Annotated in this window: 38 protein-coding genes and 1 rRNA gene; 17 read left to right on the forward strand and 22 right to left on the reverse strand. The window is 39.9% G+C overall.

Features of this window, described 5'->3' with window-relative positions; all coding sequences use genetic code 11:
* The first annotated feature begins 135 nt into the window (after positions 1–135).
* A 5S ribosomal RNA gene (gene rrf / locus CW745_RS15865) occupies positions 136–251 on the forward strand.
* A gap of 703 nt (positions 252–954) precedes the next feature.
* Here the strand turns inward: rrf and CW745_RS15870 are convergent.
* Complete coding sequence (locus CW745_RS15870; RefSeq protein WP_101109682.1) at positions 955–3,036, reverse strand: DUF4962 domain-containing protein; 2,082 nt, start codon at positions 3,034–3,036, stop codon at positions 955–957.
* 648 nt (positions 3,037–3,684) lie between these two features.
* On the opposite strand from CW745_RS15870, the gene CW745_RS15875 reads away from it, so the two are divergent.
* The gene (locus tag CW745_RS15875) at positions 3,685–4,560 is read left to right on the forward strand and encodes a DMT family transporter (protein ID WP_202973217.1); all 876 of its coding nucleotides are present in this window, start codon (positions 3,685–3,687) and stop codon (positions 4,558–4,560) included.
* A gap of 6 nt (positions 4,561–4,566) precedes the next feature.
* Here the strand turns inward: CW745_RS15875 and CW745_RS15880 are convergent, their stop codons facing one another.
* Positions 4,567–5,031, reverse strand: a complete 465-nt coding sequence (locus CW745_RS15880; protein WP_193755634.1) for an Lrp/AsnC family transcriptional regulator — start codon at positions 5,029–5,031, stop codon at positions 4,567–4,569.
* Between the two features lie 245 nt (positions 5,032–5,276).
* On the opposite strand from CW745_RS15880, the gene leuA reads away from it, so the two are divergent.
* On the forward strand, positions 5,277–7,022 hold the full coding sequence (gene leuA, locus CW745_RS15885) for a 2-isopropylmalate synthase (RefSeq protein WP_238596851.1): 1,746 nt from the start codon (positions 5,277–5,279) through the stop codon (positions 7,020–7,022).
* A gap of 86 nt (positions 7,023–7,108) precedes the next feature.
* On the opposite strand, the gene CW745_RS15890 is transcribed toward leuA, so the two are convergent.
* From CW745_RS15890 to CW745_RS15905, 4 genes are all read right to left on the reverse strand, one after another.
* Positions 7,109–8,092: an MDR family oxidoreductase gene (locus CW745_RS15890; protein WP_101109686.1), complete on the reverse strand. Its 984-nt coding sequence runs from the start codon at positions 8,090–8,092 to the stop codon at positions 7,109–7,111.
* A 61-nt stretch (positions 8,093–8,153) separates the two neighbouring features.
* A complete protein-coding gene (locus tag CW745_RS15895; protein WP_101109687.1) occupies positions 8,154–8,786 on the reverse strand; it encodes a TetR/AcrR family transcriptional regulator in 633 nt (210 codons plus the stop codon).
* A gap of 76 nt (positions 8,787–8,862) precedes the next feature.
* Positions 8,863–10,470, reverse strand: coding sequence for a methyl-accepting chemotaxis protein (locus tag CW745_RS15900; RefSeq protein ID WP_101109688.1), 1,608 nt, complete (start codon positions 10,468–10,470; stop codon positions 8,863–8,865).
* A 318-nt stretch (positions 10,471–10,788) separates the two neighbouring features.
* The gene (locus CW745_RS15905; protein WP_101109689.1) at positions 10,789–11,457 is read right to left on the reverse strand and encodes a YoaK family protein; all 669 of its coding nucleotides are present in this window, start codon (positions 11,455–11,457) and stop codon (positions 10,789–10,791) included.
* Between the two features lie 324 nt (positions 11,458–11,781).
* Here CW745_RS15905 and CW745_RS15910 point away from each other — a divergent pair, with 324 nt between their 5' ends.
* Positions 11,782–12,774, forward strand: a complete 993-nt coding sequence (locus CW745_RS15910) for a bile acid:sodium symporter family protein (RefSeq protein ID WP_101109690.1) — start codon at positions 11,782–11,784, stop codon at positions 12,772–12,774.
* A gap of 111 nt (positions 12,775–12,885) precedes the next feature.
* On the forward strand, positions 12,886–13,980 hold the full coding sequence (locus CW745_RS15915; RefSeq protein ID WP_101109691.1) for an alkene reductase: 1,095 nt from the start codon (positions 12,886–12,888) through the stop codon (positions 13,978–13,980).
* A 63-nt stretch (positions 13,981–14,043) separates the two neighbouring features.
* Here CW745_RS15915 and CW745_RS15920 read toward each other — a convergent pair whose 3' ends face one another.
* The 3 genes from CW745_RS15920 to CW745_RS15930 all read right to left on the reverse strand — a co-directional run bounded on the left by CW745_RS15920 (position 14,044) and on the right by CW745_RS15930 (position 17,790).
* Complete coding sequence (locus CW745_RS15920) at positions 14,044–15,900, reverse strand: monovalent cation:proton antiporter-2 (CPA2) family protein (protein WP_101109692.1); 1,857 nt, start codon at positions 15,898–15,900, stop codon at positions 14,044–14,046.
* Between the two features lie 43 nt (positions 15,901–15,943).
* Positions 15,944–16,933: a Solitary outer membrane autotransporter beta-barrel domain gene (locus CW745_RS15925; protein ID WP_101109693.1), complete on the reverse strand. Its 990-nt coding sequence runs from the start codon at positions 16,931–16,933 to the stop codon at positions 15,944–15,946.
* A 122-nt stretch (positions 16,934–17,055) separates the two neighbouring features.
* The gene (locus CW745_RS15930) at positions 17,056–17,790 is read right to left on the reverse strand and encodes a dienelactone hydrolase family protein (protein WP_101109694.1); all 735 of its coding nucleotides are present in this window, start codon (positions 17,788–17,790) and stop codon (positions 17,056–17,058) included.
* Positions 17,791–18,164: 374 nt separating this feature from the next.
* Between CW745_RS15930 and CW745_RS15935 the strand changes: the two genes are divergently transcribed.
* Positions 18,165–18,749: a hypothetical protein gene (locus CW745_RS15935; RefSeq protein ID WP_101109695.1), complete on the forward strand. Its 585-nt coding sequence runs from the start codon at positions 18,165–18,167 to the stop codon at positions 18,747–18,749.
* Between the two features lie 267 nt (positions 18,750–19,016).
* On the opposite strand, the gene CW745_RS15940 is transcribed toward CW745_RS15935, so the two are convergent.
* Entirely contained in the window at positions 19,017–20,204 is a 1,188-nt protein-coding gene (locus CW745_RS15940; RefSeq protein WP_101109696.1) for a BamA/TamA family outer membrane protein, read from the reverse strand.
* Positions 20,205–20,260: 56 nt separating this feature from the next.
* Positions 20,261–21,169: a LysR family transcriptional regulator gene (locus CW745_RS15945; protein ID WP_193755633.1), complete on the reverse strand. Its 909-nt coding sequence runs from the start codon at positions 21,167–21,169 to the stop codon at positions 20,261–20,263.
* A 128-nt stretch (positions 21,170–21,297) separates the two neighbouring features.
* On the opposite strand from CW745_RS15945, the gene gntH reads away from it, so the two are divergent.
* The 4 genes from gntH (at position 21,298) to CW745_RS15965 (ending at position 25,540) form a co-directional block, all read left to right on the forward strand.
* Positions 21,298–22,920: a guanitoxin biosynthesis MBL fold metallo-hydrolase GntH gene (gntH, locus tag CW745_RS15950; RefSeq protein WP_101109698.1), complete on the forward strand. Its 1,623-nt coding sequence runs from the start codon at positions 21,298–21,300 to the stop codon at positions 22,918–22,920.
* A gap of 89 nt (positions 22,921–23,009) precedes the next feature.
* The gene (locus tag CW745_RS15955; protein WP_101109699.1) at positions 23,010–23,543 is read left to right on the forward strand and encodes a hypothetical protein; all 534 of its coding nucleotides are present in this window, start codon (positions 23,010–23,012) and stop codon (positions 23,541–23,543) included.
* A gap of 51 nt (positions 23,544–23,594) precedes the next feature.
* Positions 23,595–24,107, forward strand: a complete 513-nt coding sequence (locus CW745_RS15960; protein WP_101109700.1) for a hypothetical protein — start codon at positions 23,595–23,597, stop codon at positions 24,105–24,107.
* A 257-nt stretch (positions 24,108–24,364) separates the two neighbouring features.
* On the forward strand, positions 24,365–25,540 hold the full coding sequence (locus CW745_RS15965; RefSeq protein WP_101109701.1) for a threonine/serine exporter family protein: 1,176 nt from the start codon (positions 24,365–24,367) through the stop codon (positions 25,538–25,540).
* Positions 25,541–25,604: 64 nt separating this feature from the next.
* Here CW745_RS15965 and CW745_RS15970 read toward each other — a convergent pair whose 3' ends face one another.
* From CW745_RS15970 to nadE, 6 genes are all read right to left on the reverse strand, one after another.
* Positions 25,605–26,576: an ABC transporter permease gene (locus CW745_RS15970; RefSeq protein WP_238596853.1), complete on the reverse strand. Its 972-nt coding sequence runs from the start codon at positions 26,574–26,576 to the stop codon at positions 25,605–25,607.
* Positions 26,577–26,578: 2 nt separating this feature from the next.
* Positions 26,579–27,556, reverse strand: coding sequence for an ABC transporter permease (locus CW745_RS15975; RefSeq protein WP_101109702.1), 978 nt, complete (start codon positions 27,554–27,556; stop codon positions 26,579–26,581).
* Positions 27,557–27,649: 93 nt separating this feature from the next.
* Positions 27,650–29,200 carry an ABC transporter substrate-binding protein gene (locus tag CW745_RS15980; RefSeq protein ID WP_101109703.1) on the reverse strand — a complete coding sequence of 517 codons (1,551 nt, stop codon included), beginning with the start codon at positions 29,198–29,200 and terminating at the stop codon, positions 27,650–27,652.
* A 32-nt stretch (positions 29,201–29,232) separates the two neighbouring features.
* Entirely contained in the window at positions 29,233–30,939 is a 1,707-nt protein-coding gene (locus tag CW745_RS15985; RefSeq protein WP_101109704.1) for an ABC transporter ATP-binding protein, read from the reverse strand.
* A 537-nt stretch (positions 30,940–31,476) separates the two neighbouring features.
* Positions 31,477–32,589, reverse strand: a complete 1,113-nt coding sequence (gene asd / locus CW745_RS15990) for an aspartate-semialdehyde dehydrogenase (protein WP_101109705.1) — start codon at positions 32,587–32,589, stop codon at positions 31,477–31,479.
* Positions 32,590–32,805: 216 nt separating this feature from the next.
* Positions 32,806–33,636 (reverse strand): ammonia-dependent NAD(+) synthetase, encoded by an 831-nt coding sequence (gene nadE / locus CW745_RS15995; protein ID WP_101109719.1) that lies wholly within the window; start codon positions 33,634–33,636, stop codon positions 32,806–32,808.
* Positions 33,637–33,802: 166 nt separating this feature from the next.
* Between nadE and glmU the strand changes: the two genes are divergently transcribed.
* On the forward strand, positions 33,803–35,161 hold the full coding sequence (glmU, locus tag CW745_RS16000; protein ID WP_101109706.1) for a bifunctional UDP-N-acetylglucosamine diphosphorylase/glucosamine-1-phosphate N-acetyltransferase GlmU: 1,359 nt from the start codon (positions 33,803–33,805) through the stop codon (positions 35,159–35,161).
* A gap of 560 nt (positions 35,162–35,721) precedes the next feature.
* On the opposite strand, the gene CW745_RS16005 is transcribed toward glmU, so the two are convergent.
* Complete coding sequence (locus CW745_RS16005) at positions 35,722–37,443, reverse strand: DEAD/DEAH box helicase (protein WP_101109707.1); 1,722 nt, start codon at positions 37,441–37,443, stop codon at positions 35,722–35,724.
* Between the two features lie 464 nt (positions 37,444–37,907).
* Between CW745_RS16005 and yjeH the strand changes: the two genes are divergently transcribed.
* A complete protein-coding gene (gene yjeH / locus CW745_RS16010) occupies positions 37,908–39,170 on the forward strand; it encodes an L-methionine/branched-chain amino acid transporter (protein WP_153069775.1) in 1,263 nt (420 codons plus the stop codon).
* A gap of 38 nt (positions 39,171–39,208) precedes the next feature.
* Here the strand turns inward: yjeH and nfuA are convergent, their stop codons facing one another.
* Together nfuA and CW745_RS16020 are read right to left on the reverse strand one after the other, a co-directional pair.
* On the reverse strand, positions 39,209–39,790 hold the full coding sequence (gene nfuA, locus CW745_RS16015) for a Fe-S biogenesis protein NfuA (RefSeq protein ID WP_101109709.1): 582 nt from the start codon (positions 39,788–39,790) through the stop codon (positions 39,209–39,211).
* A gap of 134 nt (positions 39,791–39,924) precedes the next feature.
* Complete coding sequence (locus CW745_RS16020; protein WP_343226091.1) at positions 39,925–40,668, reverse strand: ComF family protein; 744 nt, start codon at positions 40,666–40,668, stop codon at positions 39,925–39,927.
* 23 nt (positions 40,669–40,691) lie between these two features.
* On the opposite strand from CW745_RS16020, the gene bioH reads away from it, so the two are divergent.
* The 3 genes from bioH to CW745_RS16035 all read left to right on the forward strand — a co-directional run bounded on the left by bioH (position 40,692) and on the right by CW745_RS16035 (position 42,263).
* Complete coding sequence (bioH, locus tag CW745_RS16025) at positions 40,692–41,465, forward strand: pimeloyl-ACP methyl ester esterase BioH (protein WP_101109711.1); 774 nt, start codon at positions 40,692–40,694, stop codon at positions 41,463–41,465.
* A gap of 82 nt (positions 41,466–41,547) precedes the next feature.
* The gene (locus CW745_RS16030; RefSeq protein ID WP_101109712.1) at positions 41,548–41,835 is read left to right on the forward strand and encodes a hypothetical protein; all 288 of its coding nucleotides are present in this window, start codon (positions 41,548–41,550) and stop codon (positions 41,833–41,835) included.
* 5 nt (positions 41,836–41,840) lie between these two features.
* Positions 41,841–42,263, forward strand: coding sequence for a hypothetical protein (locus tag CW745_RS16035; RefSeq protein WP_101109713.1), 423 nt, complete (start codon positions 41,841–41,843; stop codon positions 42,261–42,263).
* A 67-nt stretch (positions 42,264–42,330) separates the two neighbouring features.
* Here the strand turns inward: CW745_RS16035 and slyD are convergent, their stop codons facing one another.
* Both slyD and CW745_RS16045 read right to left on the reverse strand, forming a co-directional pair.
* Positions 42,331–42,957 (reverse strand): peptidylprolyl isomerase, encoded by a 627-nt coding sequence (gene slyD, locus CW745_RS16040; protein ID WP_101109714.1) that lies wholly within the window; start codon positions 42,955–42,957, stop codon positions 42,331–42,333.
* Between the two features lies 1 nt (position 42,958).
* Positions 42,959–43,183 (reverse strand): YheV family putative zinc ribbon protein, encoded by a 225-nt coding sequence (locus tag CW745_RS16045; RefSeq protein WP_101109715.1) that lies wholly within the window; start codon positions 43,181–43,183, stop codon positions 42,959–42,961.
* A 125-nt stretch (positions 43,184–43,308) separates the two neighbouring features.
* Here CW745_RS16045 and CW745_RS16050 point away from each other — a divergent pair, with 125 nt between their 5' ends.
* A complete protein-coding gene (locus CW745_RS16050) occupies positions 43,309–45,219 on the forward strand; it encodes an ABC transporter ATP-binding protein (protein ID WP_101109716.1) in 1,911 nt (636 codons plus the stop codon).
* A gap of 63 nt (positions 45,220–45,282) precedes the next feature.
* Positions 45,283–45,570 (forward strand): pyrimidine/purine nucleoside phosphorylase, encoded by a 288-nt coding sequence (locus tag CW745_RS16055; protein WP_101109717.1) that lies wholly within the window; start codon positions 45,283–45,285, stop codon positions 45,568–45,570.
* The last annotated feature ends 612 nt before the right edge of the window (positions 45,571–46,182 follow it).

Raw genomic sequence — 46,182 nt, forward strand, 5'->3', positions numbered from 1 at the left:
ACAAACTCTAAGAGTTTTGTATACCAAGACGAGTCGAAAGACTATAAAAGAAATGCTTGCGAAGCATATTTTACGAAAACATTGCAAAGATTAAGAACGACGAAAAAACATTAGCTTTTCTAATTAATTTTTTTGTTTGGCGACAATAGCGCTGTGGTCCCACCTGATTCCATTCCGAACTCAGTAGTGAAACGCAGTTGCGCCGATGGTAGTGTGGGGTCTCCCCATGTGAGAGTAGGTCATCGCCAAACGCCTAATACGAACAATCCCTGTTGACTACGTCAGCAGGGATTTTTTCGTTTTATGCATTTGATAAATGAAGACCTACTCCCACATGGGGAAAGGTGAACTGCACTACCGTAGACAGTAGCTTTAATTGGACAGAAAGAAATGATTTATAATCATTTCTGAGGTGCTTCAATATTCAACTACACAATGCGTATAGCAGTAGGGCGAATATCGCGAAGCGGTGGCTCATGAGCAATGTTCGCCCATCGCCAAACGCCTAATACGAACAATCCCTGTTGACTACATCAGCAGGGGGGGCTGCGTTTTAGAGCTTTAGCGATGATGACTAATTCGAATCTAGATAGGGAAATAGCTAGCTTCAATTGAACAGAAAGAAATGATTAATAATCATTTCTGAGCTGCTTTAATACTTAAGTATACCATTCGTATAGTGATCAGGCTTGCTTACAAAATTTTCGCTACTTGTCTTGTGATTGTTGAAGGAAAAATAACTTCAGTATTTTATGCCTTGTAACTTAAATTTATTCTGTGTGATGCTAAATCACTTTTTAAACTCCATTGATATTACATAATAATTTATTTTTAAAGCATGTTGCTATGATAGAAATATCGCTAAAGTCATCAATGTGAGATTTATTTCTAGGCATAAAAAAGGCCACCTATTCTCATAGGTGGCCTTACAAACTAATTAATACTTAGTGGTGATTAAAGGTCGATAGTTACCACTTCACCATCAATAGTCAATTCTAAATTATTGCCTACTAATTTATGGCTAACTTCAGTTTTAGGACCGTTTACTTTACTTGGTACTAATAGCGTTAAGATATTGTGCTCTTTCTTCGCTTTGAACTTAGCTTCAACGTGACGGTGAATTTCCATATCTTTGTATTCAGCTGGGTCTACTTCACCGAAACCTTCAACATTTTCAATTGATAATAAGTCTTGCTTACAGTCATGGATGAACTCAACATCTAATACCGCATTGTCACCCACGATCTTGAATGAATCTGTTGCCGTTTCAGTCTTAAACGTTGTGTGTAATAACCATGTTAGATCTTGTTCAGTTTTTAAAGTCGCAGTATCGCGCATTACGAATACTTTACCTTTTGCAAACCAAATCTTACGCTTGTAAGACTCTAGATCTGGGTTATGGAATTGGTATGAAGTTGATGCATCACCTTCAACGAATAACACTTCAGATTCAGTATCGTAATCACTGATTTTACCGCCAGCTTCAATACAGTAACGATCTTGGTGTTCGCCTTCAAATTTAGTAGTCGTATTTTCAGCATACTGACCTTTACCATCAAATAATGGTAGGTTTTTAGCGAATGTACGACGACGCCATTTGATGTGCATGTCTACACCGAAACCACCGTAGTAACCAGTGATTGCAGCTAGCGTATCGCCAAATGCATGTAATGTGTATGCATTTTGGTCGCCATGTGAGTGACTGATTGAACCAAACGGGCTACATTTGTAAACCATGTGGATGTGCTCTTCACGGTTAGTCATGTTGCTGTGGAATGCTGCCCAACCAGTGATTGGGAATACTTTCAGTAGTGGCGCATTTGATGGCGCAACTTCAGCCATATCGTTCCATAGGTAATCAAAACGTAGATCGTCGTAACCAAAGTCCCACCAACCGAAGTTGTAGAATTTTGTATGTGCTTCAGTATCACGTGCTTTAAGTTGGTTGTAGTACCAGATGTATTCAGGCTTATTATTTACACCTGCAAAATGCTTAATATTGTAAGCAAGTTTTAAACCTGGGAAATCACCAATACTTGATTGGTCACAGAAGCTCGCTCGTTTTGAATGAACTGGCATACAGTATAGCGGGAAGTCACCTGTGTTCTTGTAGAATTCTTTGTTAAACATGTTGATAGATGTGTAGCTTTTAAGTAGATCGAAAGCTTCACCTAAGAATGCCATTTGTGTATTCCAGTAATCTGGACCTTCAGCCCATGCTCCGTCTTTACCACCCCATGGTGGGTAATGTACTGCGTAGTATTCCAGACCGTATTCGATATATTCACGCGCTTTAGGGTGTTCACCATAGAGTGCAATACATGTTGGAATAACAGCTGAACTAATACTACGAACGCCGTGGCTGTTTAGCGGATTCGCTAATAAATCAACAGTTACTTTAAGGTGATGCATGATTTCGTCCAAACGAACGATAAGTGCATCTCTCACGATTGCACGCTCTCCATCAGAAAAATGAGCATTTAGCCAATCGTAGCCCCAAGCCATTGCGGCGATAACGCGGAAAGCTGCTTCATCGTTGTAACCACGAGAAGTAACACCTTCTGGATCGTAAGTTGCTAATTGTAAAGTCCATGCTTTAGCTTTAGCGATGATATCTTCATCTTCTAATACAACACCGGCGATAGAAAGGTTACGTGTTGCGTTGAAAGCTTCTTGGCAGCTAACGTACATTTGACGCCAGTAAGGACGCCATAGTGATGCTTTACCCACCGTTTCTTCTGGGTAAGCTTGTGGCTCTGCATATGGTGCAACGTCCATGAACTTGTTTGTTGAATTGTTCATGAATGCATCAAATTTACAGTAACCAGCATCATTTTTTAGGTTATCGCGAAATGCTGGAAGATCTTTGCTTTGCACTAGTAGACGAGGGTGCTCAAGGCTTAGGTTATCAAGGAAAGATAGATCTGGTTCAGTTTGCTGAACTTTAATTGGCATGCAATCAACTAGGTTTCCTGCTGATTTGTCATTTTCTAATTTTATTTTTTTGATAGCGTCAAAAGACTTGTCTGTAGACATTTAATACCCCTATGTAATTGAGTTAATTTCAACAATCAACGTGTTCGTATGTCAGTTATGTATGATAAATAGGTAGTGCTTGCCTAAGGCTATCACTGAAACATCTTTTTTACCAAACAGCTGGGGCCTTTTTAGGTTACCCATTCAATAATTAATTTATATCATTTGTATTACTATATTACAAGCTTGGTGCGGAGATAATTGCATATTATTTAGCCTAAAGATATTCTAATTAATGGGGGGATTTTTGATACCTACTCTGTTGTTTGTTGTTATTTCATTTTCAAACAATATAGTGGTCTGTACGCAGAACTCAGTATCTAACCTCATTTTTGGATAAGCAACGCGATACAATACCGCTATTTCTGTGAATTTCGGCGTTAAATCATCTACTAATAACCCGTTATTGCGACGATAACTGGCCTTGAACTACGCAAAACTAACGGCACTGTATTATAAAAGTAGCTACATCATGATTTTAAACGTAATTACGCTTCCATTAACTAGAATTGAGGTTATCTAAGGTGTATGGAAAATGCACATCGCTTCAATTTTTAATATCAATGACGACTTAATGTATTCTTTTGGATTATAACGCAGCCGTGTTATAAGTCTTAAAATCTCTTAATAGCTAAGGTTAATAAATTGATAAAAAATCAAAAAAAAGCGATGTTTTTTGCTTTGATTGCCGTCGCAATGTGGTCGACAGTAGCAACTGCTTTTAAGGTTACCTTAAGCTATTTTGCACCTATCCAAATGCTGTTAGTAGCGACGGGCTCTACTATTTTACTGTTGGCGATAGCCTGTTATCGACAAAAAAAATTACCTCTTTTAAAGCCGTATTTTCTAAAGCAACCACTTTATTATCTTTTACTGGGTTTACTCAATCCCTGTTTCTATTATCTGATCTTATTTGAAGCCTATGACCTATTGCCGGCTCAGCAAGCGCAATCATTAAATTATACTTGGGCTATCACTCTATCGATTTTAGCAGTCCCTTTCTTAGGGCATAAATTAACGACTAAAGATCTGCTCGCTATTGCGCTTGCTTATAGCGGTGCATTAATCATTGCCACGAAGGGTGATCTTCTAACGCTCGATTTTAACAATCCCTGGGGTGTTTTTCTGGCGTTATTGAGCACGTTGATCTGGGCGCTGTATTGGATATTAAATGCAAAAAATAGCGGCGATTCGATTGTCTCTTTATTACTGTGCTTTTTACTTGCTTTTCCGGCCATTATAATCGCGACTTCGATAATGAGTGATTTTAATTTAGTTGCTTGGCAAGGGTGGCTAGGGGCTATCTATATTGGTCTGTTTGAGATGGGCTTTGCTTTTATTGCTTGGGTAACTGCGCTACGTTATGCAGAAAATACAGCTAAAATTAGTAATCTTATTTTTATCTCTCCTTTCGTTTCGTTACTGTTGTTAAATATGATCATTGATGAAGCCATATACCCAGCTACGATTGTCGGGCTTGTTTTTATCGTTGCCGGATTATTGATTCAACAAATGAAAAAATAGGTTTTACTACAGCGGTAATTCTGTTTTCTTCACTACTTCACGTAAAACAAAACTAGAGTGCACCCCAGTAACACCCTCTAGTTTAGTGAGGTGTCCAAGTAGAAATTTTTCATAATGTTGCATATCACGCACCACAACTTTTAATAAAAAGTCGGCGCTTTGTCCGGTCACGATCAAGCACTCTAATACTTCGGGTAAATCAGCGATCGCTTGCTCAAAACGATCAAACCGATCCGGTGTATGCCTATCCATAGAGATACCTATCATCGCTGTGAGGTTTAAACCAAGAACAGCCGGTTTTAGTAGCGTGACATGTTTATCGATAATGCCTGATTCTTCTAAGCGTTTTACGCGACGAGAACAGGGGGTTGGTGATAAACCTACCGTCTCTGCAAGCTCTAAATTACTGATGCGTGCATTAGCTTGCATCAGGGTAAGAATTTTCTTATCTATTCTGTCTAATTTAATCACTTGTTGCATTTTATTTTTCCATTAATGAGTACATTCACTACATAAGAGTAATTATGTGGTGAATAATTGCGTAAATCAACTCAATTAAGAGTTACTTTGCATGCACTCACTACACATTTTCTTTTATAGTTAGTGCATGGATAGCGAGCGAAGTTTCTAACCGGAAACGGGTGGTTATATCCTTACCAAGGTGCGCCAACTCGCTAATTCACCTCACTTTCTGACCAATGATAAAGGATATGCTCGTGTCGACTTCTAGCCAAATTAACCCTAGTTTTAACCATAAAAAATATCGTGCCTATGCGCCAATTAAAAAAGCAGATAGACGTTGGCCTGACCAAGTGATTGATCGCGCCCCTCAATGGTGTAGCGTTGATCTACGTGATGGTAACCAGGCATTGATTGAGCCAATGAGCCCAAGCCAGAAACTAGAGATGTTTAAGTTATTGGTGGATGTCGGTTTTAAAGAGATAGAAGTTGGATTCCCAGCTGCATCAGCTCCAGATTTTGATTTTGTACGTCAGTTAATTGAGCAAGACTTAATCCCCGATGATGTGACAATTCAAGTATTAACACAGGCACGAGAGCCATTAATTGCACGTAGCTTTGAGGCGTTAAAGGGCGCTAAAAAAGCAATTGTACATCTTTATAACTCTACTTCGACGGTGCAACGTGAACAGGTTTTTAAGAAGTCACGTGATGAGATTAAAGCGATTGCGGTGCAAGGTGCTGAGTGGGTGCGTAATTTTGCAAATGCTCACCCAGAGACAAAATGGTCATTTCAATATTCTCCGGAGAGTTTCACCAATACTGAGATGGATTATGCCGTTGAGGTGTGTGATGCGGTCATTAGTGTATGGAAACCGACGCCAGAAAATAAAGTGATCATTAATTTACCGGCGACAGTCGAAGCATCAACGCCTAATGTTTATGCCGATCAAATTGAATGGATTGGCGATAATATTAGTGAGCGTGAATCGGTTACCATTAGTTTACATACTCATAACGATCGTGGTTGTGGTGTTGCGGCTGCTGAACTTGGCGTCATGGCCGGAGCAGATCGCATCGAAGGTACTTTATTAGGAAACGGTGAGCGTACGGGCAATATGGACATCGTTACGATGGCGATGAATATTTATAGCCAAGGCATTGATCCTGAATTAAATTTTGCCGATATGGATCGTGTGATTGCAACCGTAGAGCGTTGTACGCAACTTGCTGTTCATCCCCGTCATGCCTATGCAGGGGAACTTGTATTTGCAGCCTTTTCTGGTAGTCACCAAGATGCGATTAACAAGTGTATGGCGATTGATACAGAAGCACGAATTAATGATCCTGAAGCCCATTGGCAGGTTGCTTACCTACCGATTGATCCTCGCGATTTAGGACGTACTTATCAACAGGTTATTCGCATCAATAGTCAATCGGGTAAAGGTGGTGTTGCTTACGTATTAGAGCAAGATTATGGCATTCAAATGCCACGCTGGATGCAGGTTGATTTCAGCCCTTACGTGCAACAACATGCTGAAAGTAGCGAGTCCGAAGTTTCTGCCGAGATTATCCATCAGATATTTAATGATACTTATTTAGGGGCGACGCAAAACGCAAATATCAATAGCTATCAGCTTGATCGTCAAGGTAACCAAGATAGATTACAAGCACAACTTATCACTTCAGGCGGATCTGCTAGCATTGATGGGCAAGGGAAAGGTGTATTGGATGCCTTTGTGCGTGGGTTAAGTGGCGCAATTGATAGCGAGATCGTATTAATTGATTATAACGAGCATGCGCTACCAAGCCGAGAAGGCGCTGCTAATGAGCAAGCAGAGGCGATTGCTTATGTGCAAATAAGCCTACAGGGTGTGCGTTACTGTGCTGCTGCTACCTCTGATGATATCGTTGGTGCGTCTTTACAAGCAGTATTAAATGCTGTGACACGTAGCGGTGCAGAGTTAGTACAGAAAAAAGAGTTATCCTTGGAAATCGCTTAAACCTTTAACATATCGCTATTGATTAGCCATTGAAAAGGGGCAATACATACATCATGTATTGCCCCTTTTTATGAGAAGGTTAAAAATTATTTATTAATATCAACGACCACACGACCGCGTACTTTACCTGCAATTAAGTCTTCTGCAACATCAACTGCTTCTGTAAGGCTAATTTCAGTGCAAATATCATCAAATACGTGCGCATCTAAAATCTCACCTAGACGTTGCCAAGCTTCAATGCGATCGCGAGTTGGACGCATTACGCTATCAACACCCGCTAAGGTTACACCACGCAAAATAAATGGTGCAACGCTTGCTGGTAAATCCATGCCTTGCGCTAAACCACAAGCAGCCACTGTGCCACCATATTGTGTACTTGCACAAACATTAGCAAGTGTATGGCTACCAACGGTATCCACGGCACCAGCCCAACGCTCTTTAGCAAGTGGACGACCTGGTTCAGAGAATGTTGCGCGATCGATAATCTCTGACGCACCTAATTTTTTAAGGTATTCTGTTTCTTCAATACGACCAGTCGATGCGACAACTTTGTAACCTAATTTTGCAAGAATCGAGATTGCAAAACTACCAACCCCACCATTTGCGCCAGTAACAAGAATTTCACCCTTTTCTGGTGTGACGCCATTTTTCTCTAGTGTGATAACACATAACATTGCAGTGTAACCGGCTGTACCAATAGACATTGCTTGGCGAGGTGTAAATGCAGTTGGTAACTGAATTAACCAGTCACTTTTAAGGCGTGCTTTTTGTGCAAGACCGCCACAATGTTTTTCTCCAACACCAAATCCATTTAATAAAACCGTATCACCGACGCTGAATTTATCACTGTCACTTTGCTCAACAACGCCGACTAAATCGATACCGGGTACCATTGGAAAACTACGTACTACAGGGCCTTTTCCGGTGATTGCTAATGCATCTTTATAGTTCAGTGTGCTGTGCGATACTTTGATAGTCACATCGCCTTCAGGCAATACGCTTTCATCAATCTCTTTGACTGCTGCGCGGTAACCTTGGTCATCTTTTTCGATTAAAATACCTTGAAACATGTTGTCTTCCTCTTTTAGACTGATCGTCTACAAATAAAGTAAAAAAATTTAGTCGTGGTTTTTATTTTGGTAATCCGTTGATAAATGTATTGAAATAATTATCAAGCGGTGTGTTATTTTGTACTAGTCGAGCTCGACTCACTGCGCCTTCCCAACCTATCCAGAAACATTCTGCGAGTAAATCACAATCTGCATCGCTAGATAACTCTCCGTTGGTTTGCGCTTCTTTTAAGCAATTTGCAACACGTTCTTGCCAAGAGCCAAAAATATCAATCAATATAGGTCTAAAGCTTTCAGGTAATAGGTCAACCTCTTGCCCGAGGTTACCGACTAAGCAGCCTCGTTTGAATTGAAAACGTGCCATTCCTATTTTAGCGCTCTCTAAATAATTTCTCATTCGCGCTAAAGGGGCTGAGCTTTGATCCAGCAAACAAGTATCTAGCTTTTTAGCAAAGTAGGTGGCATAGCTATGAATTACCGCTAAACCAAACGCTTCTTTATTAGCAAAGTAATGATAAAAAGAGCCTTTTGGCACACCAACCTTTTTCAATATCTGATCAATCCCCGACGAGGCAAAGCCATTTTCAGTTAATTGTTCAAGGCCACTACGTATCAGTGCAGCTTTGGTATCAATATTATCTCGCGCTATTTTAGGCGGACGACCGCGTCGCGGTTTAGCTTCTGTTAAATTCATCTTTTTATAATAGACCGATCGTCTATTTAAATGCAACTGAAAAATTCATATTACTTTATTGGCGTTTGAAATTTGTTTATTTCAGTTTGAATAAACTCACTTGTTCGTTAAGCTCTTGTGCGAGTGTTTGTAGATCGACACTGATAGATTTACTTTCGATAGCATCTTGTAAAGATTTTTCTGCGCTATTCGCTATCTCTTCTACATTACGGCTAATCTCTTCTGAAGCGTTATTCTGCTCTTCTGTCGAAGAAGCTATCTGCATACTTAGTTGATTGATCTGCTGCATCTGCTCGGTAATGTTATGCAATGTGCCGGTGACTTGTTCTACCTGTTGTGCGCGTGATTCTGCATCCTGCGAGGAACGGTTCATTACTTCAACCGTCTGTTTGGCTTCATTTTGTAAACGTTCAATGGTCTTTTTAATTTGTAGTGTGGTTTGTTGAGTATTATTCGCTAAGCTACGCACTTCGTCTGCAACCACTGCAAACCCACGACCACTCTCACCAGCTCTTGCAGCTTCAATGGCTGCGTTAAGCGCGAGTAAATTGGTTTGATCTGCGATATTACTGATAACTTCCAGTATTTTTCCCACTTCTTCGGTTTGTATTTGTAAGTTACTGACTTTACCTGAGGCATTACTGACTTCACTAGCCAGTTGATTGATATTTTGTTGCGTAGTCTGTGCAATTTGCATCCCCTCATTGGCTTGTTGGTTGCCTGAGTTAGAATACTCGGCGGCGTTACCAGAAGTATCTTTTACTTGCTCAGAAGACTCTTTCAATTGATGTACTGAATTGGCAACAGATTGGGTAGATATTTTTTGTTGCTGAATTGCTTGTTCACTCGTTTGCGCTGATTGAAGGAGTTTATCCGCAGCTTGATTTAAGACGACTGATGTATGAGTTACTTGTCGCATATTATCTAAAAAACGGTCTAGCATAACGTTAAAGTTATGGCTCAAATTGCCCAGTTCATCATCACTTTTATCATGAATACGTAATGTTAAATCATTGCTGTTATGGATATTGTGCATCACTCCACCAAGTAAACTCAAGCGCTTGAAAAAAAGGTGCTTTATAAGTAATGCAAGGCTGAGAAAAGCGATAATAAAAATGCTACTAAGTAGAAAACCATTAAACCAACTATTTTTACTGATCGCTTGGTCTGAATCATTTAAGGAATAACTTAGTTTAATAACCCCTAATACTTCACCTGGTTGGCTCATGTGGCAGGTTAAACAATTAGTGCCGTTATAATCTTCGCTACCAATAATTGGTTTTAAGTAGGTTAACACTCGTTTTTGACCATCATGGCTGATGGTCATGCTTTCTGTTCCTTGTAACGCAGCGCGCTCTGCATCGTTTTCTGCTTGGTTATTTTCACTACCTGCACCAAATAGTTGTATCACTTGTTCGCTACGGATTATTTTAGCTGCTTCGATATTTTTTTCATTACGAATTTTATCTTCTAAAATAGATTTGCTGCCCATCATACCCGTCAGCATTAAAGTATTGATCGAGTCAAAATAGTTACCTGCTATCAATTTTAGATTGCTTTCAATCGTTTCTTCAACCAACTTATTCTGTTGGTTGTAGTTACTCATTAAGCTTATTGTAAGTATTAATAGGCCAATGATTAAAAGCAGTAAATTGAGTTTCTTTTGCAACGAAAAAGGCAACATATTATTCCTTGATTTTACAACATGAATTATAACTCTAGTTAGAAACATCAATTATTCAAAATTGAGACGATTAATTTTTAATTAACGATAGGTAGTTCAAAAAATAGGGGGTGCCAAATTGAGGGGGAAAATTAGTCTATTTTCAGTTTTTACTCTAACGGATAGCTCTAATAAAATACGTTAAATTTTATTGTGTGATACGTTATCGTTAATAGTGAGCCCGCATTTATTTTATCCAATAACATCTTTAATTTTCATAAAAGCTAGCGTGTGTTGGGCGTTTTTTCTTCGCCTTTAGAGTTTAATAAAGTGGCTATTCTAATAGGGCTTATTTTGTCGACGTTGATTATAGCGAGCATAAACTATCGCAAGTAATAAACACCCGCTAGCAGGTATGAATAAGGCATTAAAAAGAAGTAGTTGGTAAAGGTAGGAGCCTAAGCTCGCTCCTATAATAAAGCCACCAATAATCACTGAAAATAGTAATAACTTGCGTTTATCAAGTACTTTTCCACGTGCCCGAGCACCAAGCATGATGCCTAAATCAGTAAAGATACCTGTTAGGTGGGTAGTACGTACAATTGCCCCACTGTATGAAGTTGCCATTGCATTTTGTAAACCACAGGCTGCCGAGATAATATATTGCCCATACAAGGAGCCCTGTGTTAATAAATATATAGATAGGAATAATAATATCGCTTCAAGTAAAAGCGCCGTATCGTAATGACGACCTAGTTGTAGGTTATTGTTATGCAGTAAAAAGCCAGATAGCGCGGAGCCAATAAAAAAGCTAAATAGCACTAATACAAGATGTAACACGTCACTGAAAGAGGCGGTAATAAGGCCTATTCCTACCAGTGTTGCTGTTCCGGATAGATGAGAAACTGCTTGATGTGCAAAAGCTAATAAACCGGTAGCGTTCACGTAGCCTGCTATAAATGCAAGAATAAAAGCGCCATATTCTATCCAGCGGGGTAAGCGTGACAAGGTCAATTTTCCTTTTTGTTATAGGTAATGGCGTTATTATAGGGAAACTGTGTGTTTAACTGTTTCTAGCTAAACACTATTATTCTTTTGTATTCCTATAAACTGACACGCATGCGTCCAATTGGTAAAGTTGTGCTGATATTTATACCATACCTAGTGAATAGCGGATCTACTATACTGCCTAAAATAACTTATTTCTTCGTTAAAATTTTCGTAAAAGGGAACAACCGCTTAGGTAATATTTCGCCTTGAGCTAAGTTATTTTTTCTGGGTAAACCTTAGAGCACATGCTTAATTATATTAGCTTATTTAAAATCGGTAATTATGATAAATAAAATTAAAAAAGAGTGGTTCTTAGTTTCTATGCTGGTGGCTATTTTACTCGCCACAGTTACCGCTGATATTGGGCGAAGCGGTGGTGTGATCCACCTTGATAAAGTCACAGGTATTGGGGTTGCTATTGTCTTTTTTCTACATGGATTAGGGCTTTCACCTGCATCGATTAAAGCGGGAATAAGTAATTGGCGATTGCATCTCTATATCCAAGTAGCGACTTTTGTTGTCTATCCATTGTTGTGGGTTGTGTTCGGGGATCTTTTCTTAACTTATATGCCGGCAGCGTTAGCCTTTGGTTTTTGTTATTTATTTGTTTTACCTAGTACAATTTCATCCTCTGTCGCAATGACCAGTGTTGCTAAGGGGAATGTTCCCGGGGCTATTTTTAATGCTTCTTTATCGAGTATTATCGGTGTTTTCATTACCCCATTCCTGATTCAACTATTTATGGGACTTGAAGGTGCTAAATTAGATTTATTAGAAGCAGTTATATCGATAGGACAACTACTATTGTTGCCGATGATCATTGGTCAGCTACTAAGGCCTTGGTTATTAAGAATAGTGACGCGGCATAAATCAGTGGTTAACAAAGTGGACAAATATGTCATTCTACTGATTATTTATAATGCCTTTTGTGATTCTGTCGCAGATGGTATTTGGCAGGCTTTTTCAGTACAAATGTTACTGATCTGCATACTAATATGTAGCCTCGTTTTATTGTTTATGGTTCACTTTTTACAGTGGAGTGCGCAACGTTTTCGGTTTAGTTTAGAAGATGAAGCTGCAGCGGTCTTTTGCGGTACCAAAAAAACATTAGCCGCTGGAATTCCAATGGCCACGGTGATTTTTGGTGCAGATCCTAACTTAGGTATGATTTTATTACCGATTATGCTCTACCATCCAGTGCAAATTTTTTATTGTGCAATGCTAGCCAGTCGTTATGCAAAACAACATGATAGGTTGCCTAGTGAGAACTGTTGATTACAAAAAATTATCATAATAAAAACAATTGATAATTTCATTCTGCTAATAGCGAATTGTATAGTGAGCTTATTCAGATTATCCCTTTAGTAATTAATAAGGTCGCAGACAATGACAGACTCACTCTTTCAACCATTACAACTCGGCATATTAAAATTAAAAAATCGCATTGTGATGCCACCAATGACCCGTTCTCGCGCAACGCAACCGGGTAATGAAGCCAATGAGATGATGGCAACCTATTATGCACAACGCGCATCAGCAGGGCTGATTATTGCCGAAGGCACGCAAATATCAGCATTAGGCCAAGGTTATGCTTGGACACCGGGCATTTACACTGAATCGCAAATTGCGGGGTGGAAAAAAACAACCAATGCCGTACATCAAAAAGGCGGTGTTATTTTTGCACAGCTTTGGCATGTTGGTCGTGTGACACACCCTGATAATATTGCTGGCGAACAGCCTATCTCATCTTCTGCAATCAAAGCAGAAAATGTGCAAGTCTTTGTTGATAATGGCAAGCAAGAGCCCGGTTTTGTTGATGTCACAATGCCACGTGAAATGAGTAAAGCAGATATTAAGGCGGTTATTGAAGAGTATCGTCAAGCAGCACTAAATGCGATTGAAGCAGGGTTTGATGGTATCGAATTGCATGCTGCTAACGGGTATCTAGTCAATCAGTTTATTGATTCAGAAGCGAATAACCGTACTGATGAATATGGCGGTAGTATTGAAAATCGCTTGCGCTTCTTAGATGAAGTTGTTGGTGCAATGGTTGATGCAATTGGAGCGCATAAAGTCGGCGTTCGTCTTGCTCCTTTCACCTCTTTAAATGGTACTGTGGATGCAACACCTGTTGCAACCTATACGTCAGCAGCGACTTTATTGAATAAGCATAAGATTGTGTATTTACACATTGCAGAAGTTGATTGGGATGATGCGCCTGATACACCACTGGCATTCAAACAAGCGCTACGTGACGCGTTTAATGGCGTACTCATTTATGCAGGTCGTTACGATGCACAAAAAGGTGCACAAGCTTTGCAAGATGGTTTAGCTGATATGATAGGTTTTGGCCGTCCCTTTGTTGCTAATCCAGATTTACCACAACGCATAAAAAATGGTTATCCCTTAGCTACTCACGATGCTAATACCTTATTTGGTGGTGGCGAAGTAGGCTTGACGGATTACCCTGAATATCAATAACAAATGCTAGCACCATTTTATATGGTATAAAATGGTGCTTTATATTTGCCTGTTTTTTTCGATTTATTTATCTTGCTCACTGGTTTGTGGGCCACAATCTTCGCCAACGCAGGTTTTTAATTTATCTTGTTGCTCTCGGTCTTTTTTCAATACCTGCTGTAAGTCTTCCATACGCTGTTTAATGGCAATACCATAGCTTTGGTCATCTCCCCATACTTTTGCTAGTTCATGCAGTGATTCATTGTCATGATCACTGAACAACTTGCCTGCTCGTATTGAATCTTGCTGACTATTTCCAAGCATAGTTAACGCTTCGATGCCTAAATTAAGCGCCGAATCAAATACTTCTCGTTTAAATGAAGTAATACCTGCATTTAGTAGTTCATAGGCATGTCGACGATCAACCGCGCGCGCAACCAGTTGTAATTGTGGGTAATGTTTTCTGGCAATGTAGGCTATCTCTAATATTTTATCGGGCTCACTTACCGCTATCACTAACAATTGTGCCTCTTCAGCACCTGCTGCCGCCAGCAGATCTCGATTAGCTGCGTCACCATAAAAGACTTTGTTGCCAAAGTGACGCAACATTTCTATTTGCCGTGGGCTATGATCAAGAATCGACAAATGGTAACCCTGTGACGCTAATAGGCGACCAATAACCTGTCCAAAACGTCCGTAACCGGCAATAATTACACTTTTAGTGGCTTCTATCTCTTCTATTTGATCAAAAGCCTGCTTGGGTTGGCTGAGGTTATTAAATTTTTTCTCATAAATAATCAGCATCAGTGGCGCAAGCAACATTGAAATTGTGACTACTAAAGTAGTTATTTTATTCTGCTCTGGCGTGAGGATCTGTAATGAAGAGGTAAGTGATAGTAGTACAAATGCAAATTCACCTCCTTGTGCGAGCGCTAGCGTAAATAACAGTTTTTGATTGCCTCTTAGTTTAAAAAATAGCGCAAGAAGGTATAAAACCAATGCTTTAACTGCAATTAATGTCACTACTAGTAGAATGACTAATGTGAATTTATCACCCAATAAAGGAAAATCTATTGACGCACCGACTGCGATAAAAAATAGCCCTAATAATAATCCTTTAAAGGGCTCTATATCGACCTCTAACTCATGTCTAAATTCACTTTCAGCTAAGACAACCCCTGCCAAAAATGTGCCTAATGCGGGAGATAGCCCAATTTTTTGCATCAATAGTGCAATGGCAACAACTAAAAATAGCGAAGAAATAGTAAACAGTTCACGTAGGCGCGTTTCAGCGATTATGCGAAACAGTGGATTGGAGATATATTTTCCGGCCAGCACAATGGAGACAATCACAAATAAAGCAATAAGTACTTGTCCGTAGGCGGGCAGGTGCTCTATTAAATTGTGCCCTCCGGAGCTATGAGTGATGTTATCGCTGAACGCGAGGAGAGGTAACAGTGCAAGAATAGGAATGACTGCAATATCTTGAAATAGCAAAACGGAAAATGCATTTTGCCCTGCCTCCTGTTTTATCCAGCCTTTTTCGCTTAGTGTTTGCAATACAATCGCCGTGGATGAGAGTGCTAGCATCAGTGCAATTGCTAATGATGCTTCCCATCGAAGCTGTAACCAATAATAACCAATTAAAAAGAATATTAAGCTGGTGGTTATAACCTGCAAACCACCTAGGCCTATAATTGCATTTCTGAGTTTCCATAAACGAGAGGGTTGTAGCTCTAACCCCACTAGGAAAAGCATCATTACTACACCAAATTCGGCGAAGTGCATCACGTCGGTTTGGTCGCCAACCAGTGCAAAAGCATAGGGGCCGATTAATATACCTGCGAGTAAGTAACCCAGTACCGAACCGAGCCCAATTCGCTTAGCGATAGGTACAGAGATAATAGCTGCAGCTAAATAGATGACGGCAATTTCAAGCATGTGGGTTCCTGTTCTGGGTTGCTAATTGAATTATGTTGCGGGGTTAAAATTCATTAAAATAGAATACAATGCTTCCGCCAGAAAGTGCACTCCCCCTATTAATATTAATACCTATCCCTACGTTTTTAGCAAAGCTAGTGTATTTATGTATGTCGAGGAGAGTACCAATGCCTACTTCATAGTAGTGGTCTGTTTGCAGTGGTGAAACCATATCTCCTTGGATATCGATACGTTGAAATTTGAAATATAGTGATTCTGCATGCATAGCAGATTGGTTGATATCAAAATGTAATTTTAATCCATTATTGATCCGCCACCCTTTAGGTTGAGCTCCCGAACTTGAATCTGCACCAGAATAAACACTGCCAATAAAGTAGTTCATGTCTGCTGAAAACTGCCATTTACCCCATGTCGTTGGATAGGTGTAAGTAAGTTTAGCATTAGGCTCAATAATAGCAGCGTTAGCAATAACGTTGTAATAAATGCCATCGAGTAAAGGTTTATATTCATTGGACTGACTGCTGTTATAGCTATATTGATTTTTAAAGTGCATTAAATGTGCACCGAGTCTAAGTCTTAATTTCCATTTTTCGGTTAACGGAGTGTAATGACTGTAGGCGCTATATAAGGCGTATATTTTATCGCTGTTCTCATCGGCTTGATATTGTGTGCCTGCCAATAAATTATTACTGCTTTTTTGGGCAACATAGGAAAAACGCACCATGATTTTATCTGACCATATTGGATTTTTTTCATCTAGTACAAAAGTGTAAGGAATACTATAAACAGAGAGTTCATTACGTAACTTTATAGAGTCGCCCTCTTTGATGCTAGTAGCAAAATCATCATGGGAAGGGCTTAACAGGGCATCCGGGTTAAAGTTGGCAATGCCTAAACTGATAGACTCGTTGTCGGATAGTAAGATGGCGGTGGCGAATGTTTCTTCAAAATATCGATTAGGATAGCTGGCAAAACAAGCTGGAATGCTGATGATTATTGAAAATATTGTCGTTATTAATTGCTGTTTTAACATCTACTTATTCCATTAGTAACATCCGTTGTTAGAATAAGTGTAGGTGAAATTGTTTGTGAAGTCAGTGGTTTTACAATGAAAGTGACACCGTCACTTTCATTTAATAGTTGATCATGAGTAGCTTATAGGTTTGTATCTAAGAAGCCTAAAAATGCATTCCATGATTTCTTATCGGCAACTTCTTGGTAACGAGGTGAGCCCATTACTGTAAAAGCATGGGGTGCGCCAGAATAGATTTGAATTTCATAGTCTGCTTTTACTGCTTCAAGCTGCACACCAAGATCAGACACTTGACTCAATGGGATTGCACTATCAGCACCGCCATGTGCGACTAAAATAGGTGCATTTAGGTTATTGTAATTTTGTCCTTCTGGCGTAGCTAACCCACCGTGAAAAGTAGCATAACCTTTTACTTCTGGCGCCTTTGCTGATCTCGCAAGTTCCAAGACAGCCGCTCCTCCAAAGCAATATCCCATCACAACCATCTCATCTTTACTGAGCTTTTTAGATTCACTAATACCGGCTAGAATTAAGCTGCGCATTTTTTCACGATCTTTATATAACTTTCCTGTCTCTTCTTTTTTCGCCTTGGTTTCAGTAGGACGGTTGCCTTCGCCGTATAAGTCAGCAGCGAAGGTGTTATAACCTTGTTTGGCGAGCATATCTGCACGTTTTATCTCATAATCTGTTAGTCCATCCCAATCATGGATAAGTAGTACACTACCCTTTGACTCTCCCTGTGCTTTAGCAAAGTAGCCTTGGTAATTTTTACCGTCAACTTGATAATTTACTTGCTGTGCAGCAGCTGGCAAGCTCACTAATAAACTTAACCCTAAACCTAATCCCAATGCTTTCATTGTCTATACTCCATTTGATGTTATAGGTAGCAAACGTAATAAGCAGATTAATATTTTTACTAAAAAATATTTAATACTGACAACAATTGTTCACTACCACTAAATTTAGCAGGTGTTGTAAAAATTACCTGATTAAAACACTCAGATATAACCTCAGTACGTTTTAGGACTTTAAAAGATCATCTTTTCTGTAAAAAAATATAGAAAAACGATGCGCTGAAGATACATCTAACGTGTCAGCATTCTTTACAGAATTTTTTTATCTTGTTATTGCTAATATAAAGTTTGTTGTATTTCAATGTGTTGCTTGTTTGGTGTGTTTCTTGCTTGGTAATTTAATACGTCAGAAATTTATACTTCCCTTAGGAATAAAAATGAAAAAATATATCTTTAGTATTGGTGTTTTAGTACTGCTTAGCGTGAGCCAATTTGCATCAGCAAGCTTAATCATTGTATCAAAAATCGTAGTGACGCCATCTAGTCTTAATGCGCAAGGTTGGTTACAAGTTTCAGAAGTCGTGGCAACGCAGACTGGTACAGGTAATGATGTCGCGTTAACAACTGCTGGTGCGACAGCTACAGGTTCATCAAACTGGCCAAACTCAAGCCCTAATTATGCCATTGACGGTATTTCACCAGCAGGTTACCCAAATATTTTCCATTCTTACGAAAATGACGGTAGTTCGTTTTTAAATATCTTTTTAGCTGCACCTACTGAGTTGGATTCATTGACTTTATTTGGACGTAACAACTGTTGTTCAACTCGTGATATTTTTGATATCGCATTATATGATATGGCTGGCGGACTTTTGTTTGAAGCTGAAGGCTTAGATGCAACTGGTGCTGCTCATCGTGTTGATGTTTCATTTGCTAATGTAGCGGTTCCGGCACCAGCATCTGTTTTCATGATGGTATTTTTATTATTAGGTTTTGGTTTTTATAATAAAAGAAATCGCTAATTTACGACCTATTAACCGCATATTCAGCTCATCTTATTAAATGAATAAAACCGAACCTCCCGCGGAAGTTCGGTTTTTTTATACTTATTATTTAACCTTAAAAGAACAATACCATTCACACATACACACATAGTGTGTGATTTAAATTTTGCATAGGAAAACGTCTTCATTCGAGAAGTGCTTTTTAATCAGTAAAAGAGATCGGCTATTTACTGTAATTGGCATAATGGATTGTTTTCGCTACTATATTATCCAACTATAGTCATGTTAAAAACCGCTACCTACATTGAAGTAAAGGGCATTATCATCTTTGCTAAAGGCAATGTCTGCACCAATAAATAATCCATAACGGCGTGCAATTTGATAACGAAAACCGACACCATAGGCTTGTACGGTATTAGTTAGCTCTTCATTGTTAGAAAGCGTCATATCGGTTTTTGTTTCAGTAAAACCCGTGCCATAAAAGGTAGAAACTAGCCAGCGCGTATCGACTTTATAACTGACTTGTGACTGGATAGTGGCGATCGTATCGCCTTGATACCGATATGAGGGGATACCGCGTAATTTTACATAGGGTTTTACCGTTGGCGGCAAAAACGTATCGTCACTGTTAAAATACTGATAATTACCAGCAAAGGCTAATATCCATTGTTCTGCAAGAGGGATATATGTCTCTGCTTTGAGATCCAAATTTGAGTAGTTCCAGTCACTGCCTATTTTACTATCGTAAACCATATATTCTCCAGCAACAGAATAGCCTTCGGTAGGCAGGAATATATTGTTGCGCGTATCGTATATTGCGGTAAGACCGAGCCCAGAGGTGACTGCATCACTGCCTAGGGTGAGTGCCATTATACTATCAATCACTTTGTTATCTGAGCTGATAGTGCTTTTCCCTAACAGTTGTTTGGCTCCTAACATTAATGGTGTCTGTGCAATACGAAATTGGATATGCTGAACCCCTAAGATTCCCCGGGTTTCAGTGGCAAATTTAAAGGTGTTATTTGTGCCTCCAATACTGATGTCACTGTATATATCAAGGTTTGCTCTACCACCACCAACGCCACCTACATAACGAATTGAATCTTTGAACCATGAGCGTCGATGACCGGCAAAAGCAAACCAAGTACCGTTTTCTGTTCCTGCTGCTCCTGCCACGGTGACCGCGGGTGGTATTAACTGAGCACCACCATCGAGAGAAGTCAGAGCGAGTTGTTTGCGTTTTTCTTTATCTTCTTCACTCTCATGCAGAAATACACCTGCCACCCCAACTCCAAGCCCTACAGATGGCTCCGTGATGAGAATAGGAATAGGGAGAAAACCATAAGCATTTTCGGCAAGGTGATTACCAAGATCAAATTTACCATCAACGGGATCGGTAAATGAGGCAATAGCTGGAGACTGATACAATAGCGGTAAGATAAGCGCTGTCGCTAGTCGTTTATATTTTTTCATTAAACTCCTTTTAAATGATAATTCGTTCTAGTTCTGACCACCAAATGATTACGGCATCAGATAGCTTTTTGTGTAATTAAGGCGAAGAGTTTATTTCTAAGCCATTGATGTGCTTTACTTTTCTCTGTTCTTTTATGCCAAATCATATAATGCTCTAGCGGGTGTGTTGCAAATGGCAAGGTTAACGCTTGTAATTTGAATAATGGGGCATAAACGAGACTCATGCTTCGTGGGGCGACGCAGAGAATATTGCTATTAGAGGCGAGTGCTAAGCCTGAAATAATCGAATCGCAATCCGCCATTATTTGCCGCTCTTTTAAAGGTATTTTACTCACAGCAGTGATCCCATCGACACCTGTTCTACGCATCTTTAATCGTACATGCTCTGCTTCATAAAACTGCGATAATGAGATTTCCCCTTGAATAATATTATGTTTTTCACTGCAAGTGATAATGAGTTGGTCGCGATGAAAGTGTTTAGTTTGATAGGAAGGATGATTAACGCTTCCAAAATCAATGGCTAAATCAGATTGTTGTCGACTTAATTTTTCTAGTAATTGTGTTTGCGCGTTGGGGGCAAGCTGAAAATTAATACGGCAGGCACCCATTGTACTATCTGTATCGACGAGGGGTTGTAAAAGTAGCATCATGGGCTCTGTTACAAAGACATTGAAAGTACGTGGATGCTGAATATCAAAGCTTTTTAAATTATCCAGTGCATTATCAACCCCCACATATAATGGGCCAATATCATTGGCTAATTGCACCGCTACGTTGGTGGGCGCAATGCCTCTTCCTTCGCGTATAAAAAGTGTTTGCCCTAGCTGTTTACTCAGACGTTTTAATATGCCACTGACTGCCGGTTGAGTTGAGTCTAATGCTTCGGCTGCTAAGGTGATCGAGTTTAAACGGTATACCTCTAAAAACACCCTTAAAAGATTTAAATCAATCTGATTCGACGACATAAACATCTCATTTTATTATGTGTTGCATATAAAACACATTATATATTGTTATTTAATAGCTCGCCATAATCCCTCCATCAATACAAAACAGTGATTAATTAATCGCACAAACCCATAAGGTGGAAATTATGAAAAAATTCGCAAAGCTATCAACGATCACGTCAGTGATCCTTTTTTCAACATCGCTCATGGCACATGATCCGATGATGCAATACAACACCAAACAAACAGAAAGCAAAATTAAGAATACGGAAAAATTTGAATATCATGAAGGTGATACTTTAGATGAATATCTCGCATCGCAGCCAGAGGGTAAATTATATTCCACCGAGCAAGAGGTCTTATCGGTATTAATGGGTGGTGTTAATACGGGCGATTACCGCGATGCAACAAAAAGTGGCTGGAAAGAGGGGCTCATGTTTGAAGGTATCGCACCTTATGGAGACCATATGGTCTCCGGGGCAAACTGGTTCCCGCGTACCGAAGAGGTGCAACCGGATGAGATGCGTGTGACCTTTATGGGCACATCACCGATGATCCGCCCAGGACAAGCAAATACTTCTATCTATGTTGAACTGGGTAATGGTTCAAACTTTGTCTTCGATTTAGGTGAAGCATCCATTGCGAACTATGTGGCGGCCGGTGTCGCGCTTAACGAGCTCGATCATATCTTCATTACACATTTACATGTTGATCATTACGGCTCATTACCTTATCTGTACCAATTTGGTGGCTGGAATGGTCGTTGGGAAAAACCGTTAAACATCTACGGTCCAAGTGGTGCAACACCTGAGTATGGTACTCGTCATATGGTAGAGGGGATGCAGCAGATGCTTAACTGGCATACCGATGCTTTTGATGTATTCCCTGCCGGTAACGACATTGTTGTTCATGAGTTTGACTTCCGTGATGATGGCGGCGTGATTTATGACCAAGATAACGTACAAGTGATCCACTGGCGTCGTAGTCATGCAAAAGATGGGGCGTCGGGTTACCGTTTAAATTGGACGCAAGATGATGGACGCGTATTGTCATTTGTTTGGACGGGTGATGGTCGCCCAACCGAGCTTGATTTGAAATATGCAAAAGGGGCAGATCTGTTTATTACAGAGTTACAAACTGAGATTTTTGGTGTGTCATCGATTATCCAAGGTGTGCCACCGTTTTTAGCACGTTACACCGTTGATACGCATCACACACCGGCTTATGCTGCTGGTTATGTTGCAAATGAAGTGCAGCCACGTTTATTCATGACAACACATATGACCTTTGACCCATATTTAAATGAAGAAACGGTAGCAGAGGTACGACATCATTGGAAGGGGCCTTATCACTTTGGTGCGCCAGACGGTATCGTTGTGAATATGACCAAAGACAATGCTTGGGTTCGTGAAGGCATCTTGCCTGACTTCCCTAATGCTCGTGCACCGCAATTTGATATGGCTGATGGTTCAGAGTTCCGTATCCCATTGCCCAAAAATTCGCGTGAAGATATTCAAGAGCAAGAGATCCGTGATTTAGAGATTGATCCAAAACTGTACTACCCAGAGGGCTATATGCCTGAACTCATGACTGAGTGGCCTGTTGATCGCGATATCGTGATCCCTGCTGAAGACGTGCCAAAAGCAATGAAAGAGGGCATGAATACGAAGCAAGAGTATATGGATAGAATGCGCGAGCACCACAACTTAGAGCGTAAATCGGTAACACGTCCGACAGAGCCGGGCAAAGGTGCTGGTACAGATAAATAATGCGACAGCAATAGTGACAGTGGGGAACCTATTCCCCACTTATCAATATATTAGAGACATGAACATCTAACAAAAATTTGGAGTTTATTATGAAAAAATCAATATTAACGGTCATCATCTTAAGCCTGCTATCAGGTAGCGCTTTTGCTTCGCAAAATAAAAGTGCTATCTCAAATGCACAGGACTATCAGCCTGGTGCAATGAACAATAAAGATCGTTTGGCGGATATTGACCCTAACTACGAGTTAACGATGCCATCAGAAAAACCCGGCTACACGCAATACGATAACCCATATATGTCAGAAAAAGGGACCTATTCAACCTATGTGAAGCCAAACCCTAATGATGAAATACACGTTGCAGATAAAGGATCTTTAAAAGTGGTGCATGGCCAAGGGGGCACGATTATTACTGAATATACCACTAAGAATGGAGAGAACAGTTTTACGGTAATGTGTGGTTACACCTCTGGCCCTGCTTATTGGGCAGACAGCAAACCAGCGCAGGTATGTAAAGATGCACAGGCACTGGCGATAGCGTTAAAAGCAAAGGGCGAGTGGAAAGTTAATCCAATGGCGCACTCCATACCCCCTGCGAAAATTACCGCAGAATCATCTTTATAACTTTAGTGCCTAGCGAGCAGATCAATTACAACAATAAAAGGTGGAACTAATATGAAACGATTAACAACGCTATTTATCAGTACATTATTACTTAGTCCGGCACTCTTATTTGCGTCAGAGCATGGCCATAGCCACAACCATTTCAGTCCAACACTAGAGGCTACTGGTAACGATATTATCAGTTTAACGGTGTGCTATAAAAATGGTTATTTAACTGACCAAGACCAAGAACCGGCGTTTAAAAACTTAATTAAACATACCGGAGCGACTGGAGAAGAGCTAGGTATGTTCTATATGGACAGCTTAGGGGCGAAGGCAGAAATGATTATGTCAGATGATAGCAGTCGCGCCCTGTGGAGCGAAGATTTTTGCAGTGAGTTAACGGCGACTTACTTAGATGAAAACAAATTACAGCAAAAAATAGCACAGCATGCCACTCACCATGATGTTCACCATAGCCATGATCATCATAATCATGATCACGGAGAACACAAGCAAAACAGATTGTCTGCAGAGATGCTTGAGGAAGATGTAGCACGCGGACGTTTATTAAGTATCAATTAACGGTTCCACCTAATGGGGGCAGGGTTTCGGCTCTGTTCCCATTTTCTTCATGTATCAATTCAGCATTTCGGTAACACTTTGAGTATCCCTAGCGCTTTATTCAAAAATCCCCTCTATCACCTTTAAATTACGATTTACTTCATTGTTGCTTTACAGTAAGAAATTAGGCGTGATAATAGCGAGCCTAATACCATCAAGATACTTATTATCAATGGTGGGGCGGTTTACTTACGTTTTATTACTCAAGATGAATAAGCATGAATAAAGATACACATTTACAGCCACTGCAGGAGGATATCCTCTCCTTTGCCGATAGGTTACATAAATCAGGTTGTGCACCTCGCTCGGTTGCTAAATATACACAAGCTTATGCGCAGAAAAAGCAGGTTGAGTTGTCTATTGACGTGACGCCCACCAAAATGATCACGGTTTTTGAAGGTGAGCATCAGCGTGTAGTTATACAGGATAAAAAACCGCCATCAGTAAATTTACGTGATTTAATTGCAACCCTGTCATGTTTATCCGATGACAGACCATATTGTGATGCCAAAAGTTATTCAAACAGTACGTTATGCATCGCTAATATATTGATGCCTCCCTGTTATCTAATGCTGGTGGGTAGCACCTATATAGCGGTAATGATTGCAGCTTTATTAGGCTTTATTGCTTGGGCAGCACAAAACCTATTAACCGGAGAGCGAGCCATATTAGTGGAGTTTTTTGTCGCACTTTGCGCCAGCTTTACTGTGGGGTTGTTAGCATCGCAGTTGCCCGAACTGCCCATATTAGCGTTATGTATCGCCTCTATTGTCTTGTTTATTCCGGGCTTAACGGTGACCAATGCATTGATGAGTTTAGCCATTAACGATTTTCGTTCTGGTATTGAATTATTGGCACAAAGTGCGCTGGTGGGAATAAAAATATTTATTGGCGTGGTACTCGGATTAAGTTTATCGAAACTGCTTGTTGATTATACAGCTGCGACTAATTTCGTTAATGAAATTCCATTAGCCTTGCACATTATGGCTTTAATCGTGATTTCGATAGGTGTCGGTATTATTTTTAATGCCAATTTTAGCGATATTATTATCGGATTGCCGGTTGCTGCTGTTGGTATGTGGGGACCCCATTGGTTTACTTCTGATTGGGTGATCGGCACGTGGATAAGTACCATGATAATTACCCTTTACGGTCTACTTGCTGGGCGTATCCGTAAAGTACCCGCGTTGGTATATATCATTCTCGGTATTATTGTTTTAGTCCCAGGTAGTCGTATTTTGGTGGGGGCGAGTGAGTCTTTCTTTGCAACGGCCATTTTACCGATCCCTAATATTGGTTTGTCGGCACTATTAATGTTTTGTGCGATTGTAGCAGGGCAGATAATGGTCTATTCCATTTTCAGTGAACGTTTCTTTTCCAGCATCAAAAGTTAAAACTAAAAAAGCCTGAAGGTGATATGCATTCAGGCTTTTTAATGAGCTGCGTTAGCGACTTAACCTAGCCTTTATAAAGCTTAGGGTTAAACAGATCACGTAACCAGTCGCCTAATAAGTTGATCACTAATACCAGTGAAACTAAAACAATCCCCGGGAAAATAGTGATCCACCATGCACCAGAGAAGATATATTTAAAGCCGATACTGATCAGTGCGCCTAATGAAGGTTGATCAACCGGTAGCCCTAGTCCTAAGAACGATAGCGCCGCTTCAGACATGATGGCATTAGCAACCTGCACCGTTGAGATCACCAAAATAGGTGATAAACAGTTCGGAAGAATATGACGGAACATAATACGCCCTGCTTTAAACCCCATAACCTGCGCAGCTTCTACATACTCCTTCTGCTTTTCTGCGAGTACTGAGGCTCGAATGGTACGTGCATATTGAGGCCACTCAGCAACCCCAATAATGACCACTAACATGATCACAGCATATTCACTAAAGAACTCCGCGCCAAAACTAGCTTTGAAAATGGCTGAAACAATAATTGCCACCATCATGGTCGAAAACGACAATTGAACATCTGCAAAGCGCATTAAGAAACTATCGATACGTCCACCAAAATAACCGGCAGACAAACCAATAATCGTACCAAGAACAAGTTGTACCCCCACTGCTAAAAATCCGATAGTCAGTGATAAGCGAGAACCATATAAGATAGTGGAAAGAATATCGCGACCTTGATCATCCGTACCTAATAGAAAACGACTATCACCATCTTCCATCCAGCTAGGGGGTAATTCAGAGTCCATGATATCGATCACCATAAGGTCATAGGGGTTGGTTGGCGATAGTAGTGGTGCAAATAGAGCTGCTAGAAAGAAAGCTAAAAATAGCGCAAAGCTGACCATTGCCACTTTGTCTCGTTTGAAATGATAAATAAAATCTGATTTTTTGAGCTTCTGCCAGCGTGTTGGCATCAGATTATCAGAGGTATTTGGCACGCTGTTATCCATGTTGGTGTTCTCCATGATTATGCCTCTTTGCCAGTAATATTAACGGTTGGATTGATCACTCCGTATAACAGGTCAACGATAGTATTAGTGATCACAAAAATTAAGCCTACAAAAATAACGTAAGCGGTGATCAGCGGGGTATCAACACGGTTAATAGCCTCTAAAAATAGAAAGCCTGTACCTGGCCATTGGAAAACGGTTTCAGTAAGAATGGTATAAGCAACCATGGTACCTATTTGAACACCACCAACGGTTAGTAATGGGAGCATGGTATTTTTCAGCGCATGCTGATAATACACCTTATTCATTGGCAACCCTTTGGCGGTAGCAAATTTCACATATTCTGAGCTTAATGACTCAAGCATTTCAGATCTTACCAAGCGGATAAATAGCGGTAACATGATTGAAGCCAATGAAACGCAAGGTAACACCAAGTGTAACAAGCCATCTTTACTCAAGAAGCCTGTTTCCCAGCCTAATATATTCACTGTTTCTCCTCTACCATAGGAGGGGAGCCAATTGAGTTCGACTGAAAATATATACATTAGGATAATTGCAGTTAAGAAAACCGGAACAGAGATACCGATACTGCTAAGTGCCATGATTACCTTAGTCCAGATGCTTTTAGGGTGAATGGCGGAATACACGCCAAGGGGGATAGAGACGGCAATAATGATTAACGCTGCGCCAAATACTAACTCTAAGGTCGCTTGTAATTTATCTAAAATCACTTCGGTGGCGGGGCGTTTGAAAAAGTAAGAGTTGCCTAAATCACCCTGAAGGGCGCTACCTATAAAGCGAGTATATTTAGTGAGATAGGGATCATTTAAACCAAGCTCTTCACGTAACACTTGGCGCTCCTCTTCAGAAACAGATTGTCCAACCATTTCTCGCAGTGGATCTCCGAGGTTATCTTGAATTGCAAAGGCGACTAAGCTAATCACAAACATTACAACTAAAGCTTGAAAAAGTCGCTTAACCAGAAAGGTAAACATGGGGGATTCCTACATATTAATAAAAAGTAAAAGTACATGAGCGGACAAAGAGACAAGCAATAAAAGTTAACTTATCTCTTTGTTGCTTTAAGGTTATTTCACAACTAAATCGCCAAAGTATGGAAAGTTCATTGCGTTAACGATAGGTGAAATTTGTAGATTAGATTTTGCGCCCCATGCAAGGTTTTGCCAGTGTAGTGGAACAAATACAGCATCGTTATAAAGGATCTGCTCGACCTCTTTTAACATCTCCGAACGTTTGCTCGGATCTGTTTCAGCATTGGCTTTATTAACTAAGGCATCTAATTTAGGGTTCGCGTAGTGACCACAGTTATATGCACCTTTGCCAGTTTCTGCATCACGAGTCATGGTTAAAAATTCAGAGAAGTTAGCTGAATCTTCGGTATCAGCATGCCAACCAATCATCATCATATCTGCTGAACATTTATCAAACTCAGGCCAATATTGCGCTTTTGGCATCGTTTTAAGATCTACCTTAATGCCAATTTTTGATAGCATTGACGACGTTGCTTGTGCAATTTGTGCATCGTTAACATAGCGGTTATTGGGTGCCATCATAGTTAAGTTAAAGCCTTTTTCGTAACCTGCCTCTTTCATGAGGGCGCGTGCTTTTTTAAGGTCGTAACGTGGCACTAAATTCTCATCATGGCCTGCATAACCTGTCGGGCTTTGTTGGCCTGCAGTGGTTGCAAAGCCTTTCATTATTTTCTTAACAATACCTTCGTTATTGATAGCATGGACAATGGCTTGACGAACACGTACGTCTTTTAATGCTTCATTGCTGTTTTGATTCATTTGTAAAGTTATGACACGTGTGCCTGGAACGGTTGTTAATTCAATTCCTTTTGTTTTAATTACACGTTTATGATCGTTCGGTGCAACAGGGTGAATTAGATCTACACCGCCTGACAGCAGGGCTGCAACGCGTGTTGCATTTTCTTTGATAGGCACCATTGTTAATTTATCAACATTACCTGGTGATTTTTTATCCCAGTAATTATCAAAACGTTCAAATACCACTTTGATACCCTGCTCACGAGAAGTGACAATAAAAGGACCTGTACCTGATACGTTAGTTGATGCGAATGAGTTACCATGCTTTACGATAATTGCTTTATCTTTTCCGTCAATTTCCCCCGAATAGAATTTACTGTCCATTGGGAAAATGTAGGTCGCAGTTTGTAATACTAACGGGTACGGTTCAGTAGAGATAATTTCTACTGTGTAATCATCAATTTTTTTAAGTTCTTTATAAGGTGAGAAAATGGCTTTGTAATCACCTGATTTTTTTAAGCGGTTAAAGGTCCATACAACATCATCTGCGGTTAATTTATTACCTGAATGGAAAGTAACATCTTTGCGTAGTGTAAAACGGAAGGTTGTATCATCAACACGCTCCCATTTCTCAGCAATACGTGCTTCAAAGTTAAACGCTTTATCAAAACGTACCAATGGATCAAATAACATATGAGACATCTGCATTACACCACCGGATAGCTGCTCATGTGGATCAAGGGTTACTGGATCTGAGTCATAAGCAATAGTGATATCGGCAGCCGTTGCTGAAAAGCTTAAACCTGTTGCAAGTAATGCTATTGCTAGCTTTGTTTTCAAAAGTTTCATCCGTTTATTTCCTTTAATATCAAGTGAATTGTTTATAACGCTGTGCGTAAGCCTTTAAACTCTGGCATAAGCGAGACGAGGTGTTGGCTGTATTCATGTTGTGCATTGGTAAAGAGTTGTTCGCTGTCACTGACCTCCACAAGTTGCCCTTGGCGCATCACGCCAATTCGATCACAAACCTGGCGAATAACAGGGAGATCGTGGCTGATAAATAACATAGTTAAATTTAATTCATCCTGTAGATCTTTAAGTAGGTTTAAAATTTGAGCTTGCACTGAAACATCTAAAGCAGATGTTGGTTCATCACAGATAAGTAGGCGAGGACGAGTCGCCAATGCACGTGCTATTGAGATTCGTTGACGCTGGCCACCAGAAAATTCATGTGGGTATTTTACTCCTGCCATTCTGCCTAGGCCGACGTGTTCAAGTAGGTCAAATACAATTTTCTGAATCTGGTGCTCAGAAGAGGCTAATTTATGGAATCGAATCGGCTCTGCAATAATATCGTAGATCTTCATACGTGGATTCATTGAGGTGTAAGGGTTTTGAAAGACCATTTGCATCTGGCGCCTTATTGGACGGCGTTGTTTTTCTGACTTTAATGCGGTCAAATCGATCCCCTCAAAAGTGATTACTCCTTCATTTGGTGGGTAAAGTCCTGCAATGACACGTGCGATGGTTGACTTTCCTGAGCCTGATTCGCCAACTAAACCAAAAGTCTCACCTTCGTTAATAGAAAAACTAACATTTTTATTTGCTTGCACATATTCGCGTTTACTTTCAAAAAATGAGTCTTTAGTAACAAAACGTAGGCTGACATTTTCGACATTGAGAAGTGGCCCGCTATAGTCGCGCTGATCTTGGCTTTGTCCTAACCAGTGATTTTTAACATCTAGTTTTTCAAGCTCATGGGCTTCTTCAATATAACTAACTAGCGGAAAACGGCCTAGTTTTATATCTGATCGTGGTACCGCTGAAATTAAGCTGCGTGTATATTCATGCTCAGGTGAGCCCAATACTTGCCTTGTAGTCCCAAATTCAACTAAATCACCACGGTACATTACTGCTACACGATCGGTAACGTTGGAGACAACGCCCATATCATGGGTAACGAGCATACAGCCGACTTGTTTTTCGATACATAAATTTCGAATCAGGGTGAGAATTTGATCTTGAATTGAAACATCTAATGCAGTGGTTGGTTCATCGGCAATAATAAGATCTGGTTCACCTGATAGCGCTATTGCAATCACCACACGCTGACGCATGCCACCTGAAAATTGATGAGGGTATTGTTTAATACGTAACTCGGGTTCTGGGATACCGACTTGCTCCATTAAGCTGATTGCACGCCCCATAGCCTCAGTGTTGCTCATACTTAAATTAGCATGGATCGTTTCAAGTAACTGTTGCTCGACGGTAAATAGTGGATTTAATGATGTCATTGGATCTTGGAAAATAAAGCCGATTTTATTACCGCGAATTTGGTGCATCTGCTCAGTATTTTTACCAGAAATAGTCTCGCCATTAAGGAATACATCACCGGCAGCGATAATACCAGGAGGGCTAAGTAGATCGATTATCGCATTACCGACGGTGGACTTACCTGCGCCAGATTCACCGACTACACCCACTATTTCACCACGTTCAATATTAAAAGAGAGGTTTTTTACCGCGGTGTGAGTACCAAAACGTGAAGGATATTCAATACGAAGGTTTTTTACTTCCAATAAAGACATTAAGTGGATCCCTGAAATTACTTAAGTGCTGCACTAATTAATAAAATTTAAACGATTATTACTGATGAATAGTTATTCAATATTTTTGCATATAACAAAAAGTTATAAGTGAATGAAGTTATATTAGACCAACAAATAGCGCTGAACAATTAATGAAGATGATTTTTGGCTACGACTTCAAACTATTAAATGTTCTCTGTATGGTTCATTTTTATTGATGTTTTATTCTGAGAAGTGTTTTTTTTATATTTTAAACGCATTTGTGAATGAGTTTAAAATTCACTCTACACGCTAAAAAATTGTTTTGTTTTTCTTTTTCTTATTCCTTTTGGTTATATCTTTTTGGGGGGGATTAATTTTCTTTATTTGATGTTTTTTGCGTGCAGGGATGAGTGTATAACCTAGCCATGTAAGTTTTTTATTTATGGATTATTTTTAATTAAAACAGAGGGAAGTTTATGAAGCGTTTATTTTTGTGTTTTTATAAGTAGATAAAAAAGGCCTCCAAAGAGGCCTTAATCACAATTAACGTGAAGCTTATGCTTCTTGCAAGATGTTTAACATACGACGAAGTGGCTCTGCCGCACCCCATAGTAATTGGTCACCAACAGTAAATGCACTCACGTATTCTGGGCCCATTGCTAGTTTACGAATACGGCCAACAGGGATACTTAGCGTACCAGTTACTTTTGCAGGTGAAAGATCAGAAACAGTTGCATCACGTTCATTTGGAATCACTTTTACCCATTCATTATGAGATGCTAGGATGTTTTCAATCTCTGCAACTGAAACATCTTTCTTCAATTTCATGGTGATCGCTTGACTATGACAGCGCATTGCGCCAATACGTACACATAATCCATCGATAGGTGTTTGGTTATCGCTTGTGCCTAAAATCTTATTTGCTTCAACCTGAGCTTTCCACTCTTCTTTTGATTGACCAGAAGGCATTGGTACATCAATCCAAGGGATTAGACTACCTGCAAGTGCCGCACCAAACTGATCCGTTGGTAAGTCATCACTACGAAGATGCTCCGCAACCTGTTGGTCTATCTCTAAGATAGCAGAAGCAGGATCAGCAAGCTTGTCAGCGACGACATCTTTAATCGAACCCATTTGGCTGATTAGTTCACGCATATTACGTGCACCAGCACCAGAAGCAGCTTGGTAAGTGTGCGGTGTTACCCACTCAATTAAATCGGCTTCAAATAGACCACCTAATGCGATTAATAGTAATGAAACCGTACAGTTACCGCCTACATAGGTTTTTACACCATCTTTTAGGCCCTGTTGAATAACGTTTTTATTAACAGGATCTAATACGATGATGGCATCATCTTTCATGCGTAATGAAGAAGCTGCATCAATCCAGTAACCGTTCCAACCGCTTTCACGCAGTTTTGGGTAAACTTCGTTAGTGTAATCACCACCTTGACAGGTAATGATAATATCCATTTTCGCAAGATCGTCGATTGCAAATGCATCTTTTAATGTATCGGTTGGTTTTCCAATATCTGGTGATGCTAGACCCACTTGAGAGGTGGTGAAAAACACAGGCTCAATCGTTGCAAAATCATTTTCATCACGCATTCTTTGCATAAGCACAGAGCCAACCATACCGCGCCAACCAACTAAACCAACTTTTTTCATGGGACTAACTTCCTTAATAGTATTTGAGTATCCGGTCATCTATTAACCGTACGTTAAACTTACCATTAACTACTTTACTCTGGCTAGTTTTTTGACTGATCTAAATTAATAAAAGTGCAGGAAGAGGTGGGATAAGTGGTGAATGCTTGCTATTAGCGGTCATCCTATTTTTAAAGGAGACCGCTCAGGCTTCGCGCTAGAAATAAATCGAAAAATTTAATCGTAAATAGTAGGGATTGGTTGACGCTTATGTTGAGTGCGTTGATAGATAGCAATGAGTTTATCTTCAATCTCCTGCGGTACCGTTTTTCCCTCTAAAAAATCATCAATTTGGTCGTAGGTCATGCCCAGTGCAATTTCATCTTCTAGCTGAGGTTTATCCTCTTCTAAATCGGCAGTCGGGGCCTTTTCAACTAATAATGCTGGCGCGCCAAGATGTTTTGCTAGGGCACGTACTTGACGTTTGTTAAGGCCAAACAAAGGGGCTAAATCACAAGCTCCATCACCATGCTTAGTGTAAAAGCCTGTAATGTTTTCTGCGCTGTGGTCTGTACCGACGACTAAGCCACCTGTTAATCCCGCTATTTCATACTGTGCAATCATACGCATACGTGCTTTTACATTGCCCTTAACGAAGTCTATGTTGGCATGAGTGGCAAGAGAGGCTGAGCTTGTCTGCAAAGCAGAAAGAGTGTTCTCATGAATGCCATCTGCACCAGACTGGATATTCACACTGACACTATGCGAGGGTTGGATAAATTGTAATGCAAGTTGTGCTTCATCTTCATCTTTTTGGATTGCATAGGGTAGACGCACTGCGATAAATTGGTATTGTTCGTTATTCTCTGAATCATTGAGTTGCTCAACGGCTAACTGGCATAAACGCCCAGCAGTACTAGAGTCAACGCCACCGCTAATGCCAAGCACTAAGGTATGGCAATAAGCTTGTTGTAGTTTACTTTTAATGAAATCGATGCGAGTTTGAATTTCAGATGCGACATCAATTTCAGCAAGCACGCGCATCTCTTTTAATATTTGTTGTTTCATTAAACTAGGCCTATTTTGAATGTTTGAGCACATATCTTATCCTTAATGTGCTAAATAATTAATAATAAACAGAGAGAAATGTTATTTATTTGCTGTTTGCTATTCGCAGTTGATTGTTTATTCGTTAAAATACCCTTTTTTTTTCTCATTATATGGAATCCACATTATGGCTTTAAGTGTTGTTATTCTTGCCGCTGGTAAAGGCACGCGCATGTGCTCACGTCTTCCTAAAGTACTGCATAAAATTGCAGACAAACCGATGGTACAACACGTTATTGACACGGTAAAAGGTGTTGGTGCAGAAAATATTCATTTAATTTATGGTCATGGTGGCGATCAAATGAAAGAGGCGATCACTGAACGTCGTCTTAATTGGATAAAACAAACAGAGCAATTAGGTACTGGCCATGCAATGCAAATTGCCCAGCCACATTTTAGAGAAACTGAAAAAATTCTCATGGTATACGGTGATGTTCCTTTGTTAACTGCGCATACCTTGCAACAATTAATTGATGTTCAACCAGAAGGAGGCATTGGATTATTAACTGTTAAGCTGGATGATCCAACTGGTTACGGTCGTATTGAGCGTGTTGATGGTGATGTAAGTGCAATTATCGAACAGAAAGATGCAACACAAAATCAACGTGAAATTAAAGAAGTTAATACTGGAATTTTAGTCGCTAATGCACGTGATTTACGTCGTTGGCTACCAGCATTACGTAATGATAACGCCGCCGGTGAATATTATGTGACGGATATTATTAAAATGGCACACCAAGAGGGGCGTGTTATTGGTGCTGTCCACCCAAGCAGTACGGTAGAAGTAGAAGGGGTTAATAACCGCTTACAACTTTCTAAACTAGAGCGTGCTTATCAACGCTTAGAAGCTGAAAAACTGTTGCTACGCGGTGTTATGTTACGCGATCCTGATCGCTTTGATTTACGTGGTGAGCTAACTTGTGGCCAAGATGTTGATATCGATATTAATGTTATTATTAAAGGTAATGTTAACTTAGGCGATGGTGTTGTTATTGGTGCTAACTGTATTTTAATTGATTGTGATATCGAAAATAACGTTGAAATTAAGCCGAACTCGATCATTGAAGGTAGCCGTATTGGCGACAACTCAACCATTGGGCCTTTTGCGCGTATTCGTCCTGAAAGTGTCATCGAAAAAAATGTGCATGTTGGTAATTTTGTTGAAATTAAAAAATCTACTTTAGGTAATGGTACTAAATGTGGTCACTTAAGCTATTTGGGTGATAGTACGTTAGGACGTAACGTGAATATTGGTGCAGGAGTAATTACTTGTAATTATGATGGCGCTAATAAATACCCAACTAAAATTGGCAATGATGTGTTTGTTGGTAGTGACTGTCAACTTATTGCACCAGTTTCTATTGGTAATGGTGCAACAACAGCTGCAGGAACAACCATTGTGAATGATGTACCTGAAGATGCATTAGCGGTTGCTCGAACGAAGCAACGTAATCTGAATAATTGGAAACGCCCTACTAAAAAATAACGTGAGCGACTTTTATTTCGGCATAAGCCCAATCAATTGATTGGGCTTTTTTTTGTTTTAATTTTAAAGCGCTACTAATAGCAAACGACATAAATTGCTTCTAAGAAAAATGATGGCTTGATTAGAAAGGTTTAAAGCAGACGAGATAAAAGAGAAAATAAACAATAAAAAAAGCCACTCTATTAATGGGCCTTAAATAGAGTGGCTAAGGATCTTCAAAACGAAGAAAAAATTTTGCTAACTCAAATGGGTACTTTTATTAGCGCCAGGTAATAATCGCAAGGATAGTGGCTAAATAATAGTGCTTAGGAGGTTGAAAATCATCAGTTGAGTTTGTTAGTTATTTAAAAACAATAAGTTATGTTTATGTGTAGGTTATGTTTCTATCATAGAGCAGTGTTTCTTGATGATATTAGTCTTTTCGCTAAACTGAAACTTTATTTTCTTTAAAAACAGTGTGTTATGTTTTTATTGGGTGTATTAGAATCAGTTGAATGGATCTTGGGATAAAAAAAAGGAAGCTTAAAAGCTTCCTTTTATGGTTCGATTAAAATGAAAAACTAATCTTTTTTGATGTTTAGTTGGCGCTTACAAACATATACACCTTCAAGATGTTTCATTGTTTTTTCTGGCATCCCTTTTGGCAATTCAATGGTCGAGTAATTATCATTTAATTTGATATCACCGATAAAGCGGCTGTTAATATTCGCTTCATTTGCAATTGCACCAACGATGTTTTTAACTTGTACACCATGTGAACGGCCAACATCTAAACGGTATGTTTCTAACTCAACGTCTGTTGGGCGGCCACGGCCGCGAGGTTTGTCACCACCGCGCTCTGAACGATCTCCACGATCACCACGAGAACGGTCGTTACGTCCACGGCCACGATCATTGCGATCACCACGGTCAAAACCACGATCGTTTGAGCGAGGTTCTACAAATTTCTCTTCTACAGGCTGCAGTGGTTTTTCTTTTTGTGCTAAGAAAAGTAGTGCGGCAGCAAGGTCTAAATCATCGATCTCGGTATTGTTTTCAATTTGCTCAAACAAAGTGCGGTAGAACGTTAAGTCTTCACTTTCACAAACTGAGAATAGTTTTGTTTGGAAGCTTTCAATACGTGTTTTAGTAACTTCATCACGTGTTGGTAAGTCCATGATAGTGATCTCTTGACGCGTCGCACGTTCAATCGCTTTTAATAGGCGACGTTCACGCGGTGCTGCAAATAAAATCGCTTTACCTTTACGTCCTGCACGGCCTGTACGACCAATACGGTGAACGTAAGATTCGGTATCTGTTGGAATATCGTAGTTAACTACTAGGCTTAAACGCTCAACGTCAAGACCACGTGCCGCAACATCTGTTGCCACTAAAATATCTAAACTACCTGACTTAATACGTGCGATTGTGCGCTCACGTGTCTGCTGGTTCATATCACCGTTTAATGCTGCGCTGCGGTAACCACGTGCTTCTAAGCGCTCTGCTAACTCAACCGTTGCAGTCTTAGTACGTGCAAAGATGATTGCGCCATCGAACTCTTCTGTTTCTAACATACGTGTTAATGCATCAAGCTTATTAACACCACGTACAATCCAACATTTCTGTTCGATGTTTTCAACAGTAGACGTTTTTGCTTTGATCTTCACTTCTGTTGGGTTGTTCATGTAACGTTTAGTAATACGTTTAATTTGATCTGGCATTGTTGCAGAAAACAATGCTGTTTGATGCTTTTCAGGCATATCTTTCATGATCGTTTCAACGTCATCGATGAACCCCATGCGTAACATTTCATCTGCTTCATCAAGCACTAATGCGTTCAGCCCAGAAAGGTCTAATGTTTTTCGTTTTAGGTGATCCATAATACGACCAGGCGTACCAACAACAACCTGTGGGCCACGGTTTAGTTGTTTAAACTGAATGTTGTAGCTTTGGCCACCGTAAATTGGCATAACGTGGAAACCACGTAGATGACGAGAGTAGCTTTGGAACGCTTCTGCTACTTGAATCGCTAACTCACGTGTAGGTGCTAATACTAATACCTGTGGTTTCTTAATAGAAAGGTCGATATTTGCTAAAAGCGGTAATGCGAAAGCACCTGTTTTACCTGTACCCGTTTGTGCAAGGCCAAGTACATCTTCACCATTTAATAGGTGTGGGATTGTTTGTGCTTGGATAGGAGAAGGTGTTTCGTAACCCATTTCTGCAACGACTTGAATGAGTTCTGCAGGTAAGTTTAGATCGTTAAAAGTAATTGTTGTTTCTGTTGTATTTGACTCTGACATAGAGGCCTCATGATTTGTATAAATTCTGCGTTTTAGCGAAGCATAAACGCGTCAATTCAGCATATACCTACGTCACCTCAATCGTTCCAACTTATGTTGAAACCATTTAATAATTCTCGCGTGTTATTTAATAAAATGTAATAACGCGTAGTAGGTCTAATCTGAAGATTTCGTAATGATTCTTTGAATCTGAATACGAGGGAGGCGCATTCTACTCGATCTGTTCATAAAATGCTCGCGTTATTTGATGTTAACCACAAATTAGAAAGAATATTGACTATTTTTCTTGTTAATTCATCTGCTTTACACATTAACAGGCAACGAAATCGACTATTTGATGAGGTAGTAATGCTCATTAAAAAGCTCAATAGCAAGCTTAATCCCAATGCTTTCTGTATAAAGCGCCAAACTCGTGCCTGAATAACCATTTTGAGATAGTATGAAGCCTTAATAAGGAGAATCATTTGTCTACAGGTAATCAAAGGATAACCGTCACTCATGGTGTCGGGATGTTAGTCGCTGCTTTGCTCGGTTCGGGCGTTTTTATTATTCCCGCTATTGCCGCATCCATTGCAGGTAGTTGGTCATTATTAGCATGGTTGATTATGGGGCTACTCATTTTGCCAATTGTGTTTACCTTTGCCGCGCTAGGAAAACGATATCCACATGCAGGTGGAACGGCCTATTTTGCCCAGATTGCATTTGGCGATAAAGCTGCTCGTGTTGTTAGCTGGTTATTTATTTGGGTTGTAGCATTAGGCGCGCCAGTGATCGTTATCACTGCAGCTAACTTTTTAGTAAATGGCTTAACATCGATAGGTATTATTGAGCATGCATCATCAAAAATGTTATTCCTATGTGCATTATTAATGTTGTTTTTATTGCTCTTTTTTAATCTTTTTGGTTTAAAAGCGGCGGCTATTGTACAAACTCTATTGAGTGTTTGCATTGTCGGGTGCCTACTTTTTGTTTCGGTTAATAGTCAAGTGACACAACCTTTTCATCTTCCTGATACTCCTTTTCAATTATCTACCTTAGCACTCAGTGCCAGTTATATCCTTTGGTGCTTTTTGGGTATTGAGGCGATAGCCCATTTAGCTAATGATTTTAAAAATCCTCATCGTGACTTTCCATTAACGATTATCATCGGCATTTTTATTACCTTACTGGTTTATACTGTCATAAGTCTGAGTTTGTTGCAGATGAGTTTTTATGGGGATGAGCGTGAAAATCTAAACTCAGTGATCAGTTTAGTTAAATTAAGCTTAGGAGGAAAAGGATACATATTTGTCTCTTTTGCCGGATTTTTAACATGTTACATTTCAGTAAGCCTCTATTTTGTTGGCTTTTCACGGTTACTATCAAGCATGGCAAAGCAACAACAACTCCATGCTATGTTTGCCAAGGTAAATCGCTTTTCAGTACCCTATCTAGGTTTGATTTTTGCTGTATTGATGACGACGATAATGTTATTCAATTACCATTATTCAGGACTTGATCTGGAAGGATTAATTGCATACGCGAATGGACTATTTATTTTGATTTATCTGGCTGCATCAGTAGCGGGTATCAAGTTATTAAGCGGATACAATAAAAAGTTGGCTATAGTAGCGAGCCTAACCTGCTTGCTACTATTTATCTCCTTAGGTAGCCATGCTTGGTTTGCTGTAGGTCTGTTGCTACTTTTGATTTTTTATTATCGCGTTAAAAGAAAAAAGAGAAGCTAAGCTTCTCTTTCATCATCAACCTTGTTGGAGAGGATTCGTTACTTGTAGAACGAATGGTCTCCACTTTGATGCTCTGTAATATCACGCACAGCGTTAAGTTCGCCAGAGAACTCTTCAAGTAATTCTTTTTCAATGCCATCTTTAAGTGTTAAATCCACCTGAGAGCAACCATTACAGCCACCACCAAATTCAATAACAGCGACATGGTCTTCTGTTAATTCGATTAATTTTATAAAACCACCATGGCTTGCAAGTTGTGGATTGATTTGTACTTGAATAACGTATTCAACACGATCAATTAAAGGTGCATCATCTTTTACTTTACGCATTTTTGCATTAGGTGCTTTTAGCGTTAGCTGTGTCCCTGTTTCTTCTTCTACAAGGTCAATAAATGCCTCTTCTAAAAAGGGAAGACTTACCTCATCAACTAAAGCGTCAAAACCCTCATAGTTTAAACGTGTATCGCTTTCTTCAACCGCTTCGGGTGGGCAGTATGAAACACCACACTCTGCTTTAGGTGTGCCTGGGTTGATAACAAATATGCGAATACTTGTTCCCTCTTTTTGTGGCTCTAATAATTTGCGAAAGTGTGCTTCTGCACTTGGAGTGATCTCAATCATTGCTCTGCCTCTGTTTAATCTCGAGTGGTTTAGTAGGGTATTATAACGGGCATTGTGAACAAGAAGAAAGCAAAAAAATAATATACACCTGATTTGTTATCTGTGGCGTTAGGCATCCAATAAGTGATTGCTACCTATTTTTCTAATGCTGTCCGACTGACGCACCATACTGTGATGCTATTCACTTGCTGTTTTAGTAATGTTTTGCATAAGCTATTGGTGGTTGCTCCTGTTGTTACAACATCATCGATAACGAGGATATTTTTATCCTTCAATAGGTAACTTTCTCGCGTATTTGAAACAAAGGCGTTTTCGACATTTCTCTGTCGCTGTTTAATTGTCAGCCCCTCTTGGGGCGTTGTCAGTCTGTTGCGTGAAATCTGATGCGTGATAATAGGGATCTGTAATTGCTTATGTAGGCTGTCACAGATAATTTGCGCTTGGTTAAAGCCGCGTGATGTTAATTTTTTATTGTGCAGAGGCACGGCGAGTAGAAAATCAAATTGTGCAAGTTCACTGGCCGTGTATCGAGATAATACTGACTTAACAAGCAGGTTCGCCAGTAACTCACCTGCTATAAGCTGCTTTTGATATTTTAATTGTTTAATTAACGTTGAAAGTGGTTTGGTATAATCACCCAGCGCATGTACATGTTCAAAACGGTAGTCTTTATTCAGGCAGTCGCCACAGTATTCAGTTGTTTTAGCGAGGGGTAGGGCGCAATGTAAGCAGTAGTTCCGTTTTGAGAGGATCTTTTTTTCACAATGTAGACAGATAAGTTTACTATTACTCGGCAATGCGCAAATTAAGCATTGAGCGGGAAGGATTTGCTCAATAAGGCGGGTTGTCTGTTGCGCAATAAAATTGAAAATAATCAGAGATCCTTAAAGGGGAGTTGGCTGTGAGTATAGAACAATCGGTACATTGTGAGGTGGTAGGGCAAGGGCCCGCATTGGTTTTGTTACATGGTTGGGGCGTTAATCGTGTCGTTTGGCAACCCGTGGTAGAGTCATTGAGTAGCAAACACCAACTGTATCTTGTTGATCTTCCTGGTTTTGGTGACAGTGAACCATTAACTGAATACACGTTGCAGTCGATAAGTGAGGCTATTTTGCAAGTTGTACCAAAACGTGCGATTTGGTGTGGTTGGTCACTAGGCGGTCTGATTGCAACCTATGTTGCTATTAACTATCCCGCTCAAGTGAATAAACTTATTCAGGTAGCGAGCTCCATGAAATTTGTTAGTGAAGATGATTGGAGTGGTGTTGATGCTTCGGTTTTCGATAATTTTTTAGCTGGATTAAAATCAAACCCGGACAAAACATTAACGCGATTTATCGCTTTACAAGCGATGGGGTGTGCCAGTTCGCGTAAAGATAGTGTCACTTTTAAAAAGCTACTTACTGGAAGTAAAAAAGCGGAACAACAGGCGCTTATCGAAGGGCTACACCTATTAGCTCACTCTGATCTCCGCTCTGATTTTGCATCTATTACTGTCCCTTGCTTATCTTTATTTGGAGAGTTTGACAGCTTAGTTCCCTTGTCTACACAGAAAAAAACGTCTGAGATTTTGCCCAGCGTACAAACGCAACTATTTGAAAATTCATCACATGCGCCTTTTATCAGCGAAAATACACTATTTTGTCAGCGAGTACTTGAATTCACCAGCGCTTAAAAATTAACCGTTTTGATGTTTTTATGGTAGAATGTGCCATACTTTTATTGTCTCCTTTCATTTTTAAGTGGGGTTGTGTTTTATGGATGTTCGTTCTGCTTTTAATAGTGGCCTAGCTGGTTTCCAAGATGCATCTGTACAGCTGAGTAACGCAAGTTCTCGGATAGCCCAAGCGGGCATAACAGAAAAAAGTATCAACGATTCACAGCAAGCAACGGGGAGTAATTCCCCTCTCGCTGAGCGAGCATCCACCTCTGTCACTACTGAGCTTATTAATCTTAAGGTTGCTGAGTTTCAGGCGAAGGCTTCGGCAAAGGTGATAACAACGGCCGACGAGATGGTCGGAACACTTATTGATACAAGTGCGTAATTGTCATGGTAAATATTAATGCAGCCTTACCGACAACTATTGCAACTCCGTTTCATCCACCGACAGAGTCATTGCAACGTGATAACTTAATCAAGCCCGTAATCCCTAAAACAGAAGTTATCGCGTCTTACACTAAGCTTAGAGATCAAGAAGAAAAAGCGCAGTTTTCTGAAGAGGGGCGGAGCATTATTCAAGATGAAAATGAGCCGACCGATTCAGAAGCTAATAAAGAGCATCAACAGCAGCAATTCGCCGCACAAAATAGACGTTTAAAATTTTTTGCTAAAAACAGTGAAGAAAAGCAGGGGAGTGAAGCTAAAGCATTACAGATAGTGCAAGATCTAAAATTAACCATTTCTGTTATTCAGGAAAAATATAAACGTGCAGTAAGCCCTTTACCTGATCCAACCATAAAATACGCACTATAAAAAAGGCAATCACCAAACTTTTGAATGATTGCCCTATCAATTAACGATTAGCTAAACTTCGTCGTAATTAGTGGCAACTACCGCAGCATCCTTCTGGCGATGCATCCATCTTTTCTTTGACTTCATCATGGCTATGACCACCACAACACTCTTCACCTTCAGCATGTTTACTTTTATCGCCACCACAACATTCGTGATCGGCATGATCATGGCTAGAGCATGAACCCCCATGTTGATGAATGTGGCCATGTGCCAACTCTTCCGGTGTCGCTTCGCGAACAGCAACCACTTCACCAACAAACTGAAGTGCCATTCCTGCAAGAGGATGATTTGCATCGATGCTCACCATTTCATCGGTTACTTCTGTTACTTCAACAGTGCGTGGGCCTTGGTCTGTATCTGCTTGAAAAGACATGCCAACTTCAATGGTATCTACACCTTGAAAGAGATCGCGCGGTACTTGTTGTACTAAAGCTTCTTGAAATTCGCCGTAAGCATCTTGAGCTTCAAGTTTTACGTCAAACTTATCACCCACTTCTTTACCTGCTAATTCAGCTTCAAGGCCTGGTACTAAGTAACCTGCCCCCTGAATAAACTCAAGTGGTGCGCCATTTTCTGTGCTATCAAGCGCATTACCATCAACTTCTGCAACACCAAAGTGGATTGATACCACTACATCATTTTCAATTTTCATTCTATTTCTCACTGTTTTCCGCTGGGTCAAATACACCAATCATCTGTTCAAATTGGCGTGTTGCCGCTGATGCTTGTGTCGGTGTTTGTGCCTGTGTAAAACTACATGACACACATATTAATGTTTCTACCGCATTTTCTAGTGTCAGTGCAACGCTGTCAAGTGTGTTGCATTTAGGGCAACTAGCGCCTGCAATGAAACGTTTTTTATTTTTGGATAAGCTCATAAATTTTTCTGCCAATGAATCAATCACATCATAGTAATCAAATTAACTTTCATTACCAGTAGCTATGGCTCAACTTTATAAAATTCGTTATTATCCATCCCCCATTATTTCAGAGAAAGTTATTTATGATTGTTGCAAGTAATATCGAATTTATCCGTGGTGGTAAACCCCTATTAAAAGATGCCAGTGCAACAATCAATCCTCGTCAAAAGGTAGGGCTTGTGGGCGCAAATGGCTGTGGGAAGTCGAGTTTTTTCACACTATTAAAACAAGAAACGCATGTTGATGGTGGTGATCTTACTATTCCACATCATTGGCGATTAGCGAGTGTGGCACAGGAAACCCCTGCACTTGATAAAAACGCCCTACAATATGTCATAGATGGTGACCGAGAGTTTCGTGCATTACAACAAAAGCTAAATGAAGCAGAAGCCGAAGATAATGGTACTAAAATAGCTGAGATGCATATCCAACTTGATAATGCTGGTGGTTACACCATTGAATCTCGTGCTGCGGAACTACTTGCGGGATTAGGGTTTAGCGAACAGGCGCAAGGGCGTTCAGTAAGTGACTTCTCGGGTGGTTGGCGTATGCGATTAAATCTGGCGCAAGCACTGCTTTGTCCATCTGATCTATTGTTACTCGATGAACCGACCAACCATTTAGATTTAGATGCGGTTATCTGGCTGGAAAAATGGCTTCGACAATACCCTGGTACGTTAATTTTGATCTCACATGATAGAGATTTTATCGATAGCATTGTAGATAAGATTATTCACATTGAGCAAAACAAACTGCATGAATATACGGGGAACTACACCAGTTTTGAGCGCCAACGTGCAGAGAAGTTAGCGCAGCAACAATCTTCCTATGAGAAACAACAAACACAGATGCAACATATGCAAAGTTACATCGACCGTTTCCGATATAAAGCAAGCAAAGCAAAACAAGCGCAAAGTCGTATAAAAGCGCTAGAAAAAATGGAACAATTATTACCTGCGCATTTAGATAATCAATTTAGCTTTTCTTTTCGTGAGCCTGACGCTTTACCGTTACCACTATTAACACTTGAAAAAGTAAGTGCGGGTTACGATGAATTATTAATCCTCGATCAAATAAAATTAAATCTAGTACCAGGTAGCCGCATTGGTTTATTAGGGCGGAATGGAGCGGGTAAATCAACGTTAATTAAATTGCTTTCAGATCAACTGAAACCAAAATCAGGTAAGTTAGAGATAAACCCAAATGCAAAGATTGGCTACTTTGCACAGCATCAATTAGAGTTTTTACGCTTAGACGAAACCCCACTTCAACATCTATCGCGTTTAGCCCCAGATGAAAAAGAGTTACCATTACGTAACTTCCTGGGTAGCTTTGGTTTCCAAGGTGATAAAGCATTAGACATAGTTGCTCCCTTTTCTGGTGGAGAAAAGGCGCGTTTAGTTTTAGCGCTGTTAGTGTGGCAAAAGCCCAACTTATTGTTACTCGATGAACCAACCAACCATTTAGATTTAGAGATGCGCCATGCACTTACTGTTGCACTGCAAGCTTTTGAAGGCGCAATGGTTGTGGTTTCGCATGATAGACACTTATTACGTACCACAACCGATGATCTTTATTTAGTGCATGATAAAAAAGTAGAACCATTCTCTGGCGATTTAGATGATTATCATCAATGGTTGGCTGATCAGCAACGTATAGAAAAACAAGCAGAACAAAGTGAAGAAAAAGCGCCTTCAGCAAGTGTGAACCGTAAAGATCAAAAAAGACTAGAAGCTGAGTTTAGAAAAAAATTAACACCTTATAAGAAACAGCTTACGACATCAGAAAAACAGATGGATGAATATGCTACTCGTTTATCAGAAATAGAAGACAAGTTAGGTGACAGCTCCTTATATGACCAAGAGAACAAAAAGCAATTGACGGATCTATTAAAAGAACAGGGGGAAATTAAAGATAACCTTGAAGAGGCTGAAATGTTATGGATGGTTGCTCAAGAACAAATAGAGTTATTACAGTCTGAATTTGAGGCTTGAGTTTTGAACTGAGCTTGGTCATAATCAGCGCCAAATTAAACGAACGATACATAAGGGAATAAAATGAGCTTTGAATCTAATGAATACTTTGACGGAAATGTAAAATCAATTGCATTCCAAACAGCGACCTTACCAGCAACAGTTGGTGTAATGGAGATCGGTGAATATACATTTGGTACAGATGCGTATGAATACATGACAGTGGTTAGCGGAAGCTTAACAGTAAGATATGCTGGTGAGACTGAATGGAAAACGTTTAATGCAGGTGAAACCTTTGAAGTTGAAGCGAATTCAAGCTTTGATGTAAAAGTAACAGTACAAACTGCTTACCTTTGCCTTTACAAAAAGTAATTGCTAAAAAGTTTTAAAAAAGGAGCTTCGGCTCCTTTTTTGTTTTTATAAGCCCACAGCCACGATAACGAACATAGAATTGAGCATGTTCAAAAGGGCATTAGCCCGCAAGTATTTCCAATATCGAAAAAACTGGATGAAATTAACTCATTTTGATGGGTATTTAATCACTTAGTCATTAAATTGAAATAAACCGTAATTAACGCTTGCCAAGGCTTCCTCAATCCCTATAATGCGACCCCACAGACACGGACGGCAACGCAAGTTACCAACCAAGTCCAAAGCAACAAACTCAATGAGTTTGAGTCATCAAAAGCATTTTAAGTAATTTAAAATAAACGATTGACAAGCTTCAAAGGTAGCGTATTATACGCACCTCGCTGATACGGCCTAGCCGGTAAGCACGCTCTTTAACAATTTAATCAAACAATCTGTGTGAGCATTGATAGTAGATTTCAAAATAGTCCTTCGGGACAAAAAATCAATATCAGTGACACACGAATTAATTCATTAATAGGTCGAAAAGATTTATCTTTTTGATGATTAACGAGACGTATTGAACTTGTTCAATCGTAGTTAATTCAGAATAACAAATCGTTACTTATTTAGGTT

It is taken from the genome of Psychromonas sp. psych-6C06, from assembly GCF_002835465.1.
Classification (GTDB): Bacteria; Pseudomonadota; Gammaproteobacteria; order Enterobacterales; family Psychromonadaceae; genus Psychromonas.

Coding starts and splice junctions, on each gene's coding strand:
- CW745_RS15870 (WP_101109682.1), bottom strand. CDS start 3,036: ATGTCTACAGACAAGTCTTTTGACGCTATCAAAAAAATAAAATTAGAA.
- CW745_RS15890 (WP_101109686.1), bottom strand. CDS start 8,092: ATGTTTCAAGGTATTTTAATCGAAAAAGATGACCAAGGTTACCGCGCA.
- CW745_RS15895 (WP_101109687.1), bottom strand. CDS start 8,786: ATGAATTTAACAGAAGCTAAACCGCGACGCGGTCGTCCGCCTAAAATA.
- CW745_RS15900 (WP_101109688.1), bottom strand. CDS start 10,470: ATGTTGCCTTTTTCGTTGCAAAAGAAACTCAATTTACTGCTTTTAATC.
- CW745_RS15910 (WP_101109690.1), top strand. CDS start 11,782: ATGATAAATAAAATTAAAAAAGAGTGGTTCTTAGTTTCTATGCTGGTG.
- CW745_RS15915 (WP_101109691.1), top strand. CDS start 12,886: ATGACAGACTCACTCTTTCAACCATTACAACTCGGCATATTAAAATTA.
- CW745_RS15920 (WP_101109692.1), bottom strand. CDS start 15,900: ATGCTTGAAATTGCCGTCATCTATTTAGCTGCAGCTATTATCTCTGTA.
- CW745_RS15925 (WP_101109693.1), bottom strand. CDS start 16,933: ATGTTAAAACAGCAATTAATAACGACAATATTTTCAATAATCATCAGC.
- CW745_RS15930 (WP_101109694.1), bottom strand. CDS start 17,790: ATGAAAGCATTGGGATTAGGTTTAGGGTTAAGTTTATTAGTGAGCTTG.
- CW745_RS15935 (WP_101109695.1), top strand. CDS start 18,165: ATGAAAAAATATATCTTTAGTATTGGTGTTTTAGTACTGCTTAGCGTG.
- CW745_RS15940 (WP_101109696.1), bottom strand. CDS start 20,204: ATGAAAAAATATAAACGACTAGCGACAGCGCTTATCTTACCGCTATTG.
- CW745_RS15945 (WP_193755633.1), bottom strand. CDS start 21,169: ATGTCGTCGAATCAGATTGATTTAAATCTTTTAAGGGTGTTTTTAGAG.
- gntH (WP_101109698.1), top strand. CDS start 21,298: ATGAAAAAATTCGCAAAGCTATCAACGATCACGTCAGTGATCCTTTTT.
- CW745_RS15955 (WP_101109699.1), top strand. CDS start 23,010: ATGAAAAAATCAATATTAACGGTCATCATCTTAAGCCTGCTATCAGGT.
- CW745_RS15960 (WP_101109700.1), top strand. CDS start 23,595: ATGAAACGATTAACAACGCTATTTATCAGTACATTATTACTTAGTCCG.
- CW745_RS15965 (WP_101109701.1), top strand. CDS start 24,365: ATGAATAAAGATACACATTTACAGCCACTGCAGGAGGATATCCTCTCC.
- CW745_RS15970 (WP_238596853.1), bottom strand. CDS start 26,576: ATGGAGAACACCAACATGGATAACAGCGTGCCAAATACCTCTGATAAT.
- CW745_RS15975 (WP_101109702.1), bottom strand. CDS start 27,556: ATGTTTACCTTTCTGGTTAAGCGACTTTTTCAAGCTTTAGTTGTAATG.
- CW745_RS15980 (WP_101109703.1), bottom strand. CDS start 29,200: ATGAAACTTTTGAAAACAAAGCTAGCAATAGCATTACTTGCAACAGGT.
- CW745_RS15985 (WP_101109704.1), bottom strand. CDS start 30,939: ATGTCTTTATTGGAAGTAAAAAACCTTCGTATTGAATATCCTTCACGT.
- asd (WP_101109705.1), bottom strand. CDS start 32,589: ATGAAAAAAGTTGGTTTAGTTGGTTGGCGCGGTATGGTTGGCTCTGTG.
- nadE (WP_101109719.1), bottom strand. CDS start 33,636: ATGAAACAACAAATATTAAAAGAGATGCGCGTGCTTGCTGAAATTGAT.
- glmU (WP_101109706.1), top strand. CDS start 33,803: ATGGCTTTAAGTGTTGTTATTCTTGCCGCTGGTAAAGGCACGCGCATG.
- CW745_RS16005 (WP_101109707.1), bottom strand. CDS start 37,443: ATGTCAGAGTCAAATACAACAGAAACAACAATTACTTTTAACGATCTA.
- nfuA (WP_101109709.1), bottom strand. CDS start 39,790: ATGATTGAGATCACTCCAAGTGCAGAAGCACACTTTCGCAAATTATTA.
- CW745_RS16030 (WP_101109712.1), top strand. CDS start 41,548: ATGGATGTTCGTTCTGCTTTTAATAGTGGCCTAGCTGGTTTCCAAGAT.
- CW745_RS16035 (WP_101109713.1), top strand. CDS start 41,841: ATGGTAAATATTAATGCAGCCTTACCGACAACTATTGCAACTCCGTTT.
- slyD (WP_101109714.1), bottom strand. CDS start 42,957: ATGAAAATTGAAAATGATGTAGTGGTATCAATCCACTTTGGTGTTGCA.
- CW745_RS16045 (WP_101109715.1), bottom strand. CDS start 43,183: ATGAGCTTATCCAAAAATAAAAAACGTTTCATTGCAGGCGCTAGTTGC.
- CW745_RS16050 (WP_101109716.1), top strand. CDS start 43,309: ATGATTGTTGCAAGTAATATCGAATTTATCCGTGGTGGTAAACCCCTA.
- CW745_RS16055 (WP_101109717.1), top strand. CDS start 45,283: ATGAGCTTTGAATCTAATGAATACTTTGACGGAAATGTAAAATCAATT.